This window comes from Alcanivorax sp. NBRC 102024 (assembly GCF_001602235.1).
Taxonomy (GTDB): Bacteria; Pseudomonadota; Gammaproteobacteria; order Pseudomonadales; family Alcanivoracaceae; genus Alcanivorax.
Map to the genome: position 1 here is coordinate 57,672 of NZ_BDAS01000007.1, position 57,671 is coordinate 115,342.

48 protein-coding genes and 1 other RNA gene (2 of these 49 cut by a window edge) are annotated in these 57,671 nt (G+C 60.5%); 22 read left to right on the forward strand and 27 right to left on the reverse strand.

Annotation, left to right across the window (positions count from 1 at the left end):
- The 8 genes from carB to hrcA all read right to left on the reverse strand — a co-directional run.
- Nucleotides 1-3,074: the 5' portion of a carbamoyl-phosphate synthase large subunit gene (gene carB / locus A0251_RS11965; protein WP_062817084.1), read on the reverse strand. It extends 145 nt beyond the left edge of the window; only the first 3,074 of its 3,219 coding nucleotides appear in the window; it begins with the start codon at nucleotides 3,072-3,074; the stop codon falls past the left edge of the window.
- 66 nt (nucleotides 3,075-3,140) lie between these two features.
- Complete coding sequence (carA, locus tag A0251_RS11970; RefSeq protein WP_062817085.1) at nucleotides 3,141-4,274, reverse strand: glutamine-hydrolyzing carbamoyl-phosphate synthase small subunit; 1,134 nt, start codon at nucleotides 4,272-4,274, stop codon at nucleotides 3,141-3,143.
- Nucleotides 4,275-4,484: 210 nt separating this feature from the next.
- Nucleotides 4,485-5,312 (reverse strand): 4-hydroxy-tetrahydrodipicolinate reductase, encoded by an 828-nt coding sequence (gene dapB / locus A0251_RS11975; protein ID WP_062817086.1) that lies wholly within the window; start codon nucleotides 5,310-5,312, stop codon nucleotides 4,485-4,487.
- A 70-nt stretch (nucleotides 5,313-5,382) separates the two neighbouring features.
- Complete coding sequence (locus tag A0251_RS11980; protein WP_231874227.1) at nucleotides 5,383-6,543, reverse strand: hypothetical protein; 1,161 nt, start codon at nucleotides 6,541-6,543, stop codon at nucleotides 5,383-5,385.
- Nucleotides 6,544-6,695: 152 nt separating this feature from the next.
- Nucleotides 6,696-7,823, reverse strand: coding sequence for a molecular chaperone DnaJ (gene dnaJ, locus A0251_RS11985; protein WP_062817088.1), 1,128 nt, complete (start codon nucleotides 7,821-7,823; stop codon nucleotides 6,696-6,698).
- 119 nt (nucleotides 7,824-7,942) lie between these two features.
- Nucleotides 7,943-9,871, reverse strand: a complete 1,929-nt coding sequence (gene dnaK, locus A0251_RS11990; protein ID WP_062817089.1) for a molecular chaperone DnaK — start codon at nucleotides 9,869-9,871, stop codon at nucleotides 7,943-7,945.
- A gap of 125 nt (nucleotides 9,872-9,996) precedes the next feature.
- Nucleotides 9,997-10,599, reverse strand: coding sequence for a nucleotide exchange factor GrpE (gene grpE, locus A0251_RS11995; protein WP_062817090.1), 603 nt, complete (start codon nucleotides 10,597-10,599; stop codon nucleotides 9,997-9,999).
- A gap of 239 nt (nucleotides 10,600-10,838) precedes the next feature.
- Nucleotides 10,839-11,888, reverse strand: a complete 1,050-nt coding sequence (hrcA, locus tag A0251_RS12000; RefSeq protein WP_062817091.1) for a heat-inducible transcriptional repressor HrcA — start codon at nucleotides 11,886-11,888, stop codon at nucleotides 10,839-10,841.
- 141 nt (nucleotides 11,889-12,029) lie between these two features.
- On the opposite strand from hrcA, the gene A0251_RS12005 reads away from it, so the two are divergent.
- On the forward strand, nucleotides 12,030-12,548 hold the full coding sequence (locus A0251_RS12005; protein WP_062817092.1) for an RDD family protein: 519 nt from the start codon (nucleotides 12,030-12,032) through the stop codon (nucleotides 12,546-12,548).
- Between the two features lie 34 nt (nucleotides 12,549-12,582).
- Nucleotides 12,583-14,250 carry a DNA repair protein RecN gene (recN, locus tag A0251_RS12010; RefSeq protein WP_062817093.1) on the forward strand — a complete coding sequence of 556 codons (1,668 nt, stop codon included), beginning with the start codon at nucleotides 12,583-12,585 and terminating at the stop codon, nucleotides 14,248-14,250.
- Nucleotides 14,251-14,415: 165 nt separating this feature from the next.
- On the opposite strand, the gene fur is transcribed toward recN, so the two are convergent.
- Nucleotides 14,416-14,817: a ferric iron uptake transcriptional regulator gene (gene fur, locus A0251_RS12015; protein ID WP_062817094.1), complete on the reverse strand. Its 402-nt coding sequence runs from the start codon at nucleotides 14,815-14,817 to the stop codon at nucleotides 14,416-14,418.
- Nucleotides 14,818-14,992: 175 nt separating this feature from the next.
- Here fur and bamE point away from each other — a divergent pair, with 175 nt between their 5' ends.
- Complete coding sequence (gene bamE / locus A0251_RS12020) at nucleotides 14,993-15,490, forward strand: outer membrane protein assembly factor BamE (protein WP_082810871.1); 498 nt, start codon at nucleotides 14,993-14,995, stop codon at nucleotides 15,488-15,490.
- 9 nt (nucleotides 15,491-15,499) lie between these two features.
- Here the strand turns inward: bamE and A0251_RS12025 are convergent, their stop codons facing one another.
- Both A0251_RS12025 and A0251_RS12030 read right to left on the reverse strand, forming a co-directional pair.
- Nucleotides 15,500-15,799 carry an RnfH family protein gene (locus A0251_RS12025; RefSeq protein WP_062817095.1) on the reverse strand — a complete coding sequence of 100 codons (300 nt, stop codon included), beginning with the start codon at nucleotides 15,797-15,799 and terminating at the stop codon, nucleotides 15,500-15,502.
- A complete protein-coding gene (locus A0251_RS12030; protein ID WP_082810872.1) occupies nucleotides 15,799-17,337 on the reverse strand; it encodes a sodium-dependent transporter in 1,539 nt (512 codons plus the stop codon). Before A0251_RS12030 ends, A0251_RS12025 begins: the two co-directional genes overlap by 1 nt.
- 141 nt (nucleotides 17,338-17,478) lie before the next feature.
- On the opposite strand from A0251_RS12030, the gene smpB reads away from it, so the two are divergent.
- Entirely contained in the window at nucleotides 17,479-17,961 is a 483-nt protein-coding gene (gene smpB / locus A0251_RS12035; RefSeq protein ID WP_062817096.1) for an SsrA-binding protein SmpB, read from the forward strand.
- 63 nt (nucleotides 17,962-18,024) lie between these two features.
- Here smpB and A0251_RS12040 read toward each other — a convergent pair whose 3' ends face one another.
- Entirely contained in the window at nucleotides 18,025-18,309 is a 285-nt protein-coding gene (locus A0251_RS12040; RefSeq protein ID WP_062817097.1) for a hypothetical protein, read from the reverse strand.
- A 398-nt stretch (nucleotides 18,310-18,707) separates the two neighbouring features.
- On the opposite strand from A0251_RS12040, the gene ssrA reads away from it, so the two are divergent.
- The 5 genes from ssrA to A0251_RS12065 all read left to right on the forward strand — a co-directional run bounded on the left by ssrA (nucleotide 18,708) and on the right by A0251_RS12065 (nucleotide 23,834).
- Nucleotides 18,708-19,064, forward strand: a transfer-messenger RNA (tmRNA) gene (gene ssrA, locus A0251_RS12045).
- A gap of 133 nt (nucleotides 19,065-19,197) precedes the next feature.
- Nucleotides 19,198-20,130: an HNH endonuclease gene (locus tag A0251_RS12050; protein ID WP_062817098.1), complete on the forward strand. Its 933-nt coding sequence runs from the start codon at nucleotides 19,198-19,200 to the stop codon at nucleotides 20,128-20,130.
- Nucleotides 20,131-20,383: 253 nt separating this feature from the next.
- Nucleotides 20,384-21,352, forward strand: coding sequence for a calcium/sodium antiporter (locus A0251_RS12055; RefSeq protein ID WP_062817099.1), 969 nt, complete (start codon nucleotides 20,384-20,386; stop codon nucleotides 21,350-21,352).
- Nucleotides 21,353-21,483: 131 nt separating this feature from the next.
- The gene (locus tag A0251_RS12060) at nucleotides 21,484-21,840 is read left to right on the forward strand and encodes a roadblock/LC7 domain-containing protein (protein WP_062817100.1); all 357 of its coding nucleotides are present in this window, start codon (nucleotides 21,484-21,486) and stop codon (nucleotides 21,838-21,840) included.
- Nucleotides 21,841-22,013: 173 nt separating this feature from the next.
- Nucleotides 22,014-23,834: a S8 family serine peptidase gene (locus A0251_RS12065; protein ID WP_062817101.1), complete on the forward strand. Its 1,821-nt coding sequence runs from the start codon at nucleotides 22,014-22,016 to the stop codon at nucleotides 23,832-23,834.
- Nucleotides 23,835-23,903: 69 nt separating this feature from the next.
- On the opposite strand, the gene ahpF is transcribed toward A0251_RS12065, so the two are convergent.
- From ahpF to A0251_RS12090, 6 genes are all read right to left on the reverse strand, one after another.
- Nucleotides 23,904-25,526: an alkyl hydroperoxide reductase subunit F gene (gene ahpF / locus A0251_RS12070; RefSeq protein ID WP_062817102.1), complete on the reverse strand. Its 1,623-nt coding sequence runs from the start codon at nucleotides 25,524-25,526 to the stop codon at nucleotides 23,904-23,906.
- A gap of 98 nt (nucleotides 25,527-25,624) precedes the next feature.
- The gene (ahpC, locus tag A0251_RS12075; RefSeq protein WP_062817103.1) at nucleotides 25,625-26,188 is read right to left on the reverse strand and encodes an alkyl hydroperoxide reductase subunit C; all 564 of its coding nucleotides are present in this window, start codon (nucleotides 26,186-26,188) and stop codon (nucleotides 25,625-25,627) included.
- A gap of 133 nt (nucleotides 26,189-26,321) precedes the next feature.
- Nucleotides 26,322-27,827, reverse strand: coding sequence for a deoxyribodipyrimidine photo-lyase (locus A0251_RS12080; RefSeq protein ID WP_062817104.1), 1,506 nt, complete (start codon nucleotides 27,825-27,827; stop codon nucleotides 26,322-26,324).
- Complete coding sequence (locus tag A0251_RS12085; protein WP_062817105.1) at nucleotides 27,824-29,248, reverse strand: DASH family cryptochrome; 1,425 nt, start codon at nucleotides 29,246-29,248, stop codon at nucleotides 27,824-27,826. Before A0251_RS12085 ends, A0251_RS12080 begins: the two co-directional genes overlap by 4 nt.
- Complete coding sequence (locus tag A0251_RS17215) at nucleotides 29,245-29,400, reverse strand: DUF2256 domain-containing protein (RefSeq protein ID WP_082810873.1); 156 nt, start codon at nucleotides 29,398-29,400, stop codon at nucleotides 29,245-29,247. Before A0251_RS17215 ends, A0251_RS12085 begins: the two co-directional genes overlap by 4 nt.
- Nucleotides 29,397-30,917 (reverse strand): cryptochrome/photolyase family protein, encoded by a 1,521-nt coding sequence (locus A0251_RS12090; RefSeq protein WP_062817106.1) that lies wholly within the window; start codon nucleotides 30,915-30,917, stop codon nucleotides 29,397-29,399. Before A0251_RS12090 ends, A0251_RS17215 begins: the two co-directional genes overlap by 4 nt.
- A gap of 118 nt (nucleotides 30,918-31,035) precedes the next feature.
- On the opposite strand from A0251_RS12090, the gene A0251_RS12095 reads away from it, so the two are divergent.
- Nucleotides 31,036-31,344, forward strand: a complete 309-nt coding sequence (locus A0251_RS12095; RefSeq protein WP_062817107.1) for a hypothetical protein — start codon at nucleotides 31,036-31,038, stop codon at nucleotides 31,342-31,344.
- Between the two features lie 49 nt (nucleotides 31,345-31,393).
- Here the strand turns inward: A0251_RS12095 and A0251_RS12100 are convergent, their stop codons facing one another.
- Nucleotides 31,394-33,976 carry an EAL domain-containing protein gene (locus A0251_RS12100; protein ID WP_062817108.1) on the reverse strand — a complete coding sequence of 861 codons (2,583 nt, stop codon included), beginning with the start codon at nucleotides 33,974-33,976 and terminating at the stop codon, nucleotides 31,394-31,396.
- Nucleotides 33,977-34,175: 199 nt separating this feature from the next.
- Between A0251_RS12100 and mtgA the strand changes: the two genes are divergently transcribed.
- From mtgA to A0251_RS12115, 3 genes are read left to right on the forward strand one after another with little or no spacing between them, the layout of a single operon-like run.
- Nucleotides 34,176-34,910, forward strand: a complete 735-nt coding sequence (gene mtgA / locus A0251_RS12105; protein WP_062817109.1) for a monofunctional biosynthetic peptidoglycan transglycosylase — start codon at nucleotides 34,176-34,178, stop codon at nucleotides 34,908-34,910.
- Nucleotides 34,907-36,235, forward strand: a complete 1,329-nt coding sequence (locus tag A0251_RS12110; RefSeq protein WP_062817110.1) for an META domain-containing protein — start codon at nucleotides 34,907-34,909, stop codon at nucleotides 36,233-36,235. Before mtgA ends, A0251_RS12110 begins: the two co-directional genes overlap by 4 nt.
- Nucleotides 36,236-36,265: 30 nt before the next feature.
- Nucleotides 36,266-36,955 carry a type 1 glutamine amidotransferase gene (locus A0251_RS12115; protein WP_062817111.1) on the forward strand — a complete coding sequence of 230 codons (690 nt, stop codon included), beginning with the start codon at nucleotides 36,266-36,268 and terminating at the stop codon, nucleotides 36,953-36,955.
- Between the two features lie 99 nt (nucleotides 36,956-37,054).
- On the opposite strand, the gene A0251_RS12120 is transcribed toward A0251_RS12115, so the two are convergent.
- Nucleotides 37,055-38,734: a 2-isopropylmalate synthase gene (locus tag A0251_RS12120; protein ID WP_062817112.1), complete on the reverse strand. Its 1,680-nt coding sequence runs from the start codon at nucleotides 38,732-38,734 to the stop codon at nucleotides 37,055-37,057.
- A 301-nt stretch (nucleotides 38,735-39,035) separates the two neighbouring features.
- Between A0251_RS12120 and A0251_RS12125 the strand changes: the two genes are divergently transcribed.
- Together A0251_RS12125 and A0251_RS12130 are read left to right on the forward strand one after the other, a co-directional pair.
- Complete coding sequence (locus tag A0251_RS12125) at nucleotides 39,036-39,530, forward strand: Lrp/AsnC family transcriptional regulator (protein WP_062817113.1); 495 nt, start codon at nucleotides 39,036-39,038, stop codon at nucleotides 39,528-39,530.
- A gap of 273 nt (nucleotides 39,531-39,803) precedes the next feature.
- Entirely contained in the window at nucleotides 39,804-40,265 is a 462-nt protein-coding gene (locus tag A0251_RS12130) for a flavodoxin family protein (RefSeq protein ID WP_062817114.1), read from the forward strand.
- A 194-nt stretch (nucleotides 40,266-40,459) separates the two neighbouring features.
- On the opposite strand, the gene A0251_RS12135 is transcribed toward A0251_RS12130, so the two are convergent.
- On the reverse strand, nucleotides 40,460-41,227 hold the full coding sequence (locus A0251_RS12135) for an enoyl-CoA hydratase-related protein (protein WP_231874228.1): 768 nt from the start codon (nucleotides 41,225-41,227) through the stop codon (nucleotides 40,460-40,462).
- A 137-nt stretch (nucleotides 41,228-41,364) separates the two neighbouring features.
- Here A0251_RS12135 and A0251_RS12140 point away from each other — a divergent pair, with 137 nt between their 5' ends.
- Nucleotides 41,365-42,162 (forward strand): RimK family alpha-L-glutamate ligase, encoded by a 798-nt coding sequence (locus A0251_RS12140; protein WP_062817116.1) that lies wholly within the window; start codon nucleotides 41,365-41,367, stop codon nucleotides 42,160-42,162.
- Here the strand turns inward: A0251_RS12140 and A0251_RS12145 are convergent.
- On the reverse strand, nucleotides 42,105-43,298 hold the full coding sequence (locus tag A0251_RS12145; RefSeq protein WP_062817117.1) for a hypothetical protein: 1,194 nt from the start codon (nucleotides 43,296-43,298) through the stop codon (nucleotides 42,105-42,107). The genes A0251_RS12140 and A0251_RS12145 overlap by 58 nt on opposite strands.
- 249 nt (nucleotides 43,299-43,547) lie before the next feature.
- Here A0251_RS12145 and serB point away from each other — a divergent pair, with 249 nt between their 5' ends.
- Complete coding sequence (gene serB / locus A0251_RS12150; protein ID WP_062817118.1) at nucleotides 43,548-44,783, forward strand: phosphoserine phosphatase SerB; 1,236 nt, start codon at nucleotides 43,548-43,550, stop codon at nucleotides 44,781-44,783.
- A gap of 158 nt (nucleotides 44,784-44,941) precedes the next feature.
- Here serB and A0251_RS12155 read toward each other — a convergent pair whose 3' ends face one another.
- The 3 genes from A0251_RS12155 to epmB all read right to left on the reverse strand — a co-directional run bounded on the left by A0251_RS12155 (nucleotide 44,942) and on the right by epmB (nucleotide 50,186).
- Complete coding sequence (locus A0251_RS12155; RefSeq protein WP_231874229.1) at nucleotides 44,942-47,029, reverse strand: EAL domain-containing protein; 2,088 nt, start codon at nucleotides 47,027-47,029, stop codon at nucleotides 44,942-44,944.
- A 222-nt stretch (nucleotides 47,030-47,251) separates the two neighbouring features.
- Nucleotides 47,252-49,015, reverse strand: coding sequence for a hypothetical protein (locus tag A0251_RS12160; protein WP_062817120.1), 1,764 nt, complete (start codon nucleotides 49,013-49,015; stop codon nucleotides 47,252-47,254).
- Nucleotides 49,016-49,157: 142 nt separating this feature from the next.
- Nucleotides 49,158-50,186 (reverse strand): EF-P beta-lysylation protein EpmB, encoded by a 1,029-nt coding sequence (gene epmB, locus A0251_RS12165; protein WP_231874230.1) that lies wholly within the window; start codon nucleotides 50,184-50,186, stop codon nucleotides 49,158-49,160.
- 306 nt (nucleotides 50,187-50,492) lie between these two features.
- On the opposite strand from epmB, the gene efp reads away from it, so the two are divergent.
- Entirely contained in the window at nucleotides 50,493-51,062 is a 570-nt protein-coding gene (efp, locus tag A0251_RS12170) for an elongation factor P (RefSeq protein ID WP_062817121.1), read from the forward strand.
- A gap of 2 nt (nucleotides 51,063-51,064) precedes the next feature.
- Entirely contained in the window at nucleotides 51,065-52,000 is a 936-nt protein-coding gene (epmA, locus tag A0251_RS12175; protein ID WP_062817122.1) for an EF-P lysine aminoacylase EpmA, read from the forward strand.
- A 294-nt stretch (nucleotides 52,001-52,294) separates the two neighbouring features.
- On the opposite strand, the gene A0251_RS12180 is transcribed toward epmA, so the two are convergent.
- Nucleotides 52,295-53,212: an alpha/beta fold hydrolase gene (locus tag A0251_RS12180; RefSeq protein ID WP_062817123.1), complete on the reverse strand. Its 918-nt coding sequence runs from the start codon at nucleotides 53,210-53,212 to the stop codon at nucleotides 52,295-52,297.
- 95 nt (nucleotides 53,213-53,307) lie between these two features.
- Entirely contained in the window at nucleotides 53,308-53,928 is a 621-nt protein-coding gene (locus tag A0251_RS12185; protein WP_062817124.1) for a TetR/AcrR family transcriptional regulator, read from the reverse strand.
- Nucleotides 53,929-54,102: 174 nt separating this feature from the next.
- Between A0251_RS12185 and fadI the strand changes: the two genes are divergently transcribed.
- The 3 genes from fadI to A0251_RS12200 form a co-directional block, all read left to right on the forward strand.
- Nucleotides 54,103-55,407 (forward strand): acetyl-CoA C-acyltransferase FadI, encoded by a 1,305-nt coding sequence (gene fadI / locus A0251_RS12190; RefSeq protein WP_062817125.1) that lies wholly within the window; start codon nucleotides 54,103-54,105, stop codon nucleotides 55,405-55,407.
- Between the two features lie 22 nt (nucleotides 55,408-55,429).
- Entirely contained in the window at nucleotides 55,430-57,589 is a 2,160-nt protein-coding gene (gene fadJ / locus A0251_RS12195) for a fatty acid oxidation complex subunit alpha FadJ (protein ID WP_062817126.1), read from the forward strand.
- Between the two features lie 79 nt (nucleotides 57,590-57,668).
- On the forward strand, nucleotides 57,669-57,671 hold the start of the coding sequence (locus A0251_RS12200; RefSeq protein ID WP_062817127.1) for an acyl-CoA dehydrogenase. It continues 2,301 nt past the right edge of the window; the window shows 3 of its 2,304 coding nt (coding positions 1-3); the start codon lies at nucleotides 57,669-57,671; the stop codon falls past the right edge of the window.

The window sequence follows — 57,671 nt, forward strand, 5'->3', positions numbered from 1 at the left end:
GAATCACGAATCGCCTGTTTGCCCTCGGTGGTGTTCACGATCAGGGCAATCTCGTCATTCTTGATCATGTCGACGATATGCGGACGTCCTTCCAGCACCTTGTTGACCACTTTCACTTCCAGACCAGCGTCACTGATCACCTTGGCGGTGCCGCGGGTGGCCACCAGGTTGAATCCACGCTCGATCAGCATACGCGCCACATCAATGGCCGCCGGCTTGTCCACTTCCCGCACGGAAATAAAGGCGGTACCTTTTTCCGGCAGTTTTTCGCCAGCACCCAGGGACGCCTTGCCAAAGGCTTCCGCAAAGGTGGCACCCACACCCATCACTTCCCCGGTGGATTTCATTTCCGGGCCCAGGATCGGGTCTACTTTCGGGAACTTGGCAAACGGGAAGACCGCTTCCTTCACGAAGTAGTGCTGCGGTTTGACCTCTTCGGTGAAGCCCTGTTCCTTGAGGCTGGTACCGGCCATGCAACGGGCGGCCACCTTGGCCAGAGACACGCCGATGCACTTGGACACGTAGGGCACGGTCCGTGAGGCACGGGGATTCACTTCCAGAACATACGCCTCACCGCTCTTGACGGCGAACTGCACATTCATCAGGCCGATCACGCCCAGCTCCAGCGCCATATCGGCGGCCTGCTGGCGCATCACGTTCTGCACCTCTTCGTCCAGGGAGTACGGCGGCAGCGAACAGGCGGAGTCACCGGAGTGTACGCCAGCCTGCTCGATATGCTGCATGATGCCGCCGATTACCACGTCGCTGCCATCACAGACCGCATCCACGTCCACCTCGATGGCGTCATCCAGGAAGCGATCCAGCAGCACCGGCGAGTCGTTGGACACGGAAACCGCGTTCATCATGTAGTTGCGCAGCTCGGCCTCGCTGTAGACGATTTCCATGGCACGACCACCCAGCACATAGGAGGGACGCACCACCAGCGGATAACCGATTTCCTCCGCCAGACGCACCCCATCTTCCATGGAGCGGGCGGTACGGTTGGGCGGCTGCTTGAGGCCCAGCTTGTTGACCATCTGCTGGAAACGCTCACGGTCTTCTGCCTCGTCAATGGCATCCGGCGGAGTACCAATAATGGGCACACCGGCGGCCTGCAGGGCACGGGCCAGCTTCAGCGGCGTCTGGCCGCCGTACTGCACGATCACACCCTTGGGTTTTTCCTTGGCGACGATGGCCAGCACGTCTTCCAGGGTCACCGGCTCGAAATATAGGCGATCGGAAGTGTCGTAATCCGTGGACACGGTCTCCGGGTTACAGTTGACCATGATGGTCTCGTAACCGTCATCCTTCATGGCGAAGGCGGCGTGCACACAGCAGTAATCGAACTCGATCCCCTGACCGATCCGGTTGGGGCCACCACCGATGACCATGATCTTGTCACGGTCGGACGGGTTCGCCTCGCACTCTTCGTCATAGCTGGAGTACATGTAGGCGGTGTCGGTGGAAAATTCCGCCGCACAGGTATCCACTCGCTTGTAGATGGGCTGCACACCCAGCTCTTCGCGCTTGCCGCGCACGTCCGCTTCCTTCACCCCCAGCAGCTGGGCCAGACGGGCATCGGAGAACCCCTTGCGCTTGAGTGCGTAAAGACTGTCACGGCTCAGGTCGCTGAAGGTAGTGGCTGCCAGCTGCTGCTCGGCGCGCACCAGATCTTCAATCTGCACCAGATACCAGCGGTCGATCTTGGTGATATTGAACACATCATCCACGGTCATACCGACCCGGAAGGCATCACCGACGATCCAGATCCGCTCGGGGCCCGGCGTGGCCAGCAACTGGGCCACCTGCTCGCGGGCATCCGGCGCGGACGGATCCACGCTGGGATCAAAGCCCACGGACTCGGTTTCCAGACCGCGCAGGGCTTTCTGTACGGATTCCTGGAAGTTGCGGCCAATGGCCATCACTTCGCCCACGGACTTCATCTGGGTGGTCAGCACCGCGTCGGCTTCGGCGAACTTTTCAAAGTTGAAGCGCGGAATCTTGGTAACCACGTAATCGATGGACGGCTCGAAAGAGGCCGGAGTCTTGCCGCCGGTGATCTCGTTCTGCAGTTCGTCAAGGGTGTAGCCCACCGCCAGCTTGGCGGCCACCTTGGCAATCGGGAAGCCGGTGGCCTTGGACGCCAGCGCCGAAGAACGGCTCACCCGCGGGTTCATTTCGATCACTACCATGCGGCCGTTGTCCGGGTTGACCCCGAACTGTACGTTGGAACCGCCGGTTTCCACACCGATCTCGCGCAGCACCGCCAGTGAGGCGTCGCGCATGATCTGGAACTCTTTATCGGTCAGGGTCTGCGCCGGTGCCACGGTGATCGAGTCACCGGTGTGCACGCCCATGGGGTCAAAGTTTTCGATGGAGCAAACGATGATGCAGTTGTCCTTTTTATCGCGGACCACTTCCATCTCGTACTCTTTCCAGCCCAGCAGGGACTCGTCGATCAACAGCTCGTTGGTGGGCGACAGGTCCAGGCCACGCTGACAGATTTCCTCGAACTCTTCCCGGTTATAGGCAACACCGCCACCGGAGCCGCCCATGGTGAAACTGGGCCGGATGATGCAGGGAAAACCCAGATCTTCCAGGGCCGCATTGGCCTCTTCCATGTTGTGGGCGATGGCAGAGCGCGGGCATTCCAGACCGATGGCTTTCATGGCCTGGTCGAAACGGTGCCGATCTTCCGCCTTGTCGATGGCATCCTGGGTGGCGCCGATCATTTCCACACCGAACTCGGCCAGCACACCGTGCTTGTCCAGATCCAGGGCGCAATTCAGGGCAGTCTGCCCGCCCATGGTGGGCAGCAGGGCGTCCGGGCGCTCTTTTTCGATGATCTTGGCCACGGTTTGCCAGGTGATCGGCTCGATATAGGTGGCATCGGCCATGGCCGGGTCGGTCATGATGGTGGCCGGATTGGAGTTCACCAGGATGACCCGGAACCCTTCTTCACGCAGGGCCTTGCAGGCCTGGGCACCGGAGTAGTCAAACTCACAGGCCTGACCGATCACAATCGGGCCAGCGCCAATGATGAGAATGCTTTGTATGTCAGTTCTTTTCGGCATAGTTCACTAACCGTCAGACGTAAATGGCTGCATCAGGGACCCGGCGAAGCCGGGTCTGGCTCTGGCTTACTTTTGGCTGCTGGCTTCCATCAGTTCGATGAAATGATCGAACAGCGGCGCACAGTCTCGCGGACCCGGGCTGGCTTCCGGGTGCCCCTGGAAACTGAAGGCCGGCACATCGGTGCGGTGAATACCCTGCAAGGTGCCATCGAAGAGGGACACATGCGTCACCTTCAGATTGTCGGGCAGGGAGTCCATATCCACGGCAAAACCATGGTTCTGGCTGGTAATCATCACCGTGTCGTCGGCCAGGGTTTTCACCGGGTGGTTGGCACCGTGGTGGCCGGTGCCCATCTTCATGGTTTTCGCCCCGCTGGCCAGCGCCAGCAGCTGATGGCCCAGGCAGATACCGAACACCGGCTTGCCGGTGGCAACAATCTCCTTGATGGCCTCGATGGCGTAATCACAGGGCTCCGGATCCCCGGGGCCGTTGGACAGAAAGATGCCATCAGGATTCATGGCCAGCACGTCAGCGGCCGGGGTCTGCGCCGGCACCACCGTGAGCTTGCAACCGCGCTCCACCAGCATGCGCAGGATGTTGCGTTTGACGCCATAATCATAGGCCACCACATGGAAGCGGCTATCGACGCCCTCCGTGTGGCCTTTTTCCAGATCCCAGGTGGACTCGGTCCAGGTATAGGCATCACTGACGGTGACTTCCTTGGCCAGATCCATGCCCTTGAGCCCCGGGAAGGCCTTGGCCGCTTCCAGTGCCTTGGACTCATCCAGGTTATCGCCGGCAAGGATGCAGCCGTTCTGGGCACCCTTGTCCCGCAGGATACGGGTCAGGCGGCGGGTATCGATCTCCGCAATGGCCACGATATTGTTGTCGCGCAGGTAGTCCGGCAAGGACTGCTGGCTACGCCAGTTGCTGACCGTCATGGCCAGATCGCGAATCACCAGGCCGGACGCCCAGATCTGCGCGGACTCTTCGTCCTCGGGCGTCACACCGGTGTTGCCAATATGAGGATAGGTCAGGGTCACAATCTGTTTGGCGTAGGAGGGATCCGTAAGGATTTCCTGGTAGCCGGTCATAGCGGTGTTGAACACCACTTCACCCACGGTCTGACCCGTGGCACCGATAGCAACACCCCGAAAGATGCTTCCGTCTTCAAGAGCGAGAATGGCGGGAACCGTCAACGCAACCTCCAGGCTGGTAAGAATATAGGGAGATATGCGGCAGGGCACATTCGCAAAAAAGCGAGATGGATTGCTCCACCTCGCTTTTTCATGAAATTCGTCATCAGTGCCCCGCACGCCCATCACGGGCTGCGCGCTATTTTAGGGGCTCAGCCGGCAAATGTCACCCTTTGCCGGGCGCAACCGACCGCTGGCAGCCCCGGGGCTTTCTCAGGCCTTGCCCCAACCGGCGCTTTCACCCGCCAGACCAAGCACATCCTGCATGTCGAACAATCCCTTGTCGTGGCTGGCCAACCAGGCTGCGGCCCGGACCGCCCCGCGGCCAAAGGCCATGCGACTGGAGGCCTTGTGGGTGATTTCCACCCGCTCGCCGTCTGCGGCGAACATGACGGTGTGATCGCCAACAATGTCCCCGGCACGAATGGTCTCGAAACCGATGGTCTGACGATCGCGCTCACCGGTACGACCTTCACGCCCATAGACGGCGCATTCGTTCAGGTCACGTCCCAGGGTCTGGGCCACCACCTCTCCCATACGCAGCGCCGTACCGGAGGGAGCGTCGATCTTGTGGCGGTGATGGGCCTCAATCACCTCAATGTCGGCCTCTTCCGCCATCACCCGGGCGGCGGTTTCCAGCAGCTTGAAGCACAGATTTACACCAATGGAGTAGTTGGGCGCGAAGCAGATGGCGATCTCTTCACTGGCGGTCCGCAGGGCAGCCTTCTGGTTTTCATCCAGCCCGGTCGTCCCGATCACCAGCTTGGTGCCCGCCGCGCGGCAGATTTCCACATTGCGGGCAGTGGCTTCCGGCACGGTAAAGTCAATAAACACATCGGCATCCCTGACCACCTTGTTCAGGTCATCCGCCAGCCGCACGCCGCTGGCTTCCTGCCCCACCAGCTCACCGGCATCGGCGCCGATCAGACTGGAACCGGGCACATCCACCGCCGCTGCCAGCGTGGTATCCGGGTTGGCCAGAGTGGCCTCAATCAGAATCCGGCCCATGCGACCGGCCGCACCGATAATGCCTACTTTCATGCTACTTCCTTGGAAATTGCACTGCGGCAGACTCCTTCGAGCCCGGCCACAGCAAAACGACTGAAGGCCGCTAGTCTACCAGAAAGGGCGGGCGGGTCACCGCGTAGAGATTGATGTTCTCCTTGCGCATGAACTTGCGCCGCTTGCGGTCAAAACGCCGGAAACTCATACCGCTGTCACGCCAGGCCTGCACCTCCTGCAAGCGCTTGCGGGCATAGGCCCGATCCAGCCACTCCATGGAAAACCGTGCCGGCAAATCGGCGGCCTTCTGTAATTGTGCCAACGCCCGCCCCGCGGCCTCATCCTGGTAGGTATAAAGCAGGCTGTTGGCATACTCATACCGCACAATCGCCAGATCCGGCACTGCCGCCAGCGACAACTCAAAAGGCTGCGTGGCATCCTCGCTATCCGCCGCCAGTGTCAGCCTGCCCGCCGCTTTGCCCACCCGGCGCAGCACATTGGCCTCAAAGGCGGCGCTCAGCGACAGCGCCAACGGATGGGACGGCTCCACTGCCAGAATCTCGGTGGCTGCATTGATCACCATGGCCGCGTAATTACGCTGCAATGTGGCCGGCACCGACTCATCCTCCGCCAGCCGCGCCACCGCATAACCAAACCCCAGACGCAGCATGCAGTAATCCGCTGTCAGGGACTCTTCCCCTGGCAGGATCGCCACCTGCTCACCAAACCAGGCCATCTGATCAATGGCCTCCTGGAGCAGCTGCTGTTTCTCGGTGTGGCTCGGCGCCAGGTAGGTGGCATAGATAATCTGCGCCACCAGCCCCGGCACCCGGGCATACCCGCCATAGCGTTTGCCGAGCTCGCGGGCATGGCGGAAGTCGCCCCGGAAAAAGGCCTGCCAGACCTCAAGCACATTGCGGCTGTGCTGCTCCCAGTTGTCATCCTGGTAACGCAGGTCCCGATAGAGGGAAGGGAACCGCTGATAACGTGCCTTCAAGTAGTCCGGCGACGGGAACGGGATGCGCAGGCCCCGCATAAAGGTGGACCAGTGTTGACGAATTTCATCGAAGGTGTAGGTGTACGCGGAAGCCTCGAAGGGCGCCGACACCCAGGGCGCATCCAGCACCTGGTCATCCAGCGCCAGCGGCGCCTTCTGGGCAAAGGTAGCCCGTGCACGCTGGTGAGCCTGATCCACAGGCGCCGAATATAAAGAAAGGGGAAGACAACACAACATAGTCCCCAGCATCCCTGCCAGTCGCCGCGCAGCCATGATTACCTCTGTTATTGTTGTTTTTATGCACAATATCGCAGGGAAGGATAAAGCGGCAACGAAAGCGGTCAAATTTCAGACTATTGCCTGATCACCACAAAAAAAGCCCGGGCTTGGGGCACCGGGCTTTTTTATCAGGCTGGGAGAAAGGATTATTTGGCGTCGAAGAAACGCTTCACCCCTTCGAACCAGCTGCTCTTGCGCGGGTTATGGCGATTGCCCCCGCTTTCCAGGGATTCCTGGAATTTGCGCAACAGGTCTTTCTGCTCACCGGACAGTTTCACCGGTGTTTCGATTACTACCTTGCAGAGCAGATCCCCCGGGCCACCGCCGCGCACCGGAGTCACCCCCTTGCCGCGCAAACGGAACAGCTTGCCACTCTGGGTTTCCGCCGGGACTTTCAGTTTCACCTTGCCATTCAGGGTGGGCACATCGAGCTCGCCCCCCAGGGTGGCATCGACAAAACTGATAGGCACTTCGCAGAACAGGTTGGCCCCATCGCGCTGGAAGATATCGTGCTCGCGCACAGCCACCTGAACATACAGATCGCCAGCCGGAGCACCGTGCATACCCGCTTCGCCTTCCCCCGCCAGACGGATCCGGTCACCGGTGTCCACACCGGCAGGGATTTTCACCGACAGGGTCTTGGTGTTCTGCACCCGGCCCTGGCCACCACAATTAGTGCAGGGGTCCTTGATGATCTGCCCCTCACCCTTACAGGTTGGGCAGGTCTGCTGCACGGTAAAGAAACCCTGCTGCATGCGCACCTGGCCCATGCCACCACAGGTGTTACAGGTAACTGGCTGGGACCCCTCTTTCGCACCACTGCCGTGACAGACCTCGCAGCTATCCCAGGTGGGGATGCGAATTTTCTCTTCGCAGCCGCGCACAGCCTGTTCCAGGGTGAGCTCCAGGGTATAACGCAGATCCGCACCCCGAGCCGGGCCACGACGACCACCGCCGCCGCCACCGAAGATGTCGCCGAAAATATCGCCGAAGATGTCACCAAAGCCACCACCGCCGAAGCCGCCGGCTCCGCCAGCACCGGCCTGGCCATCCACACCGGCATGGCCGAACTGGTCATAGGCTGCCCGCTTCTGCTCATCGGCGAGCACCTCGTAGGCTTCCTTGGCTTCCTTGAACTTGGCCAACGCCTCCTGATCATCCGGGTTACGGTCCGGATGGTACTTCATGGCCAGACGTCGATAGGCCTTTTTCAAATCCTGCTGACTGGCATCCTTGGACGCCCCCAGCACTTCATAATAATCACGCTTGGACATAGTGGGCCTTTTTGAATCAGTCCCGTCACACAAAAACGCCGGCAGGTCGCCGGCAATAAAGAAGTTGCGCGGATCTCCCGGCTACCGCGCCTGGGCGCGGCACCGGGATGTCCGACGGCTTACTTCTTCTTGTCGTCGTCCACTTCTTCAAACTCGGCGTCGACCACGTCATCACCGGACGCTTTCTGCTGACCGGCTCCCGCATCGGCAGCACCCTCGGCCTGCTGCGCCTGTTCGGCGTACAGCTTCTCGGCCAGCGGCGCAGAGACCTCGGACAGCGCCTTGATCTTGGCTTCGATGTCATCCTTGTCGCTGCCTTTAGCGGCGGCTTCCAGCTCGTCAGCGGCCTTGGTGATGGCTTCCTTCTCTTCGTCGGTGGCCTTGTCACCGGCCTCTTCCAGGGTCTTCTTGGTGGCGTGCACCAAGTGGTCCGCCTGGTTGCGGGTCTGCACCAGCTCTTCGAACTTCTTGTCTTCGTCCGCGTGGGCTTCGGCGTCCTTCACCATTTGATCGATTTCCTCATCGGTCAGACCGGAGGAGGCCTTGATCTGGATGGACTGCTCTTTGCCGGTGGCCTTGTCTTTCGCGCCCACGTGCAGAATACCGTTGGCGTCGATGTCGAAGGTCACTTCGATCTGCGGCATGCCGCGCGGTGCCGGCGGAATGTCTTCCAGGTTGAACTGGCCCAGCGACTTGTTCTGTGCCGCCTGCTTACGCTCACCCTGCAGCACATGCACGGTCACAGCGGTCTGGTTGTCATCCGCAGTGGAGAACACCTGGGACGCATTGGTCGGGATGGTGGTGTTCTTCTCGATCAGCGGCGTCATCACACCGCCCATGGTTTCGATACCCAGGGTCAGCGGGGTCACGTCCAGCAGCAGCACGTCGGTGACATCACCGCTCAGTACCGCACCCTGAATGGCAGCGCCCATGGCAACGGCTTCATCCGGATTCACGTCCTTGCGCGGCTCTTTGCCGAAGAACTCGGTCACTTTCTTCTGCACCAGCGGCATACGGGTCTGACCACCCACCAGAATCACGTCGGTAATATCGGCAGTTTTCACGCCCGCATCAGTCAGTGCCGTCTTGCACGGTTCCAGAGAACGGCTCACCAGATCACCCACCAGGGATTCCAGCTTGGCACGGGTCACTTTCACCACCAGGTGCTTGGGACCAGTGCTGTCTGCGGTGATATACGGCAGGTTCACTTCGGTCTGCTCGGCGGAGGACAGCTCGATCTTGGCTTTCTCGGCCGCTTCCTTCAGACGCTGCATGGCCAGCGGATCACCGCCCAGGTCGATACCGGAATCTGCCTTGAACTGATCCGCCAGGAAGTTGATCAGCGCCAGGTCGAAATCCTCACCACCCAGGAAGGTGTCACCGTTGGTGGCCAGCACTTCAAACTGGTGCTCGCCGTCCACTTCGGCAATCTCGATGATGGAAATATCGAAGGTACCCCCACCCAGGTCGTAGACCGCGATGGTGCGATCGCCGCCTTTCTTGTCCAGGCCATAGGCCAGGGCAGCCGCGGTGGGCTCGTTGATAATACGCTTCACGTCCAGGCCGGCGATGCGACCGGCATCCTTGGTGGCCTGACGCTGGGAATCGTTGAAGTACGCGGGCACGGTGATGACGGCCTCGGTAACGGCCTCACCCAGATAGTCTTCCGCGGTCTTCTTCATTTTCTTCAGCACCTGCGCAGAAATCTGCGGCGGCGCCATTTTCTCGCCCTTCACTTCCACCCAGGCGTCGCCATTGTCGGCCTTGGTGATCTTGTAGGGGACCATTTTGATGTCTTTCTGAACGACGCTGTCTTCAAAGCGACGGCCGATCAGACGCTTCACCGCGTACAGGGTATTTTCCGGGTTGGTCACCGCCTGACGCTTGGCAGACTGACCGACCAGGGTTTCCTTGTCGTCGGTGTAGGCGATGATGGACGGCGTGGTACGCGCGCCTTCAGCGTTTTCAATAACCTTGGCTTTATCCCCTTCCAGTACGGCCACACAGCTGTTGGTCGTACCCAGGTCAATACCGATAATCTTACCCATGTCTCTCTTTCTCCTTCACACCAGCCGGTTCCCTGACGGCAAACCGGGCAGTTGAATTGTCAACTCGTCTGGCCTCTATATGGCGGTGCTTCATGCCGTTTCAAGGGGCCAGAGTGCCTTTTTGCTTACTCGGCAGCCTTGCTGACCACCACCCTGGCCGGACGGATCAGGCGACCATTCAGCTGATAGCCTTTTTCCAGCACCTCAATCACGGTATTGGGCTCCACATTGGGCACCGGCACCATGGTCATGGCCTCGTGCAACTCGGGATTGAAAGGCTCGTCCGACGGACTGATCTGCTCCAGGTTGTACTTGGCAAAGGCATCCAGCAGGGACTTGAGGGTCAGCTCGATACCTTCACGGGCGCCTTGCAAGGCATCATCGTTGGCATCCAGGGCAGCCAGGCCACGCTCCAGGTTGTCCGCCACGCTCAGCAGATCGCCGGCAAATTTCTCCAGGGCGAACTTGTGGGCGTGCTGCACATCCCGCTCGGCGCGCTTGCGCACATTCTGGATTTCCGCCTGGGCACGGATATCCGCCTCACCCAGGGCTTTTTTCACCTTGGCCAGCTCAGCTTCCACTTCAGCCAGCTGTTCTTCAGCCGAGGGCTGCTCAGGCGCAGGGGCCTCGGCTTCCGCATTGGCAGCCTCAGCCTGGGCCGCCTGCTGCTCTTCGGCAGTCTCTACCTGCGGCTCGGCGTTTTTCGGGTCTTTTTCCTGCTCACTCATTGTTAACTCCACATCCCAATCCGGGCTTTTCCAGGAAAGCGGGCAAAGATATGGGAACAAACGGGCGGGATTCAAGGGGGCAGGAAAGGCAGTTAACCGTTAATAGCGAATAGTTAACAGCGGCGCGGGATGACAGAGGGTGACTCTGAAGCGCTGATGGCCGCGCACAAACGCTCGGGAGAATAAGCTGGCGAACTGCTTAAATCGCAAATAATCCGTGGGAGCCAGCAGGCTGGCTCCTAAAGCTGGGTCAGCGCCGCCGAGAGGATTTTGGCGGTGATATCCACGGTGGGGATGACCTTTTCGTAATCCATCCGCGTGGGGCCGACCACGGCGAGGACGCCCACGGGCCCGTTATCTGCCTTGTAGGGAGCCGAGATCAGCGAGTAATCCTCGAACGGCTGGAAGCCGGATTCCCGGCCGATGAAAATCTGCACCCCGTCCGCCTTCATGGAGCGCTCCAGCAGATGCAGGATATCGCGCTTGTGATTAAAGGCGTCGAACAGGTCCCGCAATTGATGCAGATTGTCCGCTTCTGCGGACTTGAGCAGGTTGGATTCGCCGGAGACCACATAATCCGAACTCTCCGGCTCACTGCGCAGGGCCTTGTCGGCCACCTCCATGGCAGTACGCATCAACACATCCATCTGCGCCCGGTCCGCGTTCATGGTGTTCAGCAGGCCATCGCAGATGCTGTTCAGATCGCAGCCGCCATAGGTGTGATTGATATAGTTGGCGGCCTGGCGCAATTCTGCTTCGTCGTAGTCCCGATCGGTATGAATGATGCGGTTCTGCACCTCGGAGCGGTTGACCACCAGCACCACCAGCACCCGCTTGCCCGATAACGGCAAGAATTCCACCTGCCGAAGGGTTGTCACCTCCCGGCGCGGCACCGCCACCAACCCGGCCATGCGGGTCAGCTCCGCCAGGGTCCGTGACGCCTGGGCAATCAGCTCCTGGGGGGATTGCTCCGGGGCCAGCAGCTGGCGCAGCTCCTTTTTCAGGGACTTGTGATCCGGGCGCTCCATGACACTGGAGGCCAGCAAGGAATCCACATACAGCCGGTAGCCCAGTTCCGTAGGGACACGACCGGCAGAGGTGTGAGGGCTGGCCAGTACGCCCAGATCCTCCAGTTCCGCCATGATGTTACGGACAGTTGCCGGGCTCACCGTCAGTCCGCTACCTGCTGCCAGCGTTTTGGAACCCACCGGCTGCCCATCGCGGATATGGCGCTCCACCAGCGCCATTAGCAGTCGTTGTTTGCGTTCGTTGAGATCCAGCTTCGTCATAGCGGTATATGTAACAGAAAATCAGGACGACATTATATAGGGTTATCGTCAGGAGTTGAGCGGGACTTACACTCACGCCCGGAATCCCCTACTATTAGAAACACTGACCAAACGAACAGTTGTCACCACAAGGATGTCACCATGACCGACAGCAACAACCCCTACCAGAGCCCCGCCGCCGAAGCGCCACCTCACCCGTCGGCGGACAATGCGGTGCTAGCCAGCCGCTGGCACCGATTTTTCGGCGCCCTCATTGATGGCCTGGTCCAGCTTGCCATTATTGCCCCCATCGTGTTTTTTTCCGGCGCCTGGGCCGACATGATGGCCAATAGCGGCGTGCTCGATCTGACCACCACCCTGGTCTGGTTTATCGTCGGCGAAGTGATCTTCCTGGCCGTGCAGGGCTGGCTGCTGTTCAATCGCCAGCAGACTATCGGCAAATGGCTGCTGGGCATGAAAATCGTCGGCATGGAGCAGAACGCGGTGCCTGTCGGTAAACTGTATGGCCTGCGCTACCTGCTGTTTCACGTGCTGGCTCAGGTGCCCGGCGTCAATCTGATCATGCTGATTGACCCGCTAATGATCTTCCGCGGTGATCGCCGCTGCCTGCATGACTTACTGGCCGGCACCCAGGTGATACAGGCCCCGGCCAACCGCTAGTCGCTACACTGTCTGCCCGTTTCGGAGAGATACCATGCTGACCCATTTGAGCGTTCGTCACTTTGCCACCGTGGACCAGTTGGAGCTGGAGCCGGAAAACGGTCTCACCGTGATCAGCGGGGAAACCGGGGCGGGCAAATCGGTAATCATTGATGCCCTGGGCCTGACCCTCGGCGACCGGGCCGACTCCAGCATTGTCCGTCACGGCCATGACCGGGCGGAAGTGCTCGCCACCTTTGATCTCAGCGACAACCCGGCCGCTCGCCAATGGCTGGCCGACCGGGAGCTGGACGATGATAACCAGTGTCTGCTGCGCCGCACCGTGCGTGCCGATGGACGCTCACGGGCCTACGTGAATGGCACCCCCACCCCCCTGGCGGAAGTGCGTGAGCTCGGCGAACGGCTGATCAGCATCCACAGCCAGCACGAGCACCAGGCACTGATGAAAAAGGACGCTCACCGGCAGCTTCTCGACAACTTCGCCGAGGCCCGGGAGCTGGCCAACACCGTCCGCGATCACTGGCGCACCTGGCAAAAAGCTCGCCGCGCCCACGACGACGCCCTGAATCAGGCCCGCGAGCAGAACGAAAAGGAGGAGCTGCTGCGCTTCCAGCTGGAAGAGCTGGATAGTCTGGCCCTGCAGGAAGGCGAACTGGAGCAGCTGGAACAGGAACAACAACGGCTTGGCAATGCGGAAAGTCTGATTCGTACTTGCCAGCAGTCCCTGAACGCGCTTTATGAGGGCGAGGACGGCACCTGCAACGACCATCTGAGCCAGGTCAGCCACTGGCTGGACGAGGCCCGCAATCAGGATGAAGGCCTGGCCACCATCGCCGACACCGTGGAGTCTGCCCGCCTGCAGGTGGAGGCCGCCGCCGACGACCTGCGGCATTATCTGGAACGGCTGGACCTGGATCCGGAACGCCTGGCCCAGGTGGAAGAACGGCTGAGCCAGAGCTATACCCTGGCACGCAAGCACCGCATCCGTCCGGAAGAGCTGGTGGAACACCATCGCCAACTGCTGGCGGAATCCGACGCCCTGGGCAATGTGGACGCGCATCTGCATGCCCTGTCTGAGCAGGAGGCTGCGGCCCAGCAGCAGTACATGGACAGCGCCCGCAAGCTCAGCAAGGCCCGCCGCACCGCCGCCCAGACTCTTACCCAGCAGGTCCAGAAACAGCTCACCGCCCTGGGCATGAAAGCGGCCAAACTGGACGCCCAGCTGGGCGAATGCGCCCCTGGCGCCGATGGCCTGGAAGAGGTGGAGTTCCTGTTCTCTGCCAACCCCGGCCAACCCCTGAAACCGCTTGGCAAGGTGGCCTCCGGCGGGGAACTGTCACGGGTAAGCCTGGCCATCCAGGTGATCTGCGCCCGCAACCTGACCGTGCCGAGCCTGGTGTTCGATGAGGTGGATGTGGGCGTGGGCGGCGGCGTGGCCGAGATCGTCGGCCGCCTGCTGCGCGAGCTGGGCGGCCACGCCCAGGTACTGTGCATCACTCACCAGCCCCAGGTAGCCAGCCAGGGCCACCAGCACTGGCAGGTGCACAAGATTCAGGGTGACGACACCACCCACACCCGTATCCAGGGACTGGACGACAACGCGAGAATCGAAGAGCTGGCGCGCATGCTGGGCGGCGTGGAAATCACCGAATCCACCCGCAACCACGCCAAAGAGATGCTGAGCAAGGCCCAGGCAGCCTAGAAAGGCAGTGAACAGTTAATAGTGAATCGTTAACAGCGGCGCGCGGGCAGAGGGTCGGATAACCGGCAGCGCCCAGGCAGCGCACAAACGTCGGCGCACCACGTAGGGTGGATGACGCCTGCGGCTAATCCACCCTACCCAGGCCACCTGGGCCTGGGCGCGGGATCACTTCTTCGGCTTGACGTACAGTACCAGCGAGTGGTCCATGATTTCGTAGCCGTGTTCCTCGGCAATGGCGTGCTGGCGCTTCTCGATCACCTCATCCATGAACTCGATCACCTGACCGGTTTCCATGCACACCATGTGGTCGTGGTGGTCTTCGTCCGCCAACTCGAACACGGCGGAGCCGCCCTCGAAGTTGTGGCGCAGCACCATGCCCGCCTGCTCGAACTGGGTCAGTACCCGGTAGACGGTGGCCAGTCCCACATCCTCGCCGGCGTCCATCAGCGACTTGTAGATGTCTTCCGCGCTCAGGTGGCGCTCTTCGGACTTCTCCAGTTGCTGCAGGATTTTCACCCGCGGCAGGGTCACTTTAAGGCCCGCTTTTCTGAGATCCTGATTATCCAATGCGTATGCTCCAATATGCCAAAAGGTGGCGATGCCCCTGAATCCGTCACTTTACCGCGGCGCCGGACCCAAGTCCGGGCCGCCCCAGATCCAGGGCGATGAAAAAAAGCGGGAAACTTGTACCGCTACTGCAAGTCTGTATTATCGCCCGAACACTTAGTGAAGTCGAAAAACCATGCCACGAATTCCAGTTGCCCTCATTCTGACAACCCTGCTGACCGTCACTGGCTGCAGCAGCCTGCGCTTTCCCGGTGTCTACCGGATCGATATCCCGCAGGGTAACTTTGTCACCGAGGAAATGCTCGGCGAGTTGCAGCCTGGCATGAGCCCGGAGCAGGTGCGCTTTGTGCTGGGCGCCCCAACCCTGGTAGACCCTTTCACGCCTGACAAATGGTTTTATCTGATGACCTACCGCCCCGGCAAGGGCGACAACGTGAGTCAGCAGATTGTGTTGCACTTCGAAAACGGCAGTTATAGCCGGCACGAAGGCGAAGTCATCGACGACTTCCGCAAGAAAACCAGCTCGCAACAGGACCGGGAGTTGCAGCGCAAACTGGAAGAGCGCAAGCGGGAAGACGTCACCCCGGAGCCGGCCCCTGCCACCCAGCAACAGGCCCCGGATCCGGAAACCCAACCCCAGGAACCCAGCGACCCGGGCCAGCCTGCAGCCTGACAGCCTGGATCAACGGGCCTTTTCCGCCGCCCGCTTCTTGCGATTCAGCTTCGGATCCGCCTGCAGCGGGCGGTAAATCTCCACCCGCTCACCGGGTTTGAGCACCTGCCCAGCCGGATTGGCCACCACCTTGCCAAAAATCCCCATGGGCGCCTTGTCCAGTACCAGCCCCTCGAACTGCTCCTCAATACCGGACAGCTTGGCCGCTTCCAGCATGGTGGTACCCTCCGGCACATCCAGGCCAATCAGACGCTGCTTGTCCGGCAGGGCATAAGCCACTTCCACATGAATTCGCGCATCGTCCGCCATCAGGGAGACTCCTGCTCCACGGGCACGTCGGTGCCACCCTCTTCCGGCAAAGACGCAGCAGAGGCCTGTGCCGGCGCGTCCCCAGTGGCCGCCTCCGTCTGCTCCTGAGCCGGAGGCTCTTCGGCCCGGGCCTCTTCCTCCGGCGCAAAGGTCGCCCAGATGGAATAGACAAACAGCACCACAACCGCTGCCGGAGAGAAAATCCGTACCAGTGCCCGCCATACCAGATACAGCTTGAAGTTCTGCATGGCCAGCTCCTTGCGCGCCTGGGTCTCCTTCATCACCCAGCCGGCAAAGATGGCGATCAGCAGCCCACCCAGCGGTAGCATCACCGTGGTGGACAGGAACTCCATATTGTCGAAGAAGGTGCCCACCAGGAAGGTATGGTCTTTCCAGACATTGAAGGACAACACCGATCCCACACCCAGCAGCCAGGCTCCCAGGCCCACAACCAGCGCAGCCATTGACCGCTTCAGCCCGCGCTCCACCAGCCAGGCCACCACCGGCTCACCAAGACTGATGGACGAGCTCCAGGCGGCACACACCACCAGCACAAAGAACAGGGAACCGAACAGCAGACCGCCCGGCATCTGACCGAAGGCCAGCGGCAGGGTCACAAACATCATCCCCGGGCCCTGACTCACTTCCAGCCCGCTTGAGAACAACAGGGGGAACATGGCCACACCAGCACCCAGCGCCACAAGCGTATCCAGCAGGGCAATGATCGCCACCGTGGACATGATCGACACGGGTTTGCTGCGACCGGTCTTCTTGTCCTTCACCGCCTTGGGCATATAGGCCCCGTAGGCCATGATCGCGCCCATACCCAGACTCAGGGTAAAGAAGGCCTGTCCCACGGCCACGATGATCGCCTGCCCGGTGAGCTTGGAAAAATCAAAGGCGAACAGGAAGCTCACCCCTTCGTTGAACCCCGGGGTGGTGGCTGCGTACCCCACCAGCACCACCAGCAGCACGAACAGCAGCGGCATGAGAATCTGCACCGCCTTTTCCAGCCCGCCTTTCACCCCCCGGGCCACCACCACCATGGTCAGCACCATAAAGAGCGTGTGGTAACCCAACAACAAACCCGGGTTGGCCAGCATATCGTTGAAATGGGCTTCCGACTGGGTGGCGGTAATGCCTTCAAACACACCCCGCGCGGCTTCCCAGGCGTAATACAGCGCCCAGCTCGCCACCGCGGAATAGAATGACAGGATCAGAAACGCCGACAGCGCACCCAGGTAGCCAATGCCGGCCCAGCGCTGACTTACCTTGCTGTCCGCTGCCACCTTGCGCATGGAGTTGATCGGGCTCAGCCCGCCCTTGCGACCCAGCATTACCTCTGCCGCCATGATGGGAATCCCCACCACCGCAATACAAAGCAGGTAGAGCAACACAAAGGCACCACCGCCGTTCTCGCCGGTGATATACGGGAAACGCCAGATATTTCCCAGGCCCACGGCCGACCCGGTCGCCGCCAGAATAAACACCCAACGGCTGGCCCACATGCCATGGACCGGCTTGATCTCTTGCTTCATAACAGGATTACCCTCGATAGCGTGGCGCTATTGTCTTTTTTTTAACTGGGCGGCTCAAGTAAGGGGCTGTCACAACTCTCACCCGCTCAGACAGACAAAGCCCTGTCAGCCGCCAAACGCATGCTCTATAATCGCCCGCCTATGGGAAACGCCAAGAAAAAAGCCAAAGCGCCGTCGGCCACCATTGCGCAAAACCGCAAGGCACGCCACGAATATCATCTGGAAGAGCACTTCGAAGCCGGCCTGGTTCTGGAAGGCTGGGAGGTGAAGTCACTGCGTGCCGGTAAAGGCAACCTGACCGAAGCCTATGTGCTGTTAAAGGATGGAGAAGCCTTCCTGTTCGGCGCCCGCTTCGAGCCCCTGATCACCGCCAGCACCCACGTCAATCCGGATCCGGTACGCAGCCGCAAGCTGCTGCTGCACCGTCGCGAACTGGGGCGCATCTTTGGTGGCGTACAGAAAGAGGGCTACACCTGCGTACCGGTGAGCCTGTATTGGAAAAAAGGGTTCGCCAAGTGCGATATCGCACTGGCCAAGGGTAAGCAGAAGTTTGACAAGCGCGCCACCGAAAAGGAGCGCGACTGGAACCGTCAGAAGCAGCGTCTGATGCGGCAGGGTGGCTGACCCGGGTTATCGGGCCGCCCCCTGCACGCTTGACACTGTCTTCAGACTGTACCGGTTACGGCGTTACACCGACTGGTGGGGGTTTACACCCTGAGCCCGGCTGTCGCCGCGCAGCTGCCAGTAAAACTGCAGCCAGGCGCGGAGCACCGCAGGCAGGAAGTAAACGGCGAACAGTACAACCGGAAGACGGGCTTCCGGCGTCGCCATTTCCACCAGGTACACACCGCCAGCATACGCAGCCAGCGCGAATACCAGTTGCAACGCTCTGTAGAGCAGCGGCTGAGCCTTCAAAGGCGACAGTGCCTTCTCGGAAACTTGCCCTGCTGACCGAAAGATCGTGTTCATCATCTTTCTCCTTTAATGAACGACAATGCTTTGATCAGCGGCCTTCATATAACGTCTATTTCAAGGCTCGCTGTAAAGCCATTGTGTGGTACACAATTTTGAGCAGGATGTTTCATGGTGGCTTATGGCTACCTGAGCATCGCTTGCTCAACCTCACCATCGGACAATGACACAATGCCGCGGTGACACTCGTATAGTGCGCCTGAAAAATGACAAAACAAGCATTCCGGGTCTGATTGTCAGACAAGAGATGTGTATTCGGGTAACACTTTTCACAATCTGATTACATTTCGAACCTTATTCATGCCGTTTACCCCCACAGCATGGCCGATCCGGAACGGCTCCTCCCCCACTTGTTAATCGACTTCCCTGCCCCCATCACCTACAATGAGTCCATCACAGGGGCCGACCTGGATTCGACGCCGGTACTGAATTCTGTGGTGCATGCCGAGAAGGTCACGAGTCTCGTAAAACATTTGTGGCACACTAAAGTAATCGCAAACGACGATTCTTACGCACTAGCAGCTTAAACCCTGCTTATCGCCAATCGACCCTGCCTGTGGGGAAGAGCGGCGAGCATCGCAACACAGGCTCGCAGCAAAGTCCGCCCCGGATGGCGCTGTTAAAACCTTTAGGGGCTCGGCTTTCACGTCCTGCCAGTTGGGCTGTGAAGGCTTAAATCAATAAACATGGCTAAGCATGTAGATCTGCAGATGGATTGCTGACGGACGCGGGTTCGATTCCCGCCGGCTCCACCAAACAGCAATTAAAAGGGCCGCCCTATTGGGTGGCCTTTTTTGTGCCACGCTTAGCCCCTCTCAAAACACAAAACCTTGCCTCCTCCCCCAACATCCACCAACCTGGCAGCTCGCCATCTCAGCCAGGATTCACATGTCGGATCTAGACATCCTCAATGCAGCATTCACTAGAATCGAACAGTTGAATGCATTTTATGATGACGCTATTCCTTGGGCTGCCATCGAAGCTGGCTTTATGCACCAGGGCCAGAAAATCCATTTTGCCAGCCGTGCGAACGGTATCTTCAAACCTTCACAGATCAAGCATGGGGCACTAAGCATCAAAACAGTGGTACCTAGAACGGGACGCATCAATATATACAATGACTATCAGTCTTCAGATGACTACTACCGCTACGCTCTGCAAGCTGGGGATGTTCACAGAGGGCCCAATCGGTACCTCTGGCAATCAAAAGAGCTGGGGCAGCCATTTATTTATTTCCACGGAATTTCTCCCGGATTCTATACCGCACTATGGCCCTGCTTTATTTACGAAATAAAAGACCTAGGAAGCCAACACTCTTACTGCAACATCTATGTGGGCCTGAATGATCCACAAAACCACCTCCCTCCCCTGGTTGATGGACACTATTCCATACCCACTACTTTTGAACGTCGCTATGCGGTGAGAGAAACCCGAACAAGGTTGCATCAGTCATCATTTCGACAAGCCGTTCTGACCGCTTATAGCAACAAATGCGCAATGACTGGACTACCAACAACGCACCTTCTTGATGCCGCTCACATAATCCCAGATGCTGATGACCGCGGTGAAGCCAGCATTCAAAACGGGATTGCACTTAGCAAACTTCACCACAGCGCTTTCGACAAATATCTCATCGGTATTGATGGAGACCTGACAATTCATATTAGTGAAGAGGTCATGGCTTCCAGCGATGGTCCTTTGCTGGAACTCGGCATTAAAGACCTCCACGGAAAATATCTCAGCATCCCCGAGCAGGAACAACTACAGCCAAACAGGGACTTTCTCGCTGCCCGCTTTGAAGCTTTTCTAAGGGAAAACTAACCTCCCCTAACCAGGAACAACCTCCACACTGGAGCTGGCCAGACTGCCTACCAAAGAGAACCCATCCTCCTCTGGCGAAATCACATTAATCGCTTTAATTCCGGCACCTCTCAGCCTTAAGCTAGCGGGCAGGCTGACAGCTTTGGAGCGCACTTCGGTTTCTGCCCTTTGCGCAGCAGGCGGTGAACGCTTGCCCATCCAATGACTGACACAACCCGTCTGTCCACCAACGCTTAAAGGAACGCCTGCCCCCATGCTTCTGGCCACTGCCGCTATCGCTGTTGGTTTGCTGCTCTTGGTATGGAGCGCTAACCGCTTTGTGGAAGGCTCCGCCTCCACCGCTTCCCATTTCGGTATGCCACCGTTGTTGATCGGCATGGTGGTGGTCGGTTTTGGTACCTCCGCGCCGGAGATGGTGGTGTCCGCGCTGGCGGCGTCCCAGGGCAATCCGGGCATCGCCCTGGGTAACGCCTATGGCTCGAACATCACCAACATTGCCCTGATCCTGGGGATTACCGCGCTGATCAGTCCCATCGCAGTGCATTCGCAGGTCCTGCGCAAGGAGCTTCCCATCCTTGCGCTGGTCACTGGCCTTGCCGCGTGGCAGCTGCTGGACGGCGAAATCACACGGCTTGATGCGCTGGTGCTGCTCGGTGTGTTTGGTGCGCTGATGGCCTGGACGATCTGGCAGGGGCTGAAGAAGAAAGAGGATGCGCTGGCCAACGAGATAGAACAGGAACTGGACGTGCGGGCCATGCCCCTGCGACAGGCCATTTTCTGGCTGGTGGCGGGACTGGTGCTGCTGATTGTCAGCTCCCGCGTGCTGGTCTGGGGGGCGGTGGAGATTGCCCATGGATTCGGGGTCAGCGACCTGATTATTGGCCTGACCATCATCGCCGTGGGCACCTCGCTGCCGGAGCTGGCGTCGTCGATCATTGCCGCCAGGAAAGGCGAGCACGACATCGCCCTGGGCAACATCCTGGGTTCCAATCTGTTTAACACGCTCGCCGTGGTGGGGATCGCCGGGACTATTCATCCATTGTCTGTCGGCCCGGAAGTCTTCAATCGGGACATGCTGGTCATGGCGGCGCTGACCCTGTCGCTGTTCGTCATCGGTTACGGGTTCCGGGGGCAAGGCCGTATCAACCGTATGGAAGGCGCCTTGCTGCTGACGGCTTATGTGGGGTACACGGCTTACCTGATGGGGACCGTTTTCGCCTGAATGGCCCGGCCTGGCGCAACTATGTCAGGCCGGCACGCCATTCACTGGCTGTGCAGCATGATCCCGCCCTTTACCGAAGGCCTGACTTGGCCATAAGCTACCTGCACAACCCGCCCGGATGGATAACAATAATGAAACTCGCCACTCTGACTGCCCCTCTGGAGGCCCTGCACGCTGCGTCCGCCGATATCATCCTGGTCACTCTGATCAGCAGTGACGGCATGCCGGTGCTGCATATCGGTGAGGGGCTGGATTACGACGAGCAAAGCGCCCTGTTCTTCGAGATGAAAAAGGCCTGCGACCGGGTGCTGGACGGGCTACGCCAGGGACACAGCGAGGAAATCTTTATCCGCTGCCGGGAAGGCTGCATCTGCATCTGGCCGGTGGGAGATATGGTTTTTGCCTGCCTGGCTCGCCCCTCGGTGAACTCCCAACGGATGCAGATGCTGGCCTGGAAAACCGTATCCGCACTGAGAAACCTGCTTTAACCTGCCGCTCACTCCGCCTTCACACCCAGATCACAAAACGGGCCCGCGTCAGCTATCACGCGGGCTCCGCCTTCCTGAACCCGTTTCAAAGCAACAAAAAAATACAGCGGCACCATAGAGAGATACCTGCGTTCTGATTAGCGTCAGGGCACGACTTTCTGGAGGGATATTTTATGCATAGGAAAACAGGTCTTGGCGCCCTGTTGGCCGCGCTGTTGGGTGGCAGTGTGCTTAACCCGGTATGGGCCGACGACACACCATCATATGCTGCGCAAACGCAGAACCAGGTCATTGATAATCAATATATTGTGACCCTGGCCCCGAACATCATAGAGCAGCTGGGGGTGACCGATCTGACCACCGCCATCCGCACCCTGCTGGCCACCGTGGGTGGCGGCGAAGTGATTTATACCTACCAGCATGCACTCACAGGCATGACCGTGCGGCTGACGGATCTACAGGCCAGCTTGCTGGGCCTGGTGCCCGGAGTGATCGGACTGGAACCGGACCGTCGGGTGCAGGCCATCGCCACCCAGGCAAATGCCACCTGGGGCCTGGACCGGGTGGATCAGCCCGCACTGCCCCTGGACGGCAGCTATCAGTACCCCAACAGCGCCGGCAACGATGTCACCGTTTATGTGATCGACACCGGCCTGCGCGCCAGCCACACCGAATTCAGCGGGCGGGTCAGCCCGGGCCGTAACTTCGTCAGCAGCGGCGGCGGCTTCCTGTTTGGCGGCGGCAGCGTGGACCCGGCCAACACCAACGACTGTAATGGCCACGGCACCCATGTGGCCGGCACCGCCGTGGGCACCGTTTACGGGGTGGCCAAGCAGGCAAAGATTGCCCCCGTGCGTGTCCTGGGCTGTAACGGTAGCGGTAGCAACTCCGGCGTGATCGCCGGGGTGGACTGGGTAGCCGGTAATCACCGCAAACCCGCGGTGGCCAATATGTCCCTGGGCGGCGGCGCGTCCAGCGCCCTGGACACTGCGGTGCGTAACGCCGTGGCCGCCGGTGTCAGCATGGTGGTGGCCGCCGGTAACGACAACACCAACGCCTGTAACGGCTCTCCCAACCGGGTGGCCGAGGCTCTGACCGTGGGGTCCACCACCCGCACGGACCAGCGCTCCTCGTTTTCCAATTTCGGCGCCTGTGTGGATCTGTTTGCGCCGGGTAGCGACATCACCTCGGCCTGGTATCAGTCCGATAGCCAGACCGCACGTCTGAACGGCACCTCCATGGCAGCGCCCCACGCCGCCGGTGCCGCCGCCCTGTATCTGGCCGCCAACCCCAGTGCCAGCCCACAGCAGGTTTTCACCGCGCTGGTGGATGGCAGTGCGACCGGCATGATCAGTAATGCGGGCAACCAGTCCCCCAATCGCCTGTTGCAGGTGGATGAAGACGATGGCGGTACCGTGACGGACCGCCTGCCCACGGCCGCGTTCACTGCCCAGTGCAGCGGCACGGTGTGCCAGTTCGATGCCAGCGGCAGCAGCGATGACAATGGCGTGGCGGCCTGGGACTGGACCCTGGGTGATGGCAACGTGGCCAGTGGCGAGCAAATCAGTCACGACTACGGCACTGCCGGCAGCTTTACCGTGACCCTAACCGTCACCGACACCGCCAACCAGACCGCCAGCATTGATAAAGGCGTGATCAGCGAGGACACCAGCAACCCCTGCCCAAGCTGCACCCGCTATGAGGGCAGCCTGGGGAATGGCAGCTCGGTCACCTTGCCTTCCGGTGGCTTCAGCTACGGTGGCGGCAATGTGGAAGCCTTCCTGTACAGCCCGGCCGATGGTGCCTTCTCGCTGGCCCTGGAGCAACGTAGCTGCTTCCTCTTTTTCGGCTGTAGCTGGTCCCAGGTGGGCAGCGCCCAGCCGCAGAACGGCGTGGCGACCCTGAACGGCTCGGTGGGCAGCGGCACCTACCGCTGGCGCGTCACAGCGCAAAGCGGCTCCGGCGCTTACACGCTGTTGGCAAACCCGCGTTAACCCCACCCCCGGACACGAAAAAACCACCGCTTGCGGTGGTTTTTTCGTTCTCGGGTTAGGCCCGCAGGATCACGCCACGGCAGCATCCTGTTGCGCGTCGCGATTCTGCTCACCTTCGTACAAGTCTTGCAGACGGTCGCCCTGGGTCATCAGATATTCGAAGGCCGCCAGGGACGCCTTGGAACCCTCGCCCATGGCAATGACGATCTGCTTGTAGGGCACCGTGGTCACATCGCCGCAGGCATAGATGCCTTCCTCTGAGGTCTGGCATTTCTCATTGATCACAATCTCGCCGAAGCGGGAGCGTTCCACTACCCCGTCCAGGAAATCACTGTTGGGCACCAGTCCGATCTGCACGAACACCCCTTCCAGCGGCAATTCATGGACGGTTTCCGTGGCCCGGTCCTGATACTCGATGGCACTGACCTTGCCGTTGCTGGCCTTGATTTCACGGGTGGCCGCGTTGCGGTGAATGGTGATATTGGCCTTCTGCTCGGCCTTGTCCACCAGCACCTTGTCCGCTTTCAGCTCGGGCATGAATTCAAACACGGTGACGGATTTGACGATGCCGGCCAGATCCAGTGCCGCTTCAATACCGGAGTTACCCCCGCCGATTACCGCCACGTCCTTGCCCTTGAAGAAGGGACCGTCGCAGTGCGGGCAGTAAGCCACACCATTACCGATGTTCTCTTTCTCGCCGGGCACACCCAGCTCACGCCATTTGGCACCGGTTGCCACGATCACGGTCTTGGTGTCGATCTCCTCGCCGGAGGACAGCACCACAGTCTTGATCTGGCCGTTGCGCACCTCGGCCACTTTCAGGTGTTCCTTCACGGTCACATCGTAGTCGTTCATGTGGGCGTGCAGGGCACCGGACAGTTCCGGGCCGGTGGTTTTCTTCACCGAGATCAGGTTCTCGATATCCATGGTGTCTTTCACCTGGCCGCCGATACGGTCGGCAATCAGGGTGACTTTCAGACCCTTGCGGGCACTGTAGATGGCCGACGCCACGCCGGCGGGGCCGCCGCCGATCACGGTCACGTCCTGCAGCGGCAGTTTTTCCCCGGCGCTTGCCTGGGCGATGGCCGGATCAAACGCCAGCAGTTTGTCGATCAGCTCGGCGGCGGTGACCTTGCCATTGGCGAACAGCTTGCCATTCAGGTACACGCTGGGAACACCCTGGATGTCGCGGGCCTTCACGGTGTCCTGGAACAGGCCGCCGTCGATCATTTCAGTCTTGATGCGCGGATTGAGCAAGGCGAACTGATTGAGCGCCTGCACCACGTCCGGACAGTTGTGACAACTCAGGCTGATGAACACCTCGAAATGCAGGTCGTCTTTCACGTTGGCGACCATGCGCTGCAGGCTGTCATCCAGCTTGATGTCGGTACCTGATGCATGCAGAAACGCCAGCACCAGGGAGTTGAATTCGTGGCCGGCCGGAATACCGGAAAAACGGATACCGGTGTCCTCGCCGTCCGCCTCCAGCAGGAAGGAAAGGGGGCTGCGCAGGGCATCACCCAGGTCCCGTTCCTCGAAGGCCAGGTTGTCACTGACACCGGCGATGTCGGAGAGAAACGTCACCAGTTCATCGCGCTTATCGTGCGCACCGGTCTGCAGCACGAAGGTGATTTTTTTCTGCATGTTGGCTGCATAGCCTTTCAGGGCTTGCAGGATGTCATTCGTGAGCATGTCTGTTCCTTTCCTTGTTCATGGGTGACAGTGCAAAGGGATGGGCGCCCCAACCCTTCTCCCGGTGAGGGAGAAGGACAGGGAGGCAACGGACTGGTTTAGATCTTGCCGACCAGGTCCAGGGAAGGCGCCAGGGTCTGTTCGCCTTCTTTCCACTTGGCCGGGCACACTTCACCGGGGTGGTTGCGAACGTATTGGGCGGCTTTCACCTTGCGCATCAGGTCGTCGGCGTCACGGCCGATGCCTTCGGCGGTGATTTCCATGGCCTGGATCACGCCATCCGGATCGATCAGGAAGGTGGCACGATCTGCCAGGCCCTGACCTTCACGCATCACACCGAAATTGTTGGTGATGGTGCCGGTCTGGTCGCCGACCATGTAGTAGTTGATCTTGCCGATGGTCTCGGAGGTGTCGTGCCAGGCCTTGTGGGTGAAGTGGGTATCGGTGGATACGGAGAACACTTCCACGCCCAGCTTCTGCAGCTCGTCATATTTGTCAGCCACATCACCCAGTTCGGTGGGGCACACAAAGGTAAAGTCGGCGGGATAGAAGAAAAAGATGGCCCACTTGCCTTTCACATCCGCTTCGGAGATGTCGACAAACTCGCCCTGCTTGAAGGCGGTGGCGTTGAACGGTTGGATTTCGCTGTTGATCAGTGCCATGTGGTCAAGACTCCCTAGGTTGGCTTATCGATTCGTTTCAACGAGCAATAGAATGGGGAATCTGCCCTGATAGTTAAATTTGAAACTTCTTATCATGGCGATAGGGAATATCTAACGAACCGCCAGTACCTCCTCAGAACAGGGACAGCTGGGAATCATCCGCTTTGCGGCCGCGGCGAGGGCGACGCCGGCGGCTGCCATGGCGTTGATTGACGGCCCGGCTCTCGTCCCGGAAACCGGCCTGCTGTCGGGCCTGGGCTAGTCGTTGACGGGCCTCGCGCACGGCCGTGTCGAAACACACCAGCGGTGCCGGGTAATCCTGCCCGATCACCACGCCGGCGTCCCGTTGCTGGCGCGGCCCCATCTGCCAGGGCTGATGAATCCAGGTGGACGAGACCTTGCCCAGCTCCGGCACCCAACGGCGAATAAAGGTGCCTTCCGGGTCCAGTTTGCGGGCCTGCAAGGTGGGGTTGTACATGCGCAGCGCATTGATGCCGGTGACACCGGCCTGCATCTGTACCTGGGGAAAATGGATGCCCGGCTCGTAATCCACAAACAGGCGCGCCAGATGCAACGCCGGTTGCCGCCAGTGCAGCCAGAGCGGGTAACAGGCCATGGACACCAGCATGGCGCGCATGCGGAAGTTGATCCAGCCATGGTGGTGCAGATAACGCATGGCCGCATCCACCAGCGGCCAGCCGGTATGGCCGCTCTGCCAGGCCGCCAACCACTGCGGATTGCCCGGTTCATCACGCAGGTTACGCAACAGCGGGTGCACGCTGCAGGTCTCCATGGACACCTGGTCTTCCAGTTTCTGGATAAAGTGGCAGTGCCACCACAGGCGTGACTCGAAGGCGGACAGACCGGCTCGCAGGGCCGGATCCTCCTCCTGCTCCAGCGCTTCCCAAGTCTCCTGCACGACCCGGCGCAGGCTCAGACAGCCCCAGGCCAGATAGGGGCTGATACGCGCGCCGCAGTGCTCCGCTTTCTGCGGGGCACTGATGCCACCGCGATAACCCCGTGCCCGCCGCTCCAGAAAACTCTGCCAGACCGGTTCCGCCGTATCGGTGCCACCATGCTGACGCCCCGGGCAGTCGGAACGGTCTGCACCTCGGGCGATGCGCAAATCCGGCCAGGGATCGGCGGAGGCTGCCGCCTGGATACGGGACGGCAGCGTGGCCAGGGGACGGGTCATGAATTGCTGCCAGTGGGCGCCCCAGTGATCCCGATCCAGACAGGGGCGCTGGACGCCAAAAGGCGCCTCCTCATGCCAGGGAACTCGCTGCTCCCGGCACCACTGCTTCACAGCCCGGTCGCGGGCGTAGGTCCAGGCGCCGCCGTATTCCTCATGACTGTGCAGCACCATGTCACCAAGCCGGTGTTGCAGACTCGCCAGCACGGAGACGGCCTCCCCTTCCACCACCCACAGCGGCAACCCCAGCCGGGCCAGCTGGCCGCGCAGATCCCGCAGGCTTTCCGCCACAAAACGCCATTGCCGCAGGCTGGTGTCCGGCTGCTGCCAGTACGCGGGCTCCAGGATATACAGCGGCAACACCGGGCCTTCCCGGCAGGCTCGGGCCAGCGGGCCGTGATCGTGTACGCGCAGGTCGCGCTTGAACCAGACCACTTGCACCGTCATGCCAGTTTCCGGTCCGCAGCGGGGAGCGGCAGCATGGCCGCCGGGTAATCGGGCAGCGGATCCGCCCGGCCAAAGGTGAAATGCAGTGACAAACACTGACGCGCAGAGAGTGGCCGCAGGGCGGGCAACCAGTAATGCAGATGCTCGCCCCGGGGATCGTACTGCTGGCACTGGCGGGTGGGACTGAAGCGTCGACCGCCCCGGGCGTCGTGCCCCACGCCGGCGATGTAGGCCCAGTTACCCCAGTTGGAAGCCACATCATCGTCCACCAGGTAATGCTGAAACCAGCGGGCGCCCCGACGCCAGTCCAGCCCCATATCGTTCACCCAGAAGCTGGCCAGGTTCTGCCGCCCCCGGTTGGAGGCATAGCCTGTGGCCATCAGTTCGCGCAGGTTGGCATCGATAAAGGGCAGCCCGGTCTCGGCCTGACACCAACGCTGCCAGTATTCCCGGGCCAATAACGATGCCGGTTCTGGCTGTCCCGGTCCCTCGTCATTGAGACCGGCATAGTGAAACACCCGCGCCCCATGCTCCCGCAGCGACCAGTGGTAAAACTCCCGCCACAGCAATTCCACCCGCAGCCATTCACTGCCCGGGTTGGCACCCTGAACGGCCTCATAGTCGAGAATGCGCTGCCAGACCCGCCTCACAGACACATTGCCCCAGGCCAGGTAGGCGCTCAGACGGCTGGAGTAATGTTCGCCGATCAGTTGATTCCGGGTCTGCTTGTAGTGGTCCACGCTGCGGGTTTCAAACAGATAATGTTCCAGCCACTGCAGACCGGCCTGCTCTCCCCCGCTCAGGGAAAAGTAGTCCCGGGAGTTTCGCTGCCAATGCTGGCAGCGTAACGCCAATAGTTCGCGGGCCGGTTCGGCAAAGGCTGGGGGCAGCAAGGGTTGGGCGGCTAGAAGAGACGGCGCAGGACCGTCCGGTGATGTGACCGGCACGCCGTCCCGGGTCTCCACCTTGCGCCGGAAACGGCTGAAGGTGGCCGGGAACGCTCCCTCCCAGGGCAAGGCGCCGGCGGCAAGCAAGGTCTGGGTCTCTTCCTCGACAACCCGGATGCCGGCCTGTCGCAGTGCGGCAATCATGGCGGCTTCTTCCGGGGCCTGGGCCACCGCGGTCACCACCTGCAAAGGCTGGCTGGCATGCCAGTGGCCAAACAGGGTCACCGGGTCCGCCCGCAGACACTGCAGCGCCACCCCCAATTGGGCCAGCCGCGCCTGCAAATCGTCGAGGCTTTCCAGCAGAAAGGCGGACTTGGCCGACCCCAGCCGATCCATACCGTCCGCGTCCGCTTGCAGCCAATGATCGGGCAACAGGTACAGGCCCAGCACCGGCTGCGACAGGCTGGCCGCCCGCTGCAGCAGCGGCTGGTCTTTCACGCGTAAATCCTGCCGGAACCAGACCACGGTAATCATTGCGGCCTCCCCTGACGGCGACAGCGTTCACTGCAGTACACCACCTGCTCCCAGTGCCGCGCCCACTTGCGACGCCAACTGAAAGGTCGCTGGCAGACCGGGCAGGTTTTCTCCGGCAGCGCCGCCTTGTTGCCCTTCCAGCCGCGGCTCACAGAGCCTCCGGGTCTGCCAGCAACTGCTCTGCGCGATCCAGCATGGCGTTTACCTTGGCGGGATCCATGCGATCCAGGTTGCGATAGATCATCCGCATGCGGTGGTTGTGCTGGAACTGGCCGCGATGACGATGAATGAAATGCCAGTACAGGGAGTTGAACGGGCAGCTGTCCGATTCGCTGGCGGTCTTGACGTTGTACTGGCAGTGCTTGCAATAGTCGGACATGCGATTGATGTAACTGCCGGACGCTGCGTAGGGTTTGCTACCCAGATAACCGCCATCCGCATGCATCACCATCCCCAGGGTGTTGGGCAACTCCACCCAGTCGTAGGCATCCGCATACACCTCCAGGTACCACTGACAAATGGCTTCCGGCAGCACCCCCAGCAGCAGGGCAAAATTGCCGGTGACCATCAGCCTTTGGATGTGATGGGCGTAGGCATGGTCCAGGGTGTTGCGCAGTGATTCCGACATGCAGTGCATGCGCGTGTCGCCGCTCCAATAATAACCGGGTAGCGGACGCTGATTGTTGAGCCGGTTTTCTGCGGCATAATCCGGCATCAGCAGCCAGTAGATTCCCCGCACATATTCCCGCCAGCCCAGTATCTGGCGAATAAACCCCTCCACCGCATTGAGCGGCGCCAGGCCATCCCACCAGGCCTGCTCGGCGGCCTGGCAGACCGCCAGCGGGTCCAGCAGGCCAATGTTCAGATACGGCGACAGCAGGCTGTGGAACAGGGTGTCTTCCCCGGTGACCATGGCATCCTGGAAATCACCGAAGTGCGGCAGGCGCTGTTGGATAAAGTGCGCCAGCGCCTGTTGCGCCTGGGCGGCGGTGGTGCCCCAGCGAAAATCCGTCAGGTTGCCGAGGTGTTCCGGAAACGCCTGCTCCACCAGCGCCAGCACCTCCCTGTCGATGGCATCGCGGGGGAAGGAAAGGTCCACGGGCAAGGGGACCTCCCCCTTGTAGGCCTTGCGGTTGCTGGCATCGAAATTCCATTGGCCACCCACCGGTTCATCCCCTTCCATGAGCAGGCCGGTGTGGCGACGCATTTCCCGGTAGAAAAACTCCATGCGCAGCTGTTTCTTGCCACTGGCCCAGCGCTGGAAGAACGCCGGCGAGCAGAGAAACCGACTGTCCTGCAGGCAGGTGACCGGACAGGGCAACTGGCGGGGCCACTGCGCCTCAATCTGCTGCTGCAAACGGTATTCGCCGCAGTGGGTCACCACCAGCTCTTCGGCGGATTCACAGACCGGCACCAGCACATCCAGCAGGCTGGTGTGGTCATGCTCGCCATAGGCAAGGTAGTCCAGTTGCCAGCCCGCCTCGCGCAGGTCCGCGGCAAAGTGGCGCATGGCACTGAAGATAAAGGCAATCTTCTGCTTGTGGTGACCCACGTAGGTGGCCTCGGCGGGCACCTCCGCCATCACCAGCCGGTCGCGGGTTTTGTCCAGCGCCTGCAACGTGGGCAGGGACAGGCTGAGCTGGTCACCCAGAATGATTCCGACTTTCACGACCTCTCCCGCAACATCTGAAAGTTCAAGAATGCCGTCATGGGAGTGGCCGCCGGGTGAAGGAACCCGGCCCGGGTCAATCTGTCCCACCCGGTAAGGACAGACAGGGAGAAAACCCATGGTGCGAATCGTATTGATGGCTGCCAGTCTACTGGTCGGCATGGTCCATGCCGAAGGTTACGACTACATCCGTGGTGATGATGTTTATGAGGAGGACTATCACTACGGGGTAGATTATGACGGCCTGAGCAGTGTGCCGCAGACCCGGCTCGGCGGCAGCAGCAGAAGCGATGATGCCGGCGGGCGGCTCAAGCAACAGGCCCGGGACCTGCAGAAAGAGACCACCCAGCCCTCCATGACGCGGGAGCTGGAAAAGTGGCAGGCGGATGACAGCCTGACACCGCCCAACCTGGTTGAGAAGCCATAAAGGATTGCTGGCGCCTCGTTCACAAGGAGCCAACGGCTTCTTCGCCGTATCAGGCGTCCCGATTGACCAGCCGCAGTTGCCGGTGGCGCGACAGGGACAACCCTTCAAGCTGCTCGAACAACAGAGACAGGGGCTGGGGCCGGCCTATGGCGTAGCCCTGCACGAAATCCACCCCCGCCTCCTGCAGCACCGGAATCATGGCGATGTCTTCCACATACTCCGCCACGGTTTTCACCCCGAGCCGATGCGCCACTTCGCTGATGGATTCAACGATGGTGCGGTCAACGCTGGAATACAGCAGGTTGCGGACGAAACTGCCGTCGATCTTGATGAAATCCACCTGGAAGTGCTTGAGGTAATTGAAGGAACTGAAACCACTGCCAAAGTCATCCAGGGCCACCTTGCTGCCCTTCTCGCGAATCCGCGCCAGTAATTCGCTGGCACTGGAAAGCTGGTTGACCACGGTGGTTTCGGTGATCTCGAAGGTCAGCCGCTCCGGCGCCACCGTGCTGCGGTCGAGCAGATCCTCCAAGAACGGGATAAAGGTGGGGTCATCCAGGGAAGTGGCTGACAGATTCACCGCCAGATGCAAATTGGGCAGCGCAGCCAGCTCGTCACTGAGCGTCACCAGCAGCTGGGTGAGCACCCAACGGTCGATGTGCGTCATCATCTGGTAACGCTCTGCCGCCGGGATAAAGGCCCCCGGGTTGAGAATGTCGCCGTTGCGATCGCGCAGGCGCAGGAGAATCTCATAATGAGAGGCAGCGGTTTCGCCCCCGATGGGACGGATTTCCTGGGCATAGAGCAGAAAACGGTCTGACTCCAGGGACTCGCGCAGCCCGGCGGCCATCTGCAGCTCCAGGTGCCGGCGAGAGGCCTCACTGTCATCCGGGGTGTACACGGAGACCTGGTTACGGCCCCGGTGTTTGGCCGCATAGCAGGCCACATCCGCCCGGCTCATGGCCTCTTCCACGCTGATCAGGTTGCCGTCCAGTTGCACCAGCCCCACGCTGGCACCGATATCGTAGAGAGAATCCTTCCAGGCAAAGCGGATCTCACCCAGGGCGGCAATCAGGCGTTCGGCAATCTGGACCGCCCGGTCTGCCGGGCAGTTGTGCAGCAGCAGGCCAAACTCGTCGCCCCCCAGCCGGGCCACCACATCCTCATCCCGTATCTGTCGGCCAATCACCCGGGCGCACTCTCGCAACAGGGCATCGCCGGCCACATGGCCGGCGGTGTCGTTGACGACCTTGAAGCGGTCCAGATCGATAAAGCACAGGACGCTCTGTTCCACCCCCCCTTCATCCAGAGTCTGTTGCAGGGTGTTTTCGAATTCCCGCCGGTTAGTCAGGCCGGTAAGGGCGTCATGGGTGGCGTGGTAACGGAGCTTTTTCTGCATGGCCCGGCGGGCGCTCACATCACGGAACACCATCACCGCGCCTTTCACTTCGCCGTCGCCGGTCTTCACCGGGGCTGCGGAATCCTGGATTTCATAGCGGCTGCCATCGCGGCTCAGCAGAAAGCAATCCTCGCGCAGAAAGCACATGTCACCGCCGCGCAGGGCCACGGCGATGGGGTTGGTCCGCGTCGGTCGCCCCTCTTCATCGGTGAGCTGCAACACGGTATCCACGGGGGCCCCTTCTGCCTCCCTTTCCCGCCAGCCGGTAAGCGATTCCGCCACCGGGTTCATGAAGGTAATCCGCCCATCATGATCCGTGGCAATGACCCCATCGGCGATGGAATTCAGGGTCACCCGCAGGCTTTCCTTTTCATGGGCCAGGGAATGTTGCATGGCCCGTTCGGCGGTCACATCCCAGTTGGTGCCCACCATCAGCGGGATTTTGTCCGGGCCGATCAGGGTGGTTTCCGCCCGGGCGCGGATATAACGTTCTTCCCCGGCAGGGGTGAGGATGCGAAATTCGCCGTCCAGCTCGCCCGGGGCCTGCATCACCTGTTGCAGACGGGGGCGCAGCAGGGCCAGATCATCCGGATGAATGCGGTCGTACCAGATTTTCAGGGTGCCATCCCCCTCCTGCCCGGGTTTGACGCCATACATCTCGTAGATGCGCTCATCCCAGTCCAGTCGGCCGGTGACGGTGTTGTACTGCCAGATGCCCACACCGCCGGCGGAAAGAGCCAGTTGCAGCTGACGACGGCTTTCTGCCAGGGCATGCTCCGCCTCTTTGGCGGCCTGGATATCCTCGCATTGAACGATCAGATAGCGAACACGCCCGTCCTCTGATACTCCGGCAATAGACAGGCGAACCCAGACCAGCTCACCGGTCCGGGTGATATATCGCTTTTCCAGCCGCAGGCTGTCGACCCGACCGGACAGCAACGACCCCAGTTGCTGCAGATCATTCTGCAGGTCATCCGGATAGATCAACTGCTGGAAAGAACTCTGCAGCAGTTCCTCCTCCCGATATCCGCTCAGCCGGCAAAGCGCCCTGTTTACCGCCAACCACCGGCCATCCGGCCCCATCAACGCCATGGGAATGGCCGAATGCTCCATGGTCAGACGGTAGCGTTTTTCCCGTGCCGCCAGCACAGTTCGGGCGGCACGCTCGCGGCGGAATAAAATGGCCACCAGGGCCAGCACCCCCATGGCTGCCCCAATCAGCAAAGCCTGCATGGTTCACGTCCGTTGTCGGTTATTGTTATCCCCTGCTCACTTTTTGAACTGGCCACTGCGGACTTGCCAGCATCACCTGACAAAGCCGGAACTTTCACCGACAATTGGGTGACTATCAGTGAGCCCCTGACCCGAACATTTGTCCGGCTTGCTACTTGCTGGCCCGCTAAGGAGTATCGCCGACCCGGCTTTGCAGACCATGACGCTCCGCTACCGCGCCCTACAATGCCTGGCCCTGCTGTTCGTGGCCTTTGCCCTGTCCCAGCTCTGGTATCTGGGACAGGTCCTGCGCCTGCAGCACCACAACCCGCAAGGCAGTGCCTATATGGAGCGGGCCAAGGCCCAGGGACAGGTACAGCAATACTGGCGGGACTACGACCAGATCAGCGATTACCTGAAGCGCTCGGTACTGATTTCCGAGGATGCCCAGTTCACCAGCCACAGCGGCTTTGACTGGCAGGGCATCCGTTATGCCCTGCAACGCAATCTGGAAGCCGGCAAGCCGGTGGCAGGCGGCTCCACCATCACCCAGCAGCTTGCCAAGAATCTGTATCTCTCCGGCAAGCGCAGCTATGTGCGCAAGGTTCAGGAAGCCCTGATCGCCATGATGCTGGAAATAGGCCTGAGCAAACGCCGCATTCTGGAGCTCTATCTGAATGTGGCCCAGTGGGGCCACCAGATATACGGAGCGGAAGCCGCTGCCCGACATTATTTTCAGGTCAGCGCCGCCGACCTGAGCATGGTCCAGGCAGCACAACTGGCAGCCATGCTGCCGCGCCCCAACTACTACGATTTCAAGGGCCCCACCGATTACGTCCAACAACGGGCCCAATGGATTCAGGAGCAAATGGCGATAGTGCGCATTCCCGACCCGGGCAACCTGCCACTGCCCCCCGCCTCTGACCCGGAACACCGCCAAGGAACCTCGCAATGAAGCAGTTTGCAGTACTTTGTCTGACCAGCCTGACCCTGCTGGCTTGCAGCGACAACGACAGCACTCCGGTCTCACCGCCGGCCACCCAGGAAACCGGCAATCCGCTGGTGGGGGCCTGGCAAAACGGTGAACAGATACTGGTGCTGGAAGAAAACGGTGACTTTTATCTTCCCGCCGACGAGCAACGCCAGGGCCTGACCTGGGAAAACAACGATGGCACCTTCACCTTCCGCTATCTGGATAACAGTCGACTGGCCGTAGAGACCCAGAGTGCCAGCGGCGAACAGCAACAGAATACTCTCAGCCTGACCTCATCCACTCCTTCCAGCGAAGAGCAGGACCCCGACGCCCTCCCCCTGTTCAGCGGTGACTACCAACGGGCCAACAACGCTGTGGGCCACCTGAGTGGCAAGGTGGAACTGCCTGTGGAGAGCGAGCTCCCCGACAAGGCCGTGCTGACCGTATCCCTGCTCTCCAGCGACAACAACACCGTGATCCGTCGGCTGATGCCCCTCACCAGCGACGCAGACAGCGTGCCTTTTCGCCTCTATTACCCGGCCACCGCAGTGAACGCGGACAGCACCTATCAGGTGAGCAGTCAGATCCTCTCCGATGGCGGCCTGTTCTTCCAGTCGGAGCCCACCCCCCTGACCGTTAACCAGAACCAGTTTGCGGATATCACCCTGCCGCTCAGTGCGGTGATGACCGCCAGCGAAACCCTGCGCGGCGCTCTGGTATACCAGTACGGCACCACCAGCCTGATGCTCTGCAATACCGATCGCCGCCTGCAGCTGGCTGGCCCCCAACGCGAGGACCTGATCGACGCCTACCGGGGTGCCCGCAACTACCCCCTGCAACCCCGCGTGGTCACTGTCAGCGGCCTGCTGCGCAAGATCCCCGGCGAGCAGGAAGGCAGCACCCAGAATGGCATCATTGTGGAAAGCTTTTCCCTGGAAAACAGCAATGACAACTGCCGCCTGCCCGGCGCAGATCTGATCAACACCCGCTGGCAGCTCAGCGCTCTGGGCAACGAGATCCTGGACCCGGCCTCGCAGCAAGCGCCCTATCTGACCCTGGACAGCGAAGGCAAGGTCCGCGGCCATGCCGGCTGCAATGGTCTCAACGGGAGCTACCAGCACGACGACGACAGCCTATCCTTCGGCGCCATTGCCACCACCCGCAAGGCGTGTCCTGACATGGAGGGAGAGCAGGCCTTCCTGCAGGCCCTGAAAGCCTCCCGCCAGTTCCGTATCGACGGCGAGTTGCTCACCCTGTTCGATGCCAACAACCAGCCCCTGGCCGGGTTCCAGGCCATCGCACTGTAACCGCCCGCTGGCGTGTCGGAGGGAACGATCATGCGTGTCCATTACCTGTCCCATGTGCCTTTCGAGCAACTGGGTGCCATGGAAACCTGGTTCCGGGAGCGTGACGTCAGTATCAGCCGGTCACTGCTGTTTCAGGGCGACCCACTCCCTGACATCAGCGAGTTTGACGCACTGGTCGTCATGGGCGGCCCCATGGGAGCGGATGATGATTGCGACCATACCTGGATGGCGCCGGAAAAGGCCCTGATCCGCCACAGCATCGCCGCGGGCAAGAAAGTGCTGGGAATCTGTCTGGGCGCGCAACTGATAGCGCGCGTGCTGGGCGCCCCGGTAACCGCCAACCCGGACAAGGAAATCGGCTGGTTTCCGGTCTACCCCACCAGCGCCGGCCAGTCTGACAGCATCGGCAAACTGTTTGCCGGTGCCCCGCCGGTGCTGCACTGGCACGGCGACACCTTTGCCATTCCTGACGGCGCCGTACACCTGCTGGAAAGCAAAGGCTGCGCCAATCAGGCATTTCGTTACGGGGATAACGTGCTGGGCTTGCAGTTTCACCTGGAGCTGCAGACCGACAATGCCGCCGCCCTGTGCGATGCCTGCCCGGAGGATCTGGCCGACGGTCCCTGGGTGGAACCCCGCGCCAGCATGCTGGCGGACGGACAACGGTTTGAGGATGCCCGACAGTTGCTGGGGCGGGTGTTGAACGCCTTTCTGGGCTAGGCCGCCAAGTCTCACTAACCGCCGACCGTTGAAGCCGCACCCCAACCCGGAGCGCGGCCTCTTCGCTTTCTGCTCACTCGACGCGAGCCCGCGCCGCTGTTAACTATTCACTATTAACTGTTCACTGCCTTCCTGCACCCTGCCCACAGCCGACAGGATCGCCTGCAAGGCAGCCGCAGTAGTATCCGCCGCGGTGGCCACGGCACTCTGCACCGTGTCCCCCACCTGCACCCGCACACAGGCCATGGCGTTGGCTTCGGTGTTGTCACCCAATGAATACTCATCGAAGGACACTACCTTCACCTCGCCACCGATACGCCGGTTGAGCGCATCCACCAATGCCGACATGGCCCCATCTCCACGGCCGGACAACAGGGTCACCGGCTGGCTGGCATCGCCAATGCTGATCTGGGCCTGCACCTGGTCGTTGCTGCGGTTCAGGTCATAGGAGCGCAACATCCACCCCATGGGCACGTTCAGGTAATCACTGTTGAAGCGACGATGTACCCGCTCGCTGGTGATCTCGCCACCATCTTCCTCCGCATCTTTCTGCACCACCCCGGCCAGTTCCTGCTGCAACCAGCGCGGCAGGTCGATACCGAAATCCCGCTCCAGCACGTGGGCGACACCGCCCTTGCCGGACTGGGAATTGATCCGCACCACTTCCTCGTAGCGACGGCCCACATCCGCCGGGTCGATGGGCAGATAGGCCACCTGCCAGATATCGCCTTCCTGGTAGCGGGCCAGGCACTTGCGGATAGCATCCTGATGACTGCCGGAGAAAGCGCTGAAGACCAGATCGCCCGCATAGGGATGGCGCGGGTAGGTCTGGATATCGGTGATCTCCTCCACCAAGGCAACAATCTCCTTCATCCGCGAAAAGTCGATTTGCGGATCGATGCCCTGGCTATACAGGTTCATCCCGGCGGTGACCAGATCCATGTTGCCGGTCCGTTCGCCGTTGCCCAGCAAGGTGCCTTCCACTCGATCTGCACCGGCCATGACAGCCATTTCCGCCGCCGCCACACCACAGCCTCGGTCATCGTGGGTATGCACGCTGATGATCACGTGCTCACGATGCTGAATGTTCTCATGTACAAGCTCTACCTGGTCGGCAAACACATTGGGCGTGCTCACCTCCACCGTGGCCGGCAAGTTGATGATCACCCGCTGACCCTGGTCCGGGCGCCATACCGCATTCACCGCATCGATCACTTCGATGGCGAAATCGGTTTCCGTGGCACTGAAGGTTTCCGGGGAATACTGGAAGCTCCAGTGGGTTTCCGGCTGCTTTTCGGCACAGGCTTTCACCCAGCCGGCAGCACGCTCGGCAATGGCCTTGCAGCCGGCCTTGTCCACGCTGAACACCTGCTCGCGGAAGGTGGGCGAGGTGGCATTGTAGATATGCACGATGGCATTTTTTGCGCCCTTGAGTGACTCAAAGGTACGGGCAATCAATTCTTCCCGGGCCTGGGTGAGCACCTGAATGTGCACGTCATCCGGCACCAGGTCTTCCTCAATCAGGGCCCGACAGAAATCAAAATCAATCTGGCTGGCCGAGGGGAAGCCCACCTCGATTTCCTTGAAACCCAGCTCCACCAGCATCTGGAAGAAGCGGCGCTTCTGCGCCACGGACATGGGCTTGATCAGCGCCTGGTTGCCATCACGCAGATCCACCGCCGCCCACAGCGGCGCTTTCTCGATACGCTGACTGGGCCAGCGACGGTCGGGTTTGTCGATGACCGGAAAGGGCTGGTATTTGCGATGATCAAAGCTCATGTCGAATCCTCAAACGAAAAAGGGGCATGGCCTGCCCCCCGGGTGAACTCCTAATCCAATCCGAAGGGTGTCGGCAGGATTGAACTAACAACTCGTTGTCTGTGATCTCGGGTATCGATCAGCGCGCCGGTAGGCACGGATGGCAGCGAAGAGTGGCGGCCCGCTTTTGACGGTTCGCATCATCGCCCCACGAGAGATACTTTACGGCAGCAAACCGGCAATGTGCTTGCTTTTTTCATCTACAATTGGCTTTATTGGCAATAATATTGCGCAAAAAATGCAAAACAGGACAAATATCATCATGAGCAAGCAGGCATTAGCAAAACTGGACCGCACCGACCTGCGCATCCTGGAAGCCCTGCAGCACAACGGCGGGCTGACCAACCAGCAGCTGGCGGAAACCGTGGGGCTGTCCCCTTCCCCCTGTTCCCGGCGGGTACAGAAGCTGGAAGCTGCTGGCATTATTCTCAAGAGGGAGACCGTGCTGGACGCACGCAAACTGGGCCTGGACCTGACCGTGATCATCCAGATCAGCATGGACCGCCATACCCCGGAACGCTTTGCCAATTTTGAGGAAAAGGTCGCCAGTTACCCGGAAGTGCAGCAGTGCTACCTGGTCACCGGCCAGGAGGCCGACTATCTACTGAAAGTGGTGGTGCCGGATATCGATGGCTACCAGCATTTCCTGCTCAACAAGATCACCCGCATCGAAGGGGTCAGCGGTGTGCATTCCAGCTTTGTCATGCGGCGGGTGGTGGATACGGCGGCGTTGCCGTTGAATTATGTTGAGACATAACTCTCGCACTCGCAAACCCTGACTCCCTTGTAGGAGCACATCTTGAGGTGCGAACAGACGCAATACAACGATTAGGGATGAAACAGCTGCACGTCCAGAATGCATTGCCATCGGCCTACCGCCTCCTTCGCCAAGGCTCGGATTCGCACCTCAAGAGGTGCTCCTACCGTTGCTTCGAGGCCAGGCCGTTGTCACGCGTCAAGCGACGCGCCTACAGAAAGCCCGGCCCAAACTGATATGCTGGCATCATCGACCGCGTTGAATTGCGAGACCATGAAAAACCTGCTGATCGTCGCCCACGCCCCCTCACCGAACACGCTGAAGCTCCGTGACGCTGCCGCCCGGGGCGCTGGTCATGAGGATATCGAGAACGTGTCCGTGACCGTAAAGGCACCGCTGGAAGCAGGGCCCGAGGATGTGATGGCCTGTGATGCCATCCTGCTCGGCACCACCGAAAACCTGGGCTACATGAGTGGCGCCCTGAAGGATTTTTTCGACCGCAGCTACTACCCGGTTCTGGAAGAAAAGCAGGGCCTGCCCTGCGCCCTCTATATCCGTGCGGGCCAGGACGGCACCGGCACTCGCCGGGCGGTGGAAAGCATCGTTACCGGCCTGCGCTGGAACTGGGTGCAGGACCCGATGGTGCTGCGCGGGGACTGGCAGGATGATTTCGAGCAACAGGCGGAAGAGTTGGGGATGTATCTGGCGGCGGGGCTGGATGCGGGAATTTTTTGAGTTGAAAGTTCAAAGTTCAAAGTTGAAAAGCGCAGGCAGGATCATTGGTAACTCAACGGCCCGGCCCGCGCCCAAAGCAAGCGAAAAGCCGCCCCGTCCTTGTCGGCCAGCCCCGGAATCGCGGGCACGGAGGACAAACTCCCTGCCACGCCAATCCGCGTTTCAACTTTAAACTTTCAACTTGTAACTGCTTTTTACCCTTTGCTCTTGTTCACCATGGCCGCCAACACTGCCTTGGCCTCATCCCCCTGCAGCATCTCGCCAAACAGCGCCAGATCTTCCTCCAGCACATCCTGCAGCGGCTTGCTGATCGCCTGGCGCATCAGGCGCTTGCTCTCTCGCAGGGCCCGGGGCGGTTTTTTTGCCAAGGAGGCCGCCCAGCCGCGAGCGGTGGCTTGCAGTTCCTCACGGCTCACGACCTTGGCGATCAGGCCGGCCTCGAAGGCTTCCTGTGCCAGCATGGGCTCGCCCAGCAGCAACATGCGGGCGGCCCGCTGGTAGCCCAGCCAGTCCGGCAACAGCTTGGCAGAACCGGCTTCCGGCACCGCGCCAAGATCCGCAAAGGGGGTAATAAACTTGGCATCCTCGGACGCCACCACCATGTCCATGTGCAGCAACATGGTGGTGCCGACGCCCACCGCATTACCCTGCACAGCGGCCACCACCACTTTCGGGAAGGCATAGATGGCCTTGATGAAATTGGCTGCCTCGCCCACTTCACCGGGCTTGGCATTGAGGAAGTCCACCAGGTCGTTACCGGCGCTGAAGGATTTGCCTTCGGCGGCAAACAGCACCACGCGGATGTCGTCGCTTTCCTCTGCCGCGTTCAGCAGGGCAATCAGATCCCGGTACATTGCGCCGGTGAGGGCGTTCAGTTTGTCCGGGCGGTTCAGGGTAATTTCCATCACCGATTCGGTGTGAGTCACCAGAATCAGATCACTTTCCAGTGTCGGCAAGATCACGACAGCTCTCCCAATCATTATTTGTCGGGCAAGGCTAGCCGCCCGCAACGTCCATGCCAAGGACGAATCCCGACAAAGGGTATTGACCGGCTGGTCAAAGCACCTTAAAAAAGCGCACCTCTTCTGAGATCGTCTCCGTGAAACTGATCACTTTCGATCCTTTCCGCACCCTGGGTCTGCCCGGCGTGCGGTATATCAAGCCGGAACACATGAACCAGCATCGCGACGCCCTGGCGGAAGCGGACTGGTTGCTGTTCCCGGGCTACTGGCAGATCAACAGCCTGCATTACGTGCTCAAGCGGCCGATCTTCCCCAGCCTGAGTAGCTACCACCTCGGTCATGACAAGGTGGAGATGACCCGCGCCCTGCAGACTGCCTGCCCGGAGCATGTGCCGGAGACGCTGATTCTGGCATCCGACAAGTACGGCATCGCCCAGGTCCTGGAACAGTGGCGTTTTCCGTTTGTGGCCAAGTCGGTCCGGTCCAGCCAGGGCATGGGGGTCTATCTCATCGAGAACCGTCAGCAACTACTGGACTACGCTGAGCGAGAATCCGTGCTGTATATCCAGAAGCTGCTACCGATCGTACGCGACCTTCGTGTGGTGGTGGTCGGCGAACAAGTGTTGGCCAGCTACTGGCGTGAGGGAGTGGGCTTCCTGAATAACGTGAGCCAGGGAGGGCGTGTACGCACCGACCTGACAGTGCCGGACAATGCGATTTCACTGGTGGAAGGCATGGCTCGCTATCTGGGGATCAACCATGCCGGGTTCGACGTGGCCATGGTGGATGGCCACCCCTACATCCTGGAATTCAATCGCCTGTTCGGCAATACCGGCATCCCGGATCTCAACCAGCGGGTGCAGCGTGCCATGAGCCACTACCTGCTGGGGGATCCGTCTTCGCCGCCCTCTTCGGACAACAAGGTCTCCGCCTGAGTCCGAAGCAGGTTCTGGTAGCGGTGGGCCAGCTGTTCCACCGGCTGTAATCGCACCTTGTGGTCACCGGCGGCGACCACCTGGGCCTTCTCGGGTTGATACAGGGCTTTCACATCCAGCTCGGTGGCGGCCAACTGCCCTTCCGGGACATTGAGCCGACCAGGCACCCCGGCCACGCACAGGGACCAGGCTTCCTGCTGATCTCCATCAGTGGTCACCAGCGCCTTGAACTCCAGTGCCGGCTTGCCCTGCTGCTTGCGCAACGGGGCCAGCAGGCGCACCACCCGCAGAAACAGAAGACCGGCACAGAGTGCCGAAAAGGCACAACGAGACGCCGGCTCCTGGTAGAAAAACAGCCCGGCCTGATCCCCCACCTTCTGGCCAACCCGGCCACCGTAGATACCTGCCACCTTGTCGAGGATCCGCTGATAATCCGCCAGCACCTCGACCATGGCCGCCTGGGTATAACGCTGACGAATGTGTTCGAAATTGACGATGCTCAGGCGCAGCTGGGCCAGCGGCTCAGCCCCTTCCGGCAGGGGCTCGGTCAGTGCCTGTCTTGATGCCGGCGTGGCCAGCGGAGACGGTGCCGGCGGCTCTGCCGGAGCCGCTTCTGCAGGTTCCGGCGGCGCTGGCACCAGGCGCTGCTGGATCAGCGCTGCCGCCACTCGCAGCAGCAACAGACACAATACCGCCAGCACAAATCCGGCTTCCAGGCGCTGGCGCGGCAGGGCACTGGTATCCCCCAGCAAGGTCAGCGTGCCTGCGAGTTCACCATCGGGCAGCGCCACCGGCACCGAGATAACCAGATCGGAACGAGACACCCCGGTCAGACCCACCTGGATATCGGCCGCATCCTGAAAACGCACACCGGCCACCGGGGCCAGCTGCACGGTTTCCCGGCCGATCAGGTTAATGCTGATGGAATCATCGCTGGCCAGGGCCTCGGCCGCCCGGCGGGCGGTCTGCTCGGCCAGCGCCTGCAGCTGTATCTTGCGCTCCTGCTCCAGACGCGCGGAGAAGTGCTCAAGAAAATAGACACCGACCACCAGCATGGCCAGCAGCATCAGGATCAGCTCGCGCAGCAGGCTTCGCTGTTGCCGAATCCATGGCCGCCATTGTTCCCACAGGGTCATAGAGTTGCATTCCGTAGTATTGCGCTCGCGCGCAGTATAGCGTGACAAACCAACAGGGCGTTGACCGAATCGGCGAACCTTAGCAGCGATGGTGCATCAGCGGACGATTGGCAATGTAAAACATCGCCAATTCCTGATCCCCCAAGACACTGCCGCATGCGGTACCATTTCTGCTACCCTTACGCGGTTTTCGCGGGAGCCACAGCTTCCGCGCTCCGCTTGTCCAGACTTGCCCCCGGGAGCCCATGCGTGCGCGAGATCATTCTGATTCAGGTATCCGGCAGTGACCGCCCCGGTCTGACCGCCGCTTTCACCCGGATTCTGGCCCGTTATCGGCTCAATATCCTGGATATCGGCCAGGCCGTGATCCACGACACCCTGTCGCTGGGTATCCTGGTGGAAACTCCTCCGGACGCGGAATCCTCAGCGGTGCTCAAGGATCTGTTATTTGAAGCCCACAAGCTGAACATCAATGTGCGCTTCCGTCCCATCGATGAGGACCGCTATGAAGAATGGGTGGCCGGCCAGGGCAAGGACCGGCACATTATCACCCTGTTGGCGCGCAAGATTACCGCTGAGCAACTGTCCGACGTGACCGCCACGGTGGCAGACAACGGCCTCAACATCGATAGCATCGCCCGCCTCTCCGGCCGGGTGCATCTGGAGGGAGAATCCCTCAACGAGGACAGCCGCGCCTGTATCGAGATTTCCGTGCGCGGAGAACCGAAGGACGGCGAAGCCATGCGTGCAGCCTTCCTCAACATTGCCAACGAACGCAACCTGGACATCGCCTTCCAGCGGGACAGCGCCTTCCGCCGCAACCGGCGTCTGGTGGTGTTTGATATGGATTCCACCCTGATCCGTTCCGAAGTGATCGACGAGCTGGCCATGGAGGCCGGGGTGGGCGAAGAAGTGGCGGAAATCACCGAGCGCGCCATGCGCGGCGAACTGGATTTCAATGAGAGCTTCAAGGCCCGGGTGGCCCTGCTCAAGGGGCTGGATGAAGGCGCCCTGGAGCGGGTACGCGAACGCATCCAGCTCACCGAAGGGGCGCAACGGCTGATCAGCACCCTGCGCGCCCTGGGCTACCGCACGGCCATTCTGTCCGGCGGTTTCACCTGGTTCGGGCAATGGCTGCAACAGTTGCTGGGCATCGACTATGTCTACGCCAACGAGCTGGAAATCGAGAACGGCCAGGTCACTGGCCGGGTGGTCGGCCAGATCGTCAATGGCCAGCGCAAGGCCGACCTGCTCAAGCAGATCGCCACCCAGGAAGGCATCAGCCTGGAGCAGGTGATCGCCGTGGGCGACGGCGCCAACGACCTGCCGATGCTCGGCGAAGCCGGCCTGGGCATCGCCTTCCGCGCCAAACCCCTGGTCAAACAAAACGCCGAACAGGCCATCTCGACCCTGGGCCTGGACGGGATTCTCTATCTCATCGGGGTCAGGGACAAGGATCAGGCGGAGCTGCTTAAAGGCAGTTAATAGTGAACAGTGAATAGTTAACAGTTCGCGATCTGAGTGTTGTTAATTCTGAAAAGCAAGAGGCCGCGCCCATCGTCTGGGCGCGGCCTCTTGCGTTTAAAGTCAGACAAGGCAAAACCGCGTCGCTGTTAACTATTCACTGTTAACTGTTAACTGATTTACGCCGACTCCGGAATTTGCAACGAATCCATCGGTGCCTGCAGATAGTAGCCCTGCAGGTAATCCACTCCTCCCAGGCTCCACAGGGCCTGCATCTGGGCGGCGGATTCGACGAAACCTACCACGGTCCTGCGGTTGCTTTCTTTTACCCGTTTGACAATATCGGTGAGCCGTTGGCGGCCTTCCGCCTTGGACACGTCCTGGGTGAAAGAGCCTTCGAATTTCACCATGGTGGCCGGAATATGCTGGAACAGCTTGAACGGATCCAGGCCGCCGCCAAAGCGACTGATGGAGATACCGCAACCGGCACTTTTCATCTTCTCGGCAAACACGCCCGCCTGTTTCAGGTAGGTGGTGGCATCGCCTTCGGTTAGCTGGAAGGTCAATCTGGAACCATCCATCTTGGCCGCCCGCATGGCCTTGAGCAGCCAGTCCGCCAGGGATGCATCCGCCAGGGAGCCCCCGTTGATGTTGAACACCAGCTTGACCGGCTCACTCATCGCAGCCGCCGCCCGCATGGCGTTGAGCACCACCCAGCGATCAATCTTGCCCACCAGGCCCTGCTCAGCGGCCACCGGCATGAACTCCCCGGCTTCCATGGCTTCACCCTGCTTCTGCGGCAGATCCACAAACACCTCGAAGAGATGCTCACTGTCATCTTCAAGGTTCATCAGCGGTTGATAATGCAGTTTGAAACTGCCTTGCTCCAACGCCTGACGCAGCAACATGACAATGGCTTCGGAAGAGCCTGCAGCCACTTCGTCCATGGGATCATGCACCTTGATGCTGTTGCCCTGGCCACCGTTTTCCCGCTGGGCCTGGTTACAGCATTTCAGTGCCGTGGTCAGGGTGCCCTGGCCACTGCGGGCATCCTCGCGAACAAAGGCGACCCCCACACTGGCCGTCACATGGATCGTCTTGGCCGCCACTTCCGGCATCAGCCCTTCAATACCGGCGCGCAGACTCTCGGCCAGTGCCTCGGCCTCATCGGTATCCGCAACCGGCAACAAGACGGCAAAATCCTCACCGTCTACCCGGGCCAGTTTGGCATCTCCCACCTGGCCACCCAGCCAGTTGGCAACCGCACGGAGAATATCATCGGCACCATCGATACCCACCGAAGACTGGTGTTGCTCAAAGTCGTCCAGGCGGAGATACAGCACCGTCGCCAGTTGCCCTTCGCGAGCCGCCTCGGCCACCGCATCATCAAGCTGGTCCATAAACCACTTGCGGGCAAACAGGCCGGTAACCTGGTCTTTCTGGCTCATCTCCTGGAGCCGTTCCTGCATTTCGCTCTCGTCCACGCCGCCGGCGCGAATCACGATCTGGGTGCAGGCCTCACCATCATAGGTGCTGGGCGAGAAGGTAAAGGACGCATCAAACTCTTCGCCATCGGTATTGACGCCCTTGCATTCCAGTTCCTGGGTCTGGCTTTCATCCTGGGCACGACTACGCAGTAGCTGTTTGAGCTTGTCATGGTCCGCCGCCGACACCATGTCCATGATAGGAACGCCGGCCAGATCGTCAGCGCTCTCATAGCCAAACAGCTCCACATAGTTGTCGTTGGCGTGAATATGCATGCCATCTAGCACATAGGCGATGGCGTCACGGCTCTGATCCATCAACAGGGCCAACCGCTTTTCCGCATCGTGACGGGCAATCTCGGAGTGCTGGAGCTCCTTGCGCAGACGCAGGTTCTCGACCACCCGGTCCACCATCAGGGTAAGCATATCCCTGTCATTACCGGGCACCACGCCGCTGGCCCCCTGCTGGAGGGCCGCCTTTACGGTCTCGGCAGAAAAGGTATTTTCCAGCAGGATCACTGGCACCGCCTTGCCCAAACGCTTGAGGTGGGCCATGGCAGATTCAAAACTGCCATCGCCGAAGGAAGGCCTGCACAGCATCAACTCCCAGGCGCCACCTTTCAACGCGCGCAGCAAATCATCTTCGCCCAGGGCCAGTTGTGCCCGGGTTGCCCGGCCGGCATTGCGCAGCATATTCATCAGCTGCTCGGCCTCATCTTGGGAATCATGGGCGATCAGTAGGCGGAGATTGTCCAGGGCATAGCTCATGGTGTGAAGACTCATACTGTTTTCGTACGGCTTACCATTGTGCCTGACAACCTTGTCTTGGCAACTTTCCCACAGAAAAAGAGAGAACTGACCGACCTTTCCGGGGAAAGCCGTCTTCTGTTCCGTCTTTTCTGATTATGGAAAGCCGCCCGGCCAATGGCAGAAAACCATCACACAGCATCCTCGCTGTGGCCTTGATAACGGGTCAGAAACGCAACGTCGCGTCCCATTGAATCCTTACAGAGTGGACCAGATGGAATCCAGATCCCCTTCATCATTATCGCTTGCCGGCCTCACCGGTGTGGGGGTTGCCATATCGCGGAATGGATACTGGCTGAACCCGGACGCCCCCTGGGTGCGACGCAACAACTGTACACGACGGGGCTCGCCAGCCTCTACCAGCTCCACTTTGACCCCCTCATTGAAACCCACCGTGGGCAACAACAGGGTGGCGGGCTGACCGACGCCAGCCAGCTCAGGCAACAGGATGGCGCGCATGAAATCACTGTCTTCACCCTGCTTGCGCAGAGCCCGGGCAGCCACTGGCCGCCCCCCGGGAGCCAGTAATTCCACCCCGAAGCGGGCACCATGGTTGGGTAGCTGGGTCACCCAGCGCACCACCGCCAGCATCCAGTGGCTATCCGGGTGGTCCCGCAATCCCAGTAATTCGCCGGTACGCATCAGGCTTGGCGTATTCCCCTGCCAGGACAGGCAATAGCCGCCGGGGCTGGCATTGACCTTCTGGCAGTGATAACTCTCCGGCAAGGTCGCCTCGCTGCGAAGGGAGGAATCCGGCTTGCCGATATCAATGGTTTCATTGGGAAAGTCGGATTGATAGGCCGTCGCCCAGGGGTCTTCCTTCTGCTGCTTTTGCCGGCTACTGACTTTGATATTGCGCAGGAAAGGATTGTTTTCTTCCCCCTCGCCCATCACCGACAAGCTGCCTCGCTCAATCAGGGTTTCAAACGGCACCTTGCCGGAAAGGAAATAGTGCACCCCCACCAGTCCGAAGCACAGTTCGACCTCACCGCTTTCAGCCATGCGCTTGAAAGCCCGCTCCGTCAGCGCCCCCCACACCTGCTGCAGGTGGGACATCATGCTTTCATCCAGACCTTTGGGAACCTGCAGATCGCTCTCCTCGGGGTCATCTTTCCAGGCACTGATTGCCTGCACCAGCCGGACGGAATCGATATAGCGCCAGCTGTCCGTCGCCTGGGAGGCATGGGTGCGGTAAATGGGAGGGCGGTCCGCCTGGAGGTCGAACACGAACAGGTCTTCATCATCACTGGCGGTCTTGATCTCGATCAGCTCTCCCCAGGTGAATGCAGCCTTGTACAAGGCCGCCAGTTCCTGTTGACGTAACTGATTGGGCTTGGCGGTGGCCAGCAACAAGCAACGGGCATAGGCAGACTGGATGCTGGAGTTGCCTTTTTCATCATCCACCGGCGTCGCGGAAATGCCGTGCAGTTCCGCCAGCAGATAAAGCTGGTGCAGTTCCAGCCACAGGTGGCGAGGGCTGGGAAAATACAACTGATAACAACGCAACAGGGTATCGCCAAGGGCGCTGATGGCGCGATGAATTGCCATGGTCACCGCACGCCGGACTGCCTTGTCCTTCAGCTTGCGCATGCCCCGTACCGCCACCAGCTTATAGCCGTTGGCCAGATGCCCTTGCAGGGCCTGAGCCAGACTGGCCACTCGCCGCGCCTTGTCCGGTAATACCAGGGATTGATTCAGGTAATGTTTCTGCAGGGAATCACTGACATGCAAAATGGAAGGACGAACCACTTCCAGCAACTGGAAACGCTGTTTGGAATCGATTTGCAGCCGGTTCAGTTCCTGAATGAACTGATAAAGCTGACGAGCCGTTTCCCCCATGTTCATGATCGGGAGAGCGTCGACCCACTGTTGCAGCTTTTTCGGCTGGTCAGCGCCAAGTGTCAGGTGCGGCAAATCCTGCTCGGGCAGTTTCAAGCGCACCGTCTGGGCTGGTTGCTCCATTGAAGATAATCCTTATCTCGGTGGCACCCAGATAGCTAGTTATTAAGTATTAGTTCTTGTTTTGTATGTGTCCTTCGTCACATGACTTTACGATACCGTTACAAGCCTGTAAACGTTGTGTTGGCAGCGACAGACGGATGCTCTAGCCCGCCAATACGGTCTTTGCCGGCTTCCCCGGCTCTTCCCGTGACAACCTCGGCACCAGAAAGCCGGGTAAGCGGCCACGCAGCTGCTCATGAAGTTGCATAGCGCGAGAATCCGCCACCGCAAAATGCGCCGCCCCCTGCACGGCATCCAGTTGATGCAGGTAATACGGCATCACACCCGCCTCATGGAGGCGATCCGACAACGCTTCCAGCGTATCAACACAATCATTCACTCCGGCAAGCAACACACTCTGATTCAGCAGGGTGATCCCTTCACGCCGCCACTGACGGCAGCGCTCCACCAGCGCAGGACTGATTTCCCGGGGATGATTGGCATGCAGTACCAGGGCCGTCTGCCAGCGGGGGGCCGACAGCAATGTCAGCAACGATTCATCCAGCCGTTCCGGAATCACTACCGGGGTACGGCTGTGAATACGCAGCCGACGCAGATGGGGAATCTCCGCCAGCGCCGCCAGCAGTTCCTGTAAACGGCGATTGTTCAGGGTCAGGGGGTCGCCGCCACTGAGGATCACCTCGCGGATATCCGGGCGTGACGCCAGCCATTCCAGCGCCTGATCCCAACGCTTGCCGCTGAGGTGACTCTGATAGGGGAAATGCCGGCGAAAACAGTAACGGCAGTGGACTGCGCAAGCGCCGGTGACCACCAGCAGTGCGCGGCCATGGTACTTGTGCAGTAGCCCGGGAACCGGAGTGTGGGCAGCTTCCTCCAGCGGATCACTGCTGTATCCCTCCTCCTCGCGCAGCTCCGCCGGCACACTCATCACCTGCCGCAACAGCGGATCATCCGGGTTGCCCGGCTCCATCAGGCGCACATAGCCACGGGGCACACGCAGGGGGAAATCCTGCGCCGCTGCCAGCATCTCGGGCAGGGATTCCGCCTCCAGCTGAAGCAGGCCGAGAAGCTCCGCCGGATCAGTAATCAGGTCCGCTTGCTGGCGCTGCCAGCCGGGCAACTCCCAACCGTCCCTTTCCTGCGTTATCATGGGGGTCTGCTGATGTTTCATTTGCGTCTCTGCTGGAGTTCATTTTTTCGTCCGGCAAGGCGGAAGGAGTGCGGCATAGTCTTTCATATGTAAGTGACTGACAACGCAGCTGGGCGGGCCCTTTGCCTCAACGTCAGGGGGCCCAGCCCTTCGGGTTGTGCCTGCAAGCGCACCACTCGTCGTTACAAGTCGTTCATTTGAATAAAACCAAACATCTCTCCTTGTGCCTAGATTGGTACGCTTGCAGGCACAACAGAGACGCAAATGAAACATTAGCAAACCCCGCACCCTCTGCGACGCCATACATCAACCTTTGGAACAACATTTATGGCCAACTATTCTACCAGTGAATTCAAGTCCGGCTTGAAAGTGATGCTCGATGGCGACCCCTGCGCCATCATCGAGAACGAATTCGTCAAGCCCGGCAAGGGCCAGGCGTTCAGCCGTGTCAGACTGCGCAACCTGAAAACCGGCAAAGTCTGGGATCGCACCTTCAAGTCCGGCGACTCCCTGGAAGGCGCCGACGTGATGGATGTGTCCATGCAGTACATCTTCAGCGATGGCGAATTCTGGCATTTCATGGATCAGACCACCTTCGAACAGAAGCAGGCCGACGATGCCGCCGTGGGCGATGCCAAGAAGTGGCTGAAAGAGGAAGACATCTGCGAGGTCACCCTCTACAACGGTGAACCCCTGTCCGTCACCCCGCCAAACTTCGTGGAACTGCAGATTGTGGAAACCGATCCGGGCCTGAAAGGCGACACTGCCGGCACCGGCGGCAAGCCTGCCACCCTGAGCACCGGCGCTGTCGTCCGTGTGCCGCTGTTCGTACAGGAAGGCGAGATCGTCAAGGTAGACACCCGCACCGGCGATTACGTGGGTCGCATCAAGAACTAGTCGTGACCGACTGGCAACCCACCGCCTCCCTGGCGGCCATCAAGGCGCGCGCCGAGCTGCTGAGCACGGTGCGCGCTTTTTTTGCTGCCCGCCAGGTACTGGAAGTGGACACACCGCAACTGGCCCGCTTCGGCGTCAGCGATCCGCACATCCAGTGCATCGCTGTGCCCGGCTACGGCTATTTGCAGAGCTCACCGGAATACCACATGAAGCGGCTGCTGGCCGCTGGCAGCGGCGCCATCTACCAGATTTGCAAAGCCTATCGGGATGGCGAAGCCGGCGGCCGCCATAATCCCGAATTCACCATGCTGGAGTGGTACCGGCCCGGGTTTGCACTGGATGACCTGGTGCAGGAATGCCTGGCACTCTTCGCCGAACTGTTCATCGGCGCTCCGTCAAAGACTTACCGCTTCCGCGACCTGTTCCGCCAGGTCACCGGCCTGGACCCGCTCACCGCCAATGATTCAGACCTGATCGTCCATGCTGAATCCCGGGGCGCACCGAAAGGCCTGAACAAGACCGCCGCCGTGGACTACCTGATGGCCACCCGGATAGAAGACGCGCTTCCCGCTGAACAGCTTTCCGTGGTCACCGACTTCCCCGGCTGGGCCGCCGCCCTGGCACAGACCCGTACGGACAACGATGGCGCCACCGTCGCGCAACGCTTTGAAATCTTTTATCGGGGCCTGGAACTGGCCAATGGGTATCAGGAGCTGACCGATGCGGGAGAACAAAAGCGACGCTTTGAACAGGACAATATTCAGCGTGAAGCCCATGGCCTGAACCCCATGGACGCCGACCCCTATTTGCTCGACGCCATGAACGCCGGCCTGCCCGCCTGTAGCGGCGTCGCCATGGGCGTGGAGCGACTGTTGATGGCACAACAGGGCAGCGGCAAAATCCACGACATCATCGCCTTCCCCTGGCCCCGCGCCTGACCCCCCGCCGAAGGAGCGTCGCTGGCGGCGCGATTACAGAGCAAGGATCAAAAACCCGTTCACCACAGAACACACAGAGAAAACCTCCTTTTTCTCTGTGAACTTTGTGGGCTCTGCCGTAAACCGTCTTTTCCGGTTTTGGGTTATCGCGCCGCGAGCGACGCTCCTACATCGAGATCCCGGCACGGGAAACCATAAAAAAGCCGCCCCAACTTCCGGGCGTGGCCTCTTTCCTTTCAGCTCGCAACACGATCGCCCGCGTTGCAACTTTTAACTTTTAACTTGCAACTGCCCTTACGCCACCGCCGGTTGCGCCACTGAATTCGCTCTGGCCGCCGTCTCCGCAATCAGGTCACCAATCCGGTCAATGGCTGACGGCGGGAAGTCGTGGCCCATGCCGGGAATAATCACCAGCTTGGCACCGCGAATATGGCGGGCGGAGGCCTTGCCGCCGGCGGGACGGATCAGCGGGTCGGCGCCGCCGTGGATCACAGTGGCCGGGCAGCGGATCTGTTTAAGGTGTTTGGTCAGGGCACCGGTGGCCAGCACGGCCAGGAACTGGTTGCGAATACCGCGCGGGTTGATGCCGCGGGCCCAACACTCCCGATACATGGCTTCCAGTTCGTCACGGCCCTGGGGCAGGGTGCCGGCCAGCTTGCCCATCATCTCCAGACCAAACGCCACAAACTGGTCTTCCGTTTCCACCTTCACTCCGGGGGCCACCAGGGTCTTGAGGGCGGCGGGTTTTGGTAACGGCAGGTAGGGGCTGTTGTTACTGGACATGATGGAGGTCAGCGACAGCACCCGGTCAGGATGGGTGGCCGCCATCAACTGGCTGATCATGCCGCCCATGGAGGCACCCACAAAATGCGCCCGTTCGATGTTCAACGCATCCAGCAGCCCCACGGTGTCGGCCACCATGTCGTGCAGGGTATAGGCACTGTCTACCGACATCCCCACGGTATAACGCAGCAACGCCACCAGCGGCCCCTGCTTGAACGGTTTGCGAATGCGGGTGGATTTGCCCACATCCCGGTTATCGAAACGGATCACCCGATAGCCACGCTCAACCAGGATATCCAGCAACGGTTCCGGCCAGAACACCATCTGTGCCGAGAGCCCCATGACAAAGACAATGGGCTCCCCGTTTTCCGGGCCACGACTCTCGTAAAAAAGCTCGATTCCGTTACTGCTCACCGTGCCAGACTGCATATGTGACCTCTTCTTTGTTCTACTGCGAGCTGCTCAACATAGAAAAGCTCCAGGCAAACCACAAGCATACCCACTCCGATTGGCCCGATGGCCCCTTACACAGTGATGGCACGCCACAGCATATCGAACAGCACCCCGTGCTGATCCGCCATGCGGCCGGGGCGACCCCGGAGCAGGTGCATCTGGGAAATGCGCAACAAGACCCCGTAAAAGAAGTCCAGCAGGATCGGCGTGGCCACCTGACTATTGAGGATGCCCTGCTCCTGACCCTCGCGCAGCACACTCAGGAACAGCTCGGTCAAGCGCTGCTGCCCCGGGGTGGTATCGCTGCCCCAGCGGCCCGGGTACACCGAGTTGATCATCATCCGGCCCATCTGCGGATTGCGGTCGAAAAAGTCCAGCACCACCCAGAACACCTTGCTGAGCCGATCGCGGAAGGTATCAATGCCGGCCAGGTGATCCAGCATACGCTCAGCCAGTTGCTCCAGGCCGTGATGCAGGCAGGCGCTGAGCAGCGCCTCCTTGCTTCCCTGCTTCTCATCACCGTAGTAACGGTACAGGGTCTGCAGGCTGCAGCGGGCAGCGCGGGCGATTTGCTGCAACGTCACCTGATGGAATTCCGAATCCGCAAACACCTGTACGGCAGCCCATTCAATGCGCTGCCGCACCGCCGGGTCCTGGCGGGATTCGGGAAGCACTGCCGTCCCGTTCTTCACCGGTTCATTTCCTTTCACTGTAATTATTATTACACCACTGTCAGACAGCGTCCGCTGCGACGTTGACTCACTGCCAAGAGCCTTCTAGTCTCGACACACTTTGTCACCATTCAATGTCACATTTTGTGTAATAAAAATTACACCGTGACCGGCAACCCCTGCAAGGAGTCTGGAATGCCTGTTCGCAAAATGAAACTGGCCGGCCGCAGCGGCCGCGTGGCCGTGGTGGATGGTCTGCGCACCCCGTTCGCCCGGATCGCCACCCACTATAAAGACCTGAACGCCATCGACCTGGGCGCCATGGTCGTGAAAGAACTGATGGCCCGCAACAACCTGGACCAGCGCGATATCGAGCAACTGGTATTCGGCATGACGGTGATGATCCCGGAAGCCCCCTTTATCGCCCGGGAAATCGCCCTGGCGCTGGGGATGAATACGGTGGACGCCTACTCCATCACCCGCGCCTGTGCCACCAGCTTCCAGACCGCCGCCAGCGTGGCCGACAACATTGTCGCCGGTTACACCGACGTGGCTATTGCCGGCGGCACCGACTCCACCAGCTGCGCCCGGGTGCCGCTGTCCTCCGAACTGAGCGCCGTGCTGCGCGATGTGAGTTTTGCCAAGAGCATGAAAGATCGCATCAAGCTGCTCAGCCAATTGAAGGCCAAAGACCTGCTGCCCCAGGCGCCGTCCATTACCGAATACTCGGTGGGCGAAACCATGGGCGAAAGCACCGAGAAAATGGTCAAGAAATGGGGCATCAGCCGCCAGGAACAGGACGATCTGGCCCATGCCTCCCACAGCAATGCCGCCCGCGCCTGGGCGGAAGGCCGTCTGGACAAGCAGGTAATGACCGCCTTCCTGCCGCCCAAGGCCACCCCGCTGAAGGACGACAACCTGGTGCGCAAGAACTCCGAACGGGCCGGCTACAGCAAACTCAAACCGGTCTTCGACAAGGTATCCGGCAGCGTCACCGCCGGCAACAGCAGCCCCCTCACCGACGGTGCCGGTGCCCTGTTGATGATGAGCGAAAAGAAAGCCAAGGCCCTGGGCTACGAGCCGCTGGGTTACATCCGCTCCTACGCCTTTGCCGCGCGCACCCCGAAAGACGATCTGCTCATGGGCCCGGTGCTCGCCGCCCCCATGGCCATGGCTCGTGCCGGCCTCACCCTGGACGACCTGACCCTGGTGGACATGCATGAGGCCTTTGCCGGCCAGGTGGCCTGTAACCTGAAAGGGCTGGCCGACGACGACTATGTCCGCAGCCAGACCGGCCTCGCCGCCCTGGGCGAAGTGGACCGCAGCAAGCTCAACGTGAACGGCGGCTCCATCGCCTATGGCCACCCCTTCGGCGCCACCGGCGCCCGCGTCATCAGCCAGGCCCTGTATGAACTGCAGCGTCGCGGTGGCGGCCTGGCCCTGACCACCGCCTGCGCCGCCGGCGGCATCGGTGCCGCCATGGTGCTGGAAGCGGAATAAACAGCGGAACAAGGAGATTCCCATGAGCAAGACACAACGTGCCTTTACTCTCAAACCGCTGGATAACGGTGTGGCAGTACTGGAAATCAATGTGCCCGGCGATACCCAGAACACCCTGAAAGCGGAGTTCGCCGACGATTTCAACGCGGCCTTTGCCGACATCGAAAAAGCCGCCCCCAAGGCCTTGGTGCTCTACTCCACCAAGGCAGGCTCTTTCATGGCCGGCGCCGATATCAAGCTGTTTGAAAACGCCAAGACCGCCAAGGAAGTGAGCGACCTGTCCATACTGTGCCAGCAGACGTTCCAGAAACTGGAAGACCTGGATATCCCGGTAGTGGCCGCCATCAAGGGTGCCTGCCTGGGCGGCGGCATGGAGCTGGCGCTGGCCTGCTCCTACCGTATCGCCGCTAGCAGCAGCGATACCGTACTGGGCCTGCCGGAAGTGATGCTGGGCCTGCTGCCCGCCGGCGGCGGCACCCAGCGCATGCCGCGTCTGGTGGGTATCGCCTCCGCCCTGGACCTGATGCTCACCGGTCGGCAACTGAAAGCCAAGCCGGCGAAAAAAATCGGTCTGGTGGATGAAGTGGTGGAAGCCGTGGCGGTCTACGACCGGGCCGTGGCACGGGCGCTGGAACTGGCGGATGCCAAGGAAGAAAGCGGCGTCAATTTTGCCAGTTACTTCAGCAAGGATGGCATTACCAAAGCGGCGCTGGAACAGAACAGCCTGGGCCGCAAGATGGTCTTCGATCAGGCCCGCAAACAGACCGCCAAGAAAACCCACGGCCTCTACCCGGCTCCGCCAGCCATCATCGATGCGGTGGAAGCGGGCTTCGAGGACGGCATCGAACAGGGGTACGCCACTGAAGCGCGGCTGTTTGGCGAGCTGGCCATGTCACCGCAGTCGAAACAGTTGCGCGGCATCTTCCACGCCACCAACACCCTGAAGAAAGAGACCTTTGTGGCAGACGGCGTGAAAGCCCGGAACATGGAAAAAGTCGGTGTCCTCGGTGCCGGCCTGATGGGGGCCGGCATCGCGCTGACCACCATCAACAAGGCCAAGCTGCCGGTACGCCTGAAAGACCGGGACGACAAAGGCCTGGCCCACGGCGTGAAATACGTCAGCGAGTTCTACAACAAGCGCACCAAGAAAGGCGCCATGAGCGCCGCCGATGCCAGCGCCGAACAGGGCCGCATTTCCTACACCGCCGATTACAGCGGTTTCAAGGGCCTGGACCTGGTGGTGGAAGCCGTATTCGAAGACCTGGGTCTGAAACACAGGATGCTCAAGGACGTGGAAGCCAACGGCAACAAGCACACGGTCTTTGCTTCCAACACCTCTTCCATTCCCATCACCGAGATTGCCAGTGCCGCCGAGCGTCCGGAAAACGTGATCGGCCTGCACTACTTCTCGCCGGTGGAAAAGATGCCCCTGCTGGAAATCATCACCACGGACAAGACCGCCCCGGAAGTGACCGCCGGCTGCGTGGCCTTCGGCAAGGCCCAGGGCAAGACCGTGATCGTGGTGAAGGACGGCCCGGGCTTTTATACCACCCGTATTCTTGCGCCCTACCTGAATGAATCCACCCGTCTGCTAACAGAAGGCGTGGATGTAAAAGCCGTGGACAAGGCGCTGGTGCGCTTTGGCTTCCCGGTGGGCCCCATCACCCTGCTCGACGAAGTGGGGGTGGATGTGGGCACCAAGGTGGGCCCGGTACTGGAAAAGGCCTTCGGTGAACGTATGGCGTCACCGGATGCCGCCGGCCTGATGATCGAAAACGATTATCTGGGTCGCAAGAGTGGCCGCGGTTTCTATATTTATGAAGGCGTGGCCAAGGGTGAAAAGCCGGTGAATACCGCGCTCTACGAGCTGATGAATGTGAGCCAGGAAAAGGACGCGGACGACGAAGAAATCGTCAGCCGTTGCGTCTGGCTGATGATCAACGAAGCCGCCTACTGCCTGCAGGACGGCATTATCAGCGATCCCATGCACGGCGACATCGGTGCCATCTTCGGTCTGGGCTTCCCCCCCTTCCGCGGCGGCCCGTTCCGGTACATGGACAGCCTGGGTCTTACCAATTCGGTACGCACTCTGGAGCGACTTGCCGAACAGTTTGGCGACCGCTTCACACCGGCTCCGCTATTGATAGACATGGCGAAAAAGAAACAACGCTTTTACCCGTAAGCGTCCGGCGCTTGTTTGTTCGCGCCCGTAAACGTTCGTCCTGCCCTGCAGGGCCTAACAACCTCAAAGGAACCACAGCATG

What these genes read in the sequence shown, in the direction of transcription:
- dapB (WP_062817086.1), bottom strand. Translation starts at nt 5,312, where the DNA reads ATGAAAGTAGGCATTATCGGTGCGGCCGGTCGCATGGGCCGGATTCTG.
- A0251_RS11980 (WP_231874227.1), bottom strand. Translation starts at nt 6,543, where the DNA reads ATGGCTGCGCGGCGACTGGCAGGGATGCTGGGGACTATGTTGTGTTGT.
- dnaJ (WP_062817088.1), bottom strand. Translation starts at nt 7,823, where the DNA reads ATGTCCAAGCGTGATTATTATGAAGTGCTGGGGGCGTCCAAGGATGCC.
- dnaK (WP_062817089.1), bottom strand. Translation starts at nt 9,871, where the DNA reads ATGGGTAAGATTATCGGTATTGACCTGGGTACGACCAACAGCTGTGTG.
- grpE (WP_062817090.1), bottom strand. Translation starts at nt 10,599, where the DNA reads ATGAGTGAGCAGGAAAAAGACCCGAAAAACGCCGAGCCGCAGGTAGAG.
- hrcA (WP_062817091.1), bottom strand. Translation starts at nt 11,888, where the DNA reads ATGACGAAGCTGGATCTCAACGAACGCAAACAACGACTGCTAATGGCG.
- A0251_RS12005 (WP_062817092.1), top strand. Translation starts at nt 12,030, where the DNA reads ATGACCGACAGCAACAACCCCTACCAGAGCCCCGCCGCCGAAGCGCCA.
- recN (WP_062817093.1), top strand. Translation starts at nt 12,583, where the DNA reads ATGCTGACCCATTTGAGCGTTCGTCACTTTGCCACCGTGGACCAGTTG.
- bamE (WP_082810871.1), top strand. Translation starts at nt 14,993, where the DNA reads ATGCCACGAATTCCAGTTGCCCTCATTCTGACAACCCTGCTGACCGTC.
- A0251_RS12025 (WP_062817095.1), bottom strand. Translation starts at nt 15,799, where the DNA reads ATGGCGGACGATGCGCGAATTCATGTGGAAGTGGCTTATGCCCTGCCG.
- A0251_RS12030 (WP_082810872.1), bottom strand. Translation starts at nt 17,337, where the DNA reads ATGAAGCAAGAGATCAAGCCGGTCCATGGCATGTGGGCCAGCCGTTGG.
- smpB (WP_062817096.1), top strand. Translation starts at nt 17,479, where the DNA reads ATGGGAAACGCCAAGAAAAAAGCCAAAGCGCCGTCGGCCACCATTGCG.
- A0251_RS12040 (WP_062817097.1), bottom strand. Translation starts at nt 18,309, where the DNA reads ATGATGAACACGATCTTTCGGTCAGCAGGGCAAGTTTCCGAGAAGGCA.
- A0251_RS12050 (WP_062817098.1), top strand. Translation starts at nt 19,198, where the DNA reads ATGTCGGATCTAGACATCCTCAATGCAGCATTCACTAGAATCGAACAG.
- A0251_RS12055 (WP_062817099.1), top strand. Translation starts at nt 20,384, where the DNA reads ATGCTTCTGGCCACTGCCGCTATCGCTGTTGGTTTGCTGCTCTTGGTA.
- A0251_RS12060 (WP_062817100.1), top strand. Translation starts at nt 21,484, where the DNA reads ATGAAACTCGCCACTCTGACTGCCCCTCTGGAGGCCCTGCACGCTGCG.
- A0251_RS12065 (WP_062817101.1), top strand. Translation starts at nt 22,014, where the DNA reads ATGCATAGGAAAACAGGTCTTGGCGCCCTGTTGGCCGCGCTGTTGGGT.
- ahpF (WP_062817102.1), bottom strand. Translation starts at nt 25,526, where the DNA reads ATGCTCACGAATGACATCCTGCAAGCCCTGAAAGGCTATGCAGCCAAC.
- ahpC (WP_062817103.1), bottom strand. Translation starts at nt 26,188, where the DNA reads ATGGCACTGATCAACAGCGAAATCCAACCGTTCAACGCCACCGCCTTC.
- A0251_RS12080 (WP_062817104.1), bottom strand. Translation starts at nt 27,827, where the DNA reads ATGACGGTGCAAGTGGTCTGGTTCAAGCGCGACCTGCGCGTACACGAT.
- A0251_RS12085 (WP_062817105.1), bottom strand. Translation starts at nt 29,248, where the DNA reads ATGATTACCGTGGTCTGGTTCCGGCAGGATTTACGCGTGAAAGACCAG.
- A0251_RS12095 (WP_062817107.1), top strand. Translation starts at nt 31,036, where the DNA reads ATGGTGCGAATCGTATTGATGGCTGCCAGTCTACTGGTCGGCATGGTC.
- A0251_RS12100 (WP_062817108.1), bottom strand. Translation starts at nt 33,976, where the DNA reads ATGCAGGCTTTGCTGATTGGGGCAGCCATGGGGGTGCTGGCCCTGGTG.
- mtgA (WP_062817109.1), top strand. Translation starts at nt 34,176, where the DNA reads ATGACGCTCCGCTACCGCGCCCTACAATGCCTGGCCCTGCTGTTCGTG.
- A0251_RS12110 (WP_062817110.1), top strand. Translation starts at nt 34,907, where the DNA reads ATGAAGCAGTTTGCAGTACTTTGTCTGACCAGCCTGACCCTGCTGGCT.
- A0251_RS12115 (WP_062817111.1), top strand. Translation starts at nt 36,266, where the DNA reads ATGCGTGTCCATTACCTGTCCCATGTGCCTTTCGAGCAACTGGGTGCC.
- A0251_RS12120 (WP_062817112.1), bottom strand. Translation starts at nt 38,734, where the DNA reads ATGAGCTTTGATCATCGCAAATACCAGCCCTTTCCGGTCATCGACAAA.
- A0251_RS12125 (WP_062817113.1), top strand. Translation starts at nt 39,036, where the DNA reads ATGAGCAAGCAGGCATTAGCAAAACTGGACCGCACCGACCTGCGCATC.
- A0251_RS12130 (WP_062817114.1), top strand. Translation starts at nt 39,804, where the DNA reads ATGAAAAACCTGCTGATCGTCGCCCACGCCCCCTCACCGAACACGCTG.
- A0251_RS12145 (WP_062817117.1), bottom strand. Translation starts at nt 43,298, where the DNA reads ATGACCCTGTGGGAACAATGGCGGCCATGGATTCGGCAACAGCGAAGC.
- A0251_RS12155 (WP_231874229.1), bottom strand. Translation starts at nt 47,029, where the DNA reads ATGAGTCTTCACACCATGAGCTATGCCCTGGACAATCTCCGCCTACTG.
- A0251_RS12160 (WP_062817120.1), bottom strand. Translation starts at nt 49,015, where the DNA reads ATGGAGCAACCAGCCCAGACGGTGCGCTTGAAACTGCCCGAGCAGGAT.
- epmB (WP_231874230.1), bottom strand. Translation starts at nt 50,186, where the DNA reads ATGAAACATCAGCAGACCCCCATGATAACGCAGGAAAGGGACGGTTGG.
- efp (WP_062817121.1), top strand. Translation starts at nt 50,493, where the DNA reads ATGGCCAACTATTCTACCAGTGAATTCAAGTCCGGCTTGAAAGTGATG.
- A0251_RS12180 (WP_062817123.1), bottom strand. Translation starts at nt 53,212, where the DNA reads ATGCAGTCTGGCACGGTGAGCAGTAACGGAATCGAGCTTTTTTACGAG.
- fadI (WP_062817125.1), top strand. Translation starts at nt 54,103, where the DNA reads ATGCCTGTTCGCAAAATGAAACTGGCCGGCCGCAGCGGCCGCGTGGCC.
- fadJ (WP_062817126.1), top strand. Translation starts at nt 55,430, where the DNA reads ATGAGCAAGACACAACGTGCCTTTACTCTCAAACCGCTGGATAACGGT.